The sequence below is a fragment of the Burkholderia anthina genome, assembly GCF_902498995.1.
GTDB lineage: Bacteria > Pseudomonadota > Gammaproteobacteria > Burkholderiales > Burkholderiaceae > Burkholderia > Burkholderia anthina.
The window spans coordinates 339,903-396,115 of sequence record NZ_CABVLY010000003.1; the positions used below are offsets into that span (position 1 = coordinate 339,903).

The 56,213-nt window shown below is 69.3% G+C and carries 51 protein-coding genes (2 of these 51 cut by a window edge); 37 read left to right on the plus strand and 14 right to left on the minus strand.

The features are described 5' to 3' along the window. The 8 genes in view from bcsZ to BME24068_RS06760 are tightly spaced (at most 27 nt apart) and all read left to right on the plus strand, a layout consistent with a single transcriptional unit that may run on beyond the window. On the plus strand, positions 1–206 hold the final stretch of the coding sequence (bcsZ, locus tag BME24068_RS06725; RefSeq protein ID WP_174925535.1) for a cellulose synthase complex periplasmic endoglucanase BcsZ. The gene continues 1,015 nt to the left of window position 1, outside the view; 206 of the gene's 1,221 nt are visible here — the last part of the coding sequence; its start codon lies beyond the left edge, outside the window; its stop codon occupies positions 204–206. Then, entirely contained in the window at positions 191–4,123 is a 3,933-nt protein-coding gene (locus BME24068_RS06730) for a cellulose synthase subunit BcsC-related outer membrane protein (RefSeq protein ID WP_174925536.1), read from the plus strand. The genes bcsZ and BME24068_RS06730 overlap by 16 nt, the downstream gene beginning before the upstream one ends. A gap of 8 nt (positions 4,124–4,131) precedes the next feature. Then, positions 4,132–6,099: a cellulose biosynthesis protein BcsE gene (gene bcsE, locus BME24068_RS06735; RefSeq protein WP_174925537.1), complete on the plus strand. Its 1,968-nt coding sequence runs from the start codon at positions 4,132–4,134 to the stop codon at positions 6,097–6,099. Then, positions 6,096–6,305, plus strand: a complete 210-nt coding sequence (locus BME24068_RS06740; protein WP_096506919.1) for a hypothetical protein — start codon at positions 6,096–6,098, stop codon at positions 6,303–6,305. Before bcsE ends, BME24068_RS06740 begins: the two co-directional genes overlap by 4 nt. Next, entirely contained in the window at positions 6,302–7,081 is a 780-nt protein-coding gene (gene bcsQ / locus BME24068_RS06745) for a cellulose biosynthesis protein BcsQ (RefSeq protein ID WP_096506918.1), read from the plus strand. Before BME24068_RS06740 ends, bcsQ begins: the two co-directional genes overlap by 4 nt. Beyond that, complete coding sequence (gene bcsA / locus BME24068_RS06750; protein WP_096506929.1) at positions 7,078–9,615, plus strand: UDP-forming cellulose synthase catalytic subunit; 2,538 nt, start codon at positions 7,078–7,080, stop codon at positions 9,613–9,615. The genes bcsQ and bcsA overlap by 4 nt, the downstream gene beginning before the upstream one ends. A gap of 27 nt (positions 9,616–9,642) precedes the next feature. Next, complete coding sequence (gene bcsG, locus BME24068_RS06755; RefSeq protein ID WP_174925538.1) at positions 9,643–11,199, plus strand: cellulose biosynthesis protein BcsG; 1,557 nt, start codon at positions 9,643–9,645, stop codon at positions 11,197–11,199. Beyond that, positions 11,181–11,375, plus strand: a complete 195-nt coding sequence (locus BME24068_RS06760) for a hypothetical protein (RefSeq protein ID WP_124825941.1) — start codon at positions 11,181–11,183, stop codon at positions 11,373–11,375. The genes bcsG and BME24068_RS06760 overlap by 19 nt, the downstream gene beginning before the upstream one ends. 75 nt (positions 11,376–11,450) lie before the next feature. On the opposite strand, the gene BME24068_RS06765 is transcribed toward BME24068_RS06760, so the two are convergent. From BME24068_RS06765 to BME24068_RS06780, 4 genes are read right to left on the minus strand one after another with little or no spacing between them, the layout of a single operon-like run. Next, positions 11,451–12,335 (minus strand): pirin family protein, encoded by an 885-nt coding sequence (locus BME24068_RS06765; RefSeq protein WP_174925539.1) that lies wholly within the window; start codon positions 12,333–12,335, stop codon positions 11,451–11,453. Positions 12,336–12,366: 31 nt separating this feature from the next. After that, a complete protein-coding gene (locus BME24068_RS06770) occupies positions 12,367–12,759 on the minus strand; it encodes an OsmC family protein (protein ID WP_174925540.1) in 393 nt (130 codons plus the stop codon). 55 nt (positions 12,760–12,814) lie between these two features. Further along, positions 12,815–14,395 (minus strand): cation:proton antiporter, encoded by a 1,581-nt coding sequence (locus BME24068_RS06775; RefSeq protein WP_174925541.1) that lies wholly within the window; start codon positions 14,393–14,395, stop codon positions 12,815–12,817. Positions 14,396–14,420: 25 nt separating this feature from the next. Next, positions 14,421–14,681 (minus strand): XapX domain-containing protein, encoded by a 261-nt coding sequence (locus tag BME24068_RS06780; RefSeq protein WP_096506912.1) that lies wholly within the window; start codon positions 14,679–14,681, stop codon positions 14,421–14,423. A 275-nt stretch (positions 14,682–14,956) separates the two neighbouring features. Here BME24068_RS06780 and BME24068_RS06785 point away from each other — a divergent pair, with 275 nt between their 5' ends. Beyond that, positions 14,957–15,643, plus strand: coding sequence for a hydrolase (locus BME24068_RS06785; protein WP_096506911.1), 687 nt, complete (start codon positions 14,957–14,959; stop codon positions 15,641–15,643). A 56-nt stretch (positions 15,644–15,699) separates the two neighbouring features. Here the strand turns inward: BME24068_RS06785 and BME24068_RS06790 are convergent, their stop codons facing one another. Beyond that, a complete protein-coding gene (locus BME24068_RS06790; protein ID WP_174925542.1) occupies positions 15,700–16,623 on the minus strand; it encodes a LysR family transcriptional regulator in 924 nt (307 codons plus the stop codon). A 102-nt stretch (positions 16,624–16,725) separates the two neighbouring features. Between BME24068_RS06790 and BME24068_RS06795 the strand changes: the two genes are divergently transcribed. Genes BME24068_RS06795 through BME24068_RS35480 form a run of 7 tightly spaced genes read left to right on the plus strand, consistent with a single transcriptional unit; the run spans position 16,726 to position 22,924 of the window. Continuing rightward, complete coding sequence (locus BME24068_RS06795) at positions 16,726–16,893, plus strand: DUF1427 family protein (RefSeq protein WP_174925543.1); 168 nt, start codon at positions 16,726–16,728, stop codon at positions 16,891–16,893. An 18-nt stretch (positions 16,894–16,911) separates the two neighbouring features. Next, on the plus strand, positions 16,912–18,801 hold the full coding sequence (locus tag BME24068_RS06800; protein ID WP_174925544.1) for an amidohydrolase: 1,890 nt from the start codon (positions 16,912–16,914) through the stop codon (positions 18,799–18,801). Position 18,802: 1 nt separating this feature from the next. After that, positions 18,803–19,255 carry a DoxX family protein gene (locus tag BME24068_RS06805; RefSeq protein WP_096506907.1) on the plus strand — a complete coding sequence of 151 codons (453 nt, stop codon included), beginning with the start codon at positions 18,803–18,805 and terminating at the stop codon, positions 19,253–19,255. A 26-nt stretch (positions 19,256–19,281) separates the two neighbouring features. After that, positions 19,282–20,199 (plus strand): VOC family protein, encoded by a 918-nt coding sequence (locus BME24068_RS06810; protein WP_096506906.1) that lies wholly within the window; start codon positions 19,282–19,284, stop codon positions 20,197–20,199. Continuing rightward, entirely contained in the window at positions 20,196–20,891 is a 696-nt protein-coding gene (locus BME24068_RS06815) for a YoaK family protein (protein ID WP_174925545.1), read from the plus strand. The genes BME24068_RS06810 and BME24068_RS06815 overlap by 4 nt, the downstream gene beginning before the upstream one ends. Further along, positions 20,888–22,372, plus strand: coding sequence for an alginate export family protein (locus BME24068_RS06820; protein WP_174925546.1), 1,485 nt, complete (start codon positions 20,888–20,890; stop codon positions 22,370–22,372). Before BME24068_RS06815 ends, BME24068_RS06820 begins: the two co-directional genes overlap by 4 nt. 54 nt (positions 22,373–22,426) lie before the next feature. Continuing rightward, positions 22,427–22,924: a DUF3331 domain-containing protein gene (locus BME24068_RS35480; protein WP_096506903.1), complete on the plus strand. Its 498-nt coding sequence runs from the start codon at positions 22,427–22,429 to the stop codon at positions 22,922–22,924. A gap of 125 nt (positions 22,925–23,049) precedes the next feature. On the opposite strand, the gene BME24068_RS06830 is transcribed toward BME24068_RS35480, so the two are convergent. Then, the gene (locus BME24068_RS06830) at positions 23,050–24,651 is read right to left on the minus strand and encodes an acid phosphatase (RefSeq protein WP_338138562.1); all 1,602 of its coding nucleotides are present in this window, start codon (positions 24,649–24,651) and stop codon (positions 23,050–23,052) included. A 207-nt stretch (positions 24,652–24,858) separates the two neighbouring features. Here BME24068_RS06830 and BME24068_RS06835 point away from each other — a divergent pair, with 207 nt between their 5' ends. The 3 genes from BME24068_RS06835 (at position 24,859) to BME24068_RS06845 (ending at position 27,249) form a co-directional block, all read left to right on the plus strand. Further along, a complete protein-coding gene (locus BME24068_RS06835; RefSeq protein ID WP_174925548.1) occupies positions 24,859–26,244 on the plus strand; it encodes a cytochrome-c peroxidase in 1,386 nt (461 codons plus the stop codon). A 127-nt stretch (positions 26,245–26,371) separates the two neighbouring features. Then, a complete protein-coding gene (locus BME24068_RS06840) occupies positions 26,372–26,758 on the plus strand; it encodes a hypothetical protein (RefSeq protein WP_174925549.1) in 387 nt (128 codons plus the stop codon). Positions 26,759–26,769: 11 nt separating this feature from the next. Continuing rightward, positions 26,770–27,249 (plus strand): NUDIX hydrolase, encoded by a 480-nt coding sequence (locus BME24068_RS06845; protein WP_096506899.1) that lies wholly within the window; start codon positions 26,770–26,772, stop codon positions 27,247–27,249. Between the two features lie 121 nt (positions 27,250–27,370). Here the strand turns inward: BME24068_RS06845 and BME24068_RS06850 are convergent, their stop codons facing one another. Next, positions 27,371–29,080, minus strand: coding sequence for a glutamine--tRNA ligase/YqeY domain fusion protein (locus tag BME24068_RS06850; protein ID WP_174925550.1), 1,710 nt, complete (start codon positions 29,078–29,080; stop codon positions 27,371–27,373). Positions 29,081–29,333: 253 nt separating this feature from the next. Here BME24068_RS06850 and BME24068_RS06855 point away from each other — a divergent pair, with 253 nt between their 5' ends. After that, positions 29,334–29,543, plus strand: a complete 210-nt coding sequence (locus tag BME24068_RS06855) for an ornithine acetyltransferase (RefSeq protein ID WP_174925551.1) — start codon at positions 29,334–29,336, stop codon at positions 29,541–29,543. A gap of 172 nt (positions 29,544–29,715) precedes the next feature. Next, positions 29,716–30,264 carry an RBBP9/YdeN family alpha/beta hydrolase gene (locus BME24068_RS06860; RefSeq protein ID WP_174925552.1) on the plus strand — a complete coding sequence of 183 codons (549 nt, stop codon included), beginning with the start codon at positions 29,716–29,718 and terminating at the stop codon, positions 30,262–30,264. Positions 30,265–30,484: 220 nt separating this feature from the next. Here BME24068_RS06860 and BME24068_RS06865 read toward each other — a convergent pair whose 3' ends face one another. Continuing rightward, positions 30,485–31,705: a CaiB/BaiF CoA transferase family protein gene (locus tag BME24068_RS06865; RefSeq protein WP_174925553.1), complete on the minus strand. Its 1,221-nt coding sequence runs from the start codon at positions 31,703–31,705 to the stop codon at positions 30,485–30,487. A gap of 237 nt (positions 31,706–31,942) precedes the next feature. Here BME24068_RS06865 and alaS point away from each other — a divergent pair, with 237 nt between their 5' ends. Then, positions 31,943–34,567 carry an alanine--tRNA ligase gene (gene alaS / locus BME24068_RS06870; RefSeq protein WP_096506895.1) on the plus strand — a complete coding sequence of 875 codons (2,625 nt, stop codon included), beginning with the start codon at positions 31,943–31,945 and terminating at the stop codon, positions 34,565–34,567. Between the two features lie 138 nt (positions 34,568–34,705). Here the strand turns inward: alaS and BME24068_RS06875 are convergent, their stop codons facing one another. Next, positions 34,706–35,638 carry a LysR family transcriptional regulator gene (locus tag BME24068_RS06875; RefSeq protein WP_096506894.1) on the minus strand — a complete coding sequence of 311 codons (933 nt, stop codon included), beginning with the start codon at positions 35,636–35,638 and terminating at the stop codon, positions 34,706–34,708. 124 nt (positions 35,639–35,762) lie between these two features. On the opposite strand from BME24068_RS06875, the gene BME24068_RS06880 reads away from it, so the two are divergent. From BME24068_RS06880 to BME24068_RS06915, 8 genes are all read left to right on the plus strand, one after another. Then, positions 35,763–37,001, plus strand: a complete 1,239-nt coding sequence (locus BME24068_RS06880; protein ID WP_174925554.1) for a YbfB/YjiJ family MFS transporter — start codon at positions 35,763–35,765, stop codon at positions 36,999–37,001. A gap of 121 nt (positions 37,002–37,122) precedes the next feature. Then, positions 37,123–37,659 carry an NUDIX domain-containing protein gene (locus BME24068_RS06885; RefSeq protein ID WP_174925555.1) on the plus strand — a complete coding sequence of 179 codons (537 nt, stop codon included), beginning with the start codon at positions 37,123–37,125 and terminating at the stop codon, positions 37,657–37,659. Between the two features lie 94 nt (positions 37,660–37,753). Then, positions 37,754–38,191: an acyl-CoA thioesterase gene (locus BME24068_RS06890; protein WP_096506927.1), complete on the plus strand. Its 438-nt coding sequence runs from the start codon at positions 37,754–37,756 to the stop codon at positions 38,189–38,191. A 13-nt stretch (positions 38,192–38,204) separates the two neighbouring features. Then, positions 38,205–39,140: a branched-chain amino acid ABC transporter permease gene (locus BME24068_RS06895; protein WP_174925556.1), complete on the plus strand. Its 936-nt coding sequence runs from the start codon at positions 38,205–38,207 to the stop codon at positions 39,138–39,140. After that, a complete protein-coding gene (locus BME24068_RS06900; protein WP_174925557.1) occupies positions 39,133–40,368 on the plus strand; it encodes a branched-chain amino acid ABC transporter permease in 1,236 nt (411 codons plus the stop codon). The genes BME24068_RS06895 and BME24068_RS06900 overlap by 8 nt, the downstream gene beginning before the upstream one ends. Next, positions 40,365–41,114 (plus strand): ABC transporter ATP-binding protein, encoded by a 750-nt coding sequence (locus BME24068_RS06905; RefSeq protein WP_174925558.1) that lies wholly within the window; start codon positions 40,365–40,367, stop codon positions 41,112–41,114. The genes BME24068_RS06900 and BME24068_RS06905 overlap by 4 nt, the downstream gene beginning before the upstream one ends. After that, positions 41,111–41,815 carry an ABC transporter ATP-binding protein gene (locus BME24068_RS06910; protein ID WP_174925559.1) on the plus strand — a complete coding sequence of 235 codons (705 nt, stop codon included), beginning with the start codon at positions 41,111–41,113 and terminating at the stop codon, positions 41,813–41,815. Before BME24068_RS06905 ends, BME24068_RS06910 begins: the two co-directional genes overlap by 4 nt. A gap of 172 nt (positions 41,816–41,987) precedes the next feature. Beyond that, a complete protein-coding gene (locus BME24068_RS06915; RefSeq protein WP_096506888.1) occupies positions 41,988–42,734 on the plus strand; it encodes a glucose 1-dehydrogenase in 747 nt (248 codons plus the stop codon). Between the two features lie 22 nt (positions 42,735–42,756). Here BME24068_RS06915 and BME24068_RS06920 read toward each other — a convergent pair whose 3' ends face one another. The 5 genes from BME24068_RS06920 to BME24068_RS06940 form a co-directional block, all read right to left on the minus strand. Further along, positions 42,757–43,251 (minus strand): heme-degrading domain-containing protein, encoded by a 495-nt coding sequence (locus BME24068_RS06920; protein ID WP_174925560.1) that lies wholly within the window; start codon positions 43,249–43,251, stop codon positions 42,757–42,759. A 102-nt stretch (positions 43,252–43,353) separates the two neighbouring features. Further along, a complete protein-coding gene (gene iolB, locus BME24068_RS06925; RefSeq protein WP_174925561.1) occupies positions 43,354–44,172 on the minus strand; it encodes a 5-deoxy-glucuronate isomerase in 819 nt (272 codons plus the stop codon). 43 nt (positions 44,173–44,215) lie between these two features. Next, a complete protein-coding gene (iolE, locus tag BME24068_RS06930) occupies positions 44,216–45,145 on the minus strand; it encodes a myo-inosose-2 dehydratase (RefSeq protein WP_174925562.1) in 930 nt (309 codons plus the stop codon). Between the two features lie 60 nt (positions 45,146–45,205). Then, positions 45,206–47,089, minus strand: a complete 1,884-nt coding sequence (gene iolD / locus BME24068_RS06935) for a 3D-(3,5/4)-trihydroxycyclohexane-1,2-dione acylhydrolase (decyclizing) (RefSeq protein ID WP_174925563.1) — start codon at positions 47,087–47,089, stop codon at positions 45,206–45,208. A gap of 46 nt (positions 47,090–47,135) precedes the next feature. Further along, complete coding sequence (locus tag BME24068_RS06940; protein WP_174925564.1) at positions 47,136–49,094, minus strand: bifunctional 5-dehydro-2-deoxygluconokinase/5-dehydro-2-deoxyphosphogluconate aldolase; 1,959 nt, start codon at positions 49,092–49,094, stop codon at positions 47,136–47,138. A 308-nt stretch (positions 49,095–49,402) separates the two neighbouring features. Between BME24068_RS06940 and BME24068_RS06945 the strand changes: the two genes are divergently transcribed. The 7 genes from BME24068_RS06945 to BME24068_RS06975 all read left to right on the plus strand — a co-directional run. After that, positions 49,403–50,329: a sugar ABC transporter substrate-binding protein gene (locus BME24068_RS06945; RefSeq protein WP_096506882.1), complete on the plus strand. Its 927-nt coding sequence runs from the start codon at positions 49,403–49,405 to the stop codon at positions 50,327–50,329. A 67-nt stretch (positions 50,330–50,396) separates the two neighbouring features. Continuing rightward, complete coding sequence (locus tag BME24068_RS06950; protein ID WP_174925565.1) at positions 50,397–51,962, plus strand: sugar ABC transporter ATP-binding protein; 1,566 nt, start codon at positions 50,397–50,399, stop codon at positions 51,960–51,962. A gap of 27 nt (positions 51,963–51,989) precedes the next feature. Beyond that, the gene (locus BME24068_RS06955) at positions 51,990–53,015 is read left to right on the plus strand and encodes an ABC transporter permease (RefSeq protein ID WP_096506880.1); all 1,026 of its coding nucleotides are present in this window, start codon (positions 51,990–51,992) and stop codon (positions 53,013–53,015) included. Between the two features lie 103 nt (positions 53,016–53,118). Beyond that, positions 53,119–54,132, plus strand: a complete 1,014-nt coding sequence (gene iolG / locus BME24068_RS06960; RefSeq protein ID WP_174925566.1) for a bifunctional inositol 2-dehydrogenase/D-chiro-inositol 1-dehydrogenase — start codon at positions 53,119–53,121, stop codon at positions 54,130–54,132. A 59-nt stretch (positions 54,133–54,191) separates the two neighbouring features. Next, positions 54,192–54,530, plus strand: coding sequence for a hypothetical protein (locus BME24068_RS06965; RefSeq protein WP_174925567.1), 339 nt, complete (start codon positions 54,192–54,194; stop codon positions 54,528–54,530). A gap of 65 nt (positions 54,531–54,595) precedes the next feature. Beyond that, positions 54,596–55,768 carry a Gfo/Idh/MocA family protein gene (locus BME24068_RS06970; protein WP_174925568.1) on the plus strand — a complete coding sequence of 391 codons (1,173 nt, stop codon included), beginning with the start codon at positions 54,596–54,598 and terminating at the stop codon, positions 55,766–55,768. Positions 55,769–56,039: 271 nt separating this feature from the next. Continuing rightward, positions 56,040–56,213, plus strand: the beginning of a protein-coding gene (locus tag BME24068_RS06975) for a MurR/RpiR family transcriptional regulator (protein ID WP_096506877.1). 711 nt of this gene lie beyond the right edge of the window; the window shows 174 of its 885 coding nt (coding positions 1–174); its start codon is at positions 56,040–56,042; its stop codon lies beyond the right edge, outside the window.

Below are 56,213 nucleotides of genomic sequence, written 5' to 3' on the forward strand. Positions count from 1 at the left end.
TGCCGTTCCTCGACGCACGCGGCCAGCATGCGCTCGCCGATGCGCAAGCCGCCCGGGTCGATACGCTCGCGCGCCAGACGGCGCCCGGCTACTACACGAGCGTGCTGACGCTGTTCGGCCTCGGCTGGCGCGACGGCCGCTACCGGTTCGACGCGGACGGTTCGCTCGAGGCGCGCTGGGAGGGCCGTTCATGCGCGGCCCGATGAAGCGCGCCGCGCCGTGCGTCGCCGGATCCGCATGGCTCGCGTTGTCGGTCTGCGTGGCCGCGCCGGCCGCGGCCGCCGTCGCGGTGGCGCCGAAAGCCGTTGCGCCGAATGCCGCACCGGCGCCGGTGCCGGCCACGGCCGGTCTAACCGACGCGCAGCGCGAGCTCGCGACCGCCCGCATGTGGGGCGTCAAGCATCGCGACGACCTCGCGCGCGATGCGGTGCACAAGGGGCTGCTGATCGCGCCGAACGATCCCGATCTGCTCGCGGAGCAGATGCGCGTGCTGTTGCGGCTCGGCGATGCGAAAGGCGCGCAGGCCGCGCTGGCGCGGCTGCAGGCGAATGCGCCGGGCGCGCCGGACACGCGGCGCGCGGCCGACGAGTACCGCGTCGCGACGAGCGGTCGTGGCGAGATGGCGCAGATCCGCCTGCTCGCGCGTAGCGGCCGCTCGGACGAAGCCGCGAAGCGCATCGTTGCGCTGTTTCCGAACGGCGCGCCGTCCGGCGCGCTCGGCGCCGAGTACTACCAGATCGTCGCGAATGCGCCGGGCGGGCGCGAGCCCGCGATCGCCGCGCTGCGCCGCGCGGTCGCGGCCGACCCGCAGGACACCAGCGCGGCGCTGGCGCTTGCGCGGCTCCTGAACCAGCGCGACGACACGCGCCAGGAGGCGAGCCGGATCGCGTGGTCGCTCGCGAAGCGCGCCGACGCCGACCACACCGAAGCGATGGCCGTATGGCGGCATGTGCTGCAGTCCGCCGGCACCGATCCCGCCTATGCCGACGCACTGCATGCGTATCTCGCGCTGGTACCGGACGACACCGAGTTTCGCGACCGCATCGCTGAACTCGACCGGCAGCGCGACGCACAGCGCCGGCTCGAACGCGATCCCGACTACATCGCGCAGCAGCGCGGGCTGCAGGCGCTCGCGCGCGGCGATCTGGCCGCGGCCGACCCGCTGCTCACCCGCGCCGCGCGGGCGCGCGCCGACGACGCGGATGCGGTGGGCGGCCTCGGCATGCTGCGTCTGCGCGAAGGCCGGCACGACGAAGCGCGCGCGCTGTTCGCGCGGGCGGCGACGCTCGCGACCGACCAGCGCGGCAAATGGCAGAGCCTCGCGCGCACCGCGCAGTTCTGGGGGCTGCTTGCGCAAGGCCGCGCGGCGGCGTCGGCAGGGCGTGCGCAGGATGCCGAACAGGCGGCGCGCGCCGCGCTCGCGATGCAGCCCGACAGCCCGGACGCGAAGCTGCAGCTCGCCGATGCGCTGCTCGCGCAGCGCGACTGGGCGCGTGCGGAGCCGTTGCTGCGCGAATTGCTGGCCGCGCGCTCGCCGAGCCTGTCGGCCGTGCGCGGGACCGCGACGCTGTATGAAAACACCGGCCGCGCCGATCGCATCGGCCCGCTGCTCGATGCGCTGCAAGGCCGCGTGACGGGCCGCGACGATCGCCGCGCGCTCGACGGCCTGCGCGCCGATCTGCTCGCGAGCCAGGCGAAGGCACTGGCGGACAAGGGCGAACGCGGGCCGGCCGCGCAGCGCTACGAAGCGGCGGTGCGCGCGGCGCCCGACGCGGCGTGGACGCGCTTCGCGCTCGCGCGGCTCTACCGCGACATGGGGCTGCCGCAGCTCGGCCGCACGGTGATGGACGACGGGCTCGCGCAAGGCGACACGCCCGAGATGCGCTATGCGAGCGCGTTGTATCGCAATTCGATCGACGACATCGCCGGCGCACAGGCGGCGCTTGCCGGCGTCGACGACGCGCACCGCACGGACGGCATGCGTGCGCTCGCGCGCAAGCTCGACGCCGAAAGCGCGCTGGCCGACGCGCGCGGCGCGCTCGGTCGCGGCGATCGCGCGGCGTTCGCCGCATCGCTCGCGCATGCGCAGGCGAGCGCGCCGGACGATCCCGACATGCTCGCCGCGATCGGCGCGCAGTGGATCGACGCGGGCGAACCCGGGCGCGGCGTTGCGCTGCTGCACGACTGGATCGCCGCGCATCCGCAGGAGGCCGATGTGGACGTGCGGCTGCGCTACGGCGACCTGCTCGGCGGCGCGGGGCGCGACGATGCGCTCGCCGCGTGGCTCGACACGCTGCGCCGCGAACCCGGGCTGACGCCCGCGCAGACCGCGCGGATCGAGGATCAGTCGCTGCGGCTGGTGCTGCGGCAGACCGACGACGCGATCGCGCAACAGGACGATGCGCGCGCCCGCACGCTGCTTTCCCGAGCGAGCCCGGCGGGCCGCGAGGACAAGCGCTACGCGCTCGAGCTGGCCGATCTCGAACGCGCGCAGGGGCACTACGATGCGGCGCGCGACGCGCTCGCGCCGGTCGTCGCGCGCACGCCGGACGATGCCGATACGCAGCTCGCGCTCGCGCGGATCGACGAGGACAGCGGCCATCGCGCGGCCGCGCTCGCACGCGTGCAGGCCGTGCTTGCCCGCACGCCGGACGACGACGTCGACACGCGGCTGTCGGTTGTACGGCGCCTGAACGCGCTGCGCCGCCCGGACGAAGCCGCGCAGGTGACCGACCGGCTGCAGGCCGCCTACCCGGCGCGCGCCGACGTGACGGTCGCGGCCGGGCGCGTGGCCGAAGCGCAGGGCCGCTACGACGATGCCGCGTCGCTGTACCGGCTGTCGCGGTCGCAGGAGCGCACGAGCGGCGTGAGCCCGGGCCGCGACGGCCGCACGCCCGCGCAGGCCGCGTTCGCGGATCTCGAACAGCGGCGCAACCCGGAGATCGAGACCGGCTGGCTGCCCGCGTACAAGTCCGGCGACGAAGGGATTTCCGCGTACCGCGCGCAGCAGGTGCCGGTCTACATGCAGATGCCGGTGCGTTACGACGGGCACGCGTTCCTGCAGCTCGATACCGTGCATCTGGACGCCGGCACGCTCGATACGAGCGACCCGAACGCGTATTCGCTGAAGACCTTCGGGACCTACGCGGCGCTCAAGGCGCTGAACGGGCTGCCGCCGCCGTTCCACCTGACCCGGTCGGCCGATGCGTTGATCGCGAACCCGCCGGGTGCGCTGCATCAGTCGATGACGGGCGTCGCGCTCGGCGCCGGTTATCGCACGGATGCATGGCGCGTCGATCTCGGCACGTCGCCGCTCGGCTTCCCGGTGCATTACCTGGTCGGCGGCGTGCGCTACCGCTTCGACGCGGGGCCGGCGAGCTTCACCGTGAACGCGTCGCGCCGGCCGGAAACGAGCAGCGTGCTGTCGTACGCGGGGATGCGCGACCCGTGGTCGGGCGCGGTATGGGGCGGCGTGCGTCGCGACGGCGTGAACCTGCGCGGGTCGGTCGACGTCGGCCGCGTGAACCTGTTCGCCGAACTCGGCGCGGGCGTGCTGTCCGGCAAAAACGTCGAGCGCAATGCGGAAGTCACGCTGCGCTCGGGCTTTACGGTGCCGGTGTACGAACGCGCGACGATGAAGGTCAGCACCGGGCTCGTCGGTAATGCGTGGCACTACGCGCAGAACCTGCGTTACTACACGTACGGACAGGGCGGCTATTACAGTCCGCAGCGCTACCTGTCGCTGGGCGTGCCGATCGAATGGGCAGGGCGGCGCGACGCGCTGTCGTGGGACCTGACCGTCACGGCCGGGATCTCGAACAGCTACGAGAAGGACTCGCTGTTCTATCCGACCTTCGCGGACCGGCGCGCCGATCAGGAAGCGGCCGGGATGGTCTATGCGGGCAGCTCGACGACCGGCGTGTCGTTCTCGTACGGCGTGAACGGCATCGTCGAGTATCGCGTGAATTCGCACCTGAGCGTCGGCGCACAACTGCACGTCGATCGTTCGCATGACTATGCGCCGAGCTCGGCGCTTGTTTACCTGCGCTACGCATTCGATGCGCGCGCCGAGCGCAACTGGCTCGTCACGCCGACGCCAGTGCAGCTTTATTCGGATTACTAGGGGAACGCGTGAATACCGAAATCGATGCGACTCGTCCCGCGCTCGGCGCCGCCGGCCTGCTGGGCCGCCTGCGCGCGCTGCTGCGCACGGGGCCGGCCGGCGGTCGCGCCGGCCCGCTGAGCCGGCTCGCGATCGACGGGCTGCCCGATGCATGGACGCCGCTGGAAGCGGGCGGCCTGTATGCCGTTTATGCGGCCGCCGGCACGCCGGCCTGCGACGCGCTCGTCTGGGAAAGCGCGCGGCAGTCGCGCACGCGCGACGTGACGGTGGTGCTCGCACGGGACGCCGCGCGCGTCGCCGCACAGATGCAGGCGCGCGGTTTCGCGGGCGGCGCGCATCCGGCCGGCTGGCCGCGCAACCTGAACGTGCTGGCGATGCCGCCGGCCATCGCGCCGGCAGACGGCGACGCCGCGATGGAACCGGACGCGTCGCGCCGCGCGGCGCCCGGGCCGTTCGCGCGGCTCACCGGCGGCTTGCGCGCGATGAAGCGCTACGGTTTTCGTGCGCGCTCGGTGTATTTCATCGAAGGCGCGCAGCGCTGGTTCAGCTGGGACGATCCGGCCGCGCTCGCGGAAGAGGGGCACGCGCTCGCCGACTGGTGCCGCACGCACCGGATCGCGCTCGTGTTGCTGCTCGATCCGGAGATCGCGCGCACCGGTGCCGATTCGACCACCGACGATGCGCCGCTCGTGCGCGACGCGAGCCGCGCGCCGCGCGCCGAATTCCACGGCGTGTGCGCCGGCGTCGCGCAGTTGCAGCGCACCCACGGCGAGCTGCTGTGGGTCGTCGACTTCTGGCGCGCGGGCGACATGCTCGCGGCCGGCGAGGTGCGGCCGCTGCGCTTTGCGCCGAGCGGCCGGCTCGCCGCGATCGCCGACGGCGACGTGACGGAGCCCGCGCGCAGGATGAAGCTCGCGACCGACGAGGACCGTGTCGTCGTCAGCCGCGCGATACTCGACGACGCGAGCCGCGTGCCCGCCGACTGGGAAATCGTCGACGACAACGCGGCGGTCGTCGCCGCCTGCGAACACGCACAGGCCGCGACCGCGGTGCTGGCATTCCGCTCGCATGCGCAGCTCGAAGCGTTGTGCGCGGCGGTTCACGCGCTGCGCCGGCAATGCGGCGGCGCGCTCAAGATCGCCGTCGTCGAACGCGACGAGGTGCTGCGCCAGCAGTTCGAGATGCTGCTGCTGAGCGTCGGCGCGAATCGCGTCGTCGCGCGCGACCTGCCGGTTTCGCGCATGCAGGCCGCCGTGCACGCGCTGCGCGGGCAGCTCTATGCGCGGCCCGTCGCGCCCGACTATCGGGCGGCGCTCGCGGCCGCACTCGGCGATTCGGTGCTCGGCTACCTGCCGGTCGGCGCGTTCTGCCTGCGCATCCGCGCGGTGCTCGATCGCGGCGCGGTGCTGTCGCTGCCGCACACGCTCGCGAAGATCGCGCTGCTGCCCGGCGTGTCGCACGTCGACGCGCTGCGGCGCTGCCGGCCGCGCCGCGCGGGCGACGTCGTGACGGCCGATGCCGGACACCTGTACGTGTTCCTGTTCGCGTGCGAGCCGGCCGATGCGGACGACGCGCTCGCGCGGATCTTCGACGTGCCGGTCGATACGCTGTCGGATCGCGTCGTGTGTCTCGGACACGAAAGCATCGACAAGGAACTCGATGCGCTGAAGACCGAGAACCGGCGTGCGCCGATCGCCGACTACAGCGACCTGTTCGCGGTGGCGCGACCGGCTGCCGCGCCGCAGGTGCCGGCCGGACGCGCGGGCGAGGTCGCGCGGCGCGCGGCGCCGGGCGGTGCGAGCGATACGCCGGGCGCGGCCGACAGGCCGACCGATGCGGCGCCGCAGCCCGCGCCGGCCGATGCCGACGCCGTGCCGGCCGCCCATGCGCCGGTGCCGGTTCCCGTATTTCCCGCCGCGCGTGCGCGCGGCGCCATTCGCAGTGCGATGCCGCTGCGCAAGCCGGAGGGCGCATGATCGCCGAACTCGTCATCGGTTTCATCATTGGCCTCGCGATCGCGGTGCCGGTGTGGATCGTCGCCCAGCACCTGGGCATCGGCCGCGGTTTCCATGCGCCGCGCGGGATCAACCGGCGCGACGCGGTGCCGTGCGAACTCGTGCCGGTGGCGCTGCGCGGGCGCCTGCTGCCCGATGCGGGCCGCACCGGCGAGGCGTCGCGATGAAGACGATCGCTATTACGTCGACGACGGGCGGCGCGGGCCGCACGACGCTTGCGGCCGCGCTCGCGGTGCTGCTCGCGCGCCGCGGCCGGCCGGTCGTCGCCGTCGAATTCGACGCGCAGAACCTGATGGGCGCGACGCTGGGGCTCGACACGCTGGCCGAACACGGCCTCGCGCACAGCCTGCTCGGCGACGCCGCGCCGTGGCACGCGCAGACATGGCGCAATGCCGACGGCGTGCTGTTCGTGCCGTACGGGCAGGTCGACGCGGCGGGCGCCGCCGCGTGCGATGCGCGGCTCGCGGCCGATCCCGCCTGGCTGTCGCGCGCGCTCGACGAGATCGCGCTGCCGGCCGACGGCGTCGTGCTGGTCGATACCGCTCGCTATCCGTCGCCGCAGGCCGAGCAGGCGATTCGCCGCGCGGACCTGACGCTCGTCGTCGTGCCGCCCGAACCGGCGGCATGCGCGACGGTCGCCGCGCGTCTGGACGCGTTGCGCGCAGGCGGCGGCGAACTGCAGATCGTCGTGAACCGGCTGAACCCGGCGCGCGACATGCAGCGCGACGCGCTCGGGATGCTGCGCGCGGTCGCGGGGCCGGCGGCGATGCTCGAACAGCGCATCCACGTCGATGCAGCCGTGCCCGAAACGCTCGCGCGCGGCAGCTGGATCTTCGACGACGCGCCGTATTCGCAGGCGTCGCACGACCTGAACGGCGTTGCGAACTGGGTCGATGCGTGGCTCTCGGCGGCGGCGGCCGGCCGCGCGGGAGCGTCGCGATGAAGGGCGCATTCGCGTCGCGCTGGCGCGCGGCCCGCCGCGGCGTGACGGACTGGTGCGCGCGCGGCATCGGGCTGCCGGTGCAGCGCACGCTGCTCGACTGGCTCGTGCGGCTGTTCTTCCATGCGCCGCCGCCCGGGCGGCCCGACCCCGTGCGCCGCTGGGCGCGCACCGGCTTCCTGCGGCTCGCGCGCGACTGGGGCGTGCTGCAGCCGTTGAGCCCGCGCGAATGGCTGTGGCGCGCGATCGTGCGCGCGCCGCGCGGCGACGACGGCCGGCCCGCGCGCGATCCGCTCGCGTGGTTCGACACGTTCGTCGTGCCCGTCTACGTCGCGGCCCGCGCGCTCGCGAAGCGTGTCAATACGCAGCTCGAGCGCCTGCCGTGGGCGCGCTGGGGCGGCTGGCTCGATGCGCGCGCGAACGGTGTCGGCCGGCGCCGCTGGCTGGCGCCGCTGCTGCTGATCGCCGGCGCGGTGCTGTGGGCCGCGGCCGGCATGTCGCCGCTGATGCCCAACGCGCAGTTCGCGTTCTTCGCGATCGTCGCGGTGCTCGCGCTCGCGCTGCGCCGCCTGCCCGGACATCTGCCGACCCTCGCGCTCGCCTCGCTCGCGCTGCTCGCGACGGTGCGCTACGTGTGGTGGCGCACGACGCAGACGCTCGACTTCCGCGGCCCCGTCGAGGCCGTCGCCGGCTATCTGCTGTACGGCGCGGAAGCCTATACGTGGATGATCCTGCTGCTCGGCTTCGTGCAGACCGCGTGGCCGCTCGATCGCCCGATCGTGCCGCTGCCCGGCGATCCCGACGAATGGCCGAGCGTCGACGTCTACATCCCGACCTACAACGAACCGCTGTCGGTCGTGAAGCCGACCGCGTTCGCCGCGCAGAGCATCGACTGGCCGACCGACAAGCTGCGCGTGTACCTGCTCGACGACGGCCGGCGCCCCGAGTTCGAGGCGTTCGCGAAAGAGGCGGGCATCGGCTACCTGACGCGCGACGACAACCGTCACGCGAAGGCCGGCAACATCAACCGCGCGTTGCCGAAGACGCACGGCGAATACATCGCGATCTTCGACTGCGATCACGTGCCGACGCGCTCGTTCCTGCAGACCACGATGGGCGTGTTCCTGCGCGACCCGAAGTGCGCGCTGGTGCAGACGCCGCACCATTTCTTCTCGCCCGATCCGTTCGAGCGCAACCTCGGCACGTTCCGCGAGATTCCGAACGAGGGCAACCTGTTCTACGGGCTCGTGCAGTCGGGCAACGACCTGTGGAACGCGACGTTCTTCTGCGGATCGTGCGCGGTGCTCAAGCGCAGCGCGCTGGAAGAGGTGGGCGGCGTCGCGGTCGAAACCGTGACCGAGGACGCGCACACGGCGCTCAAGCTGCATCGCCGCGGCTACACGTCGGCGTACCTGCCGACCGTTCAGGCGGCCGGCCTCGCGACGGAAAGCCTCGCGGGCCACGTGAAGCAGCGCACGCGCTGGGCGCGCGGAATGGCGCAGATCTTCCGCATCGACAACCCGTTCCTCGGGCGCGGGCTCGGCTTCGTGCAGCGGATCTGCTACGGCAACGCGATGCTGCACTTCTTCTACGGGATTCCGCGGCTCGTGTTCCTGACGATCCCGCTCGCGTACCTGTTCTTCCATCTGTACTTCATCAATGCGTCGTCGGTCGCGCTCGCGAGCTACGTGATTCCGTACCTGGTGCTCGCGAACGTCGCGAACTCGCGGATGCAGGGGCGATACCGCCATTCGTTCTGGGCCGAGGTCTACGAATCGGTGCTGGCGTGGTACATCGCACTGCCGACCACCGTCGCGTTCTTCAGCCCGAAGCACGGCAAGTTCAACGTGACCGACAAGGGCGGCAAGATCGACGAAGGCTACGTCGACTGGTCGACGTCGAAGCCGTACCTCGTGCTGTTCGCACTGAACGTGCTCGCGATCGCCGCGGGGCTCTGGCGGCTCGTGACCGAGCAGGGCGACGAGGCGGCGACGATCCTGATCACGCTCGGCTGGACCGCGTACAACCTCGCGATGCTCGGCGCGGCGCTGGCGGTTGCGCGCGAGACGAAGCAGGTGCGCGTCACGCACCGGATCGCGATGCGCGTGCCGGCGACGCTGCTGCTCGCCGACGGCTCGACGGCCGCCTGCTTCACGAGCGACTACTCGACGGGCGGGCTCGGCCTCGAAGCGGTGCCGGGGCTGCCGCTCGCGGTCGGCGACACGCTGACGGTGTGCGTGACGCGCGGCGACCGGCCGTTCCCGTTCCCGGTGCGCGTGAGCCGCGTGACGCCGACCCACGTCGGCGTGAGCTTCGAGGCGCTCACGCTCGAACAGGAGCGCCAGCTCGTGCAGTGCACGTTCGGCCGCGCGGATGCGTGGCTCGACTGGCACGCGGGCGCGCGACCCGACACGCCGCTGCGCGGGCTGAAGGAAGTGCTGCAGGTGGGCGTGGACGGCTACGTACGGATGTGGAAGGGCGCGGCGCGCAGCGTGCAGACCATGCTGGCGCCGAAGCTCGATCGGGCGCGCGACTGACGCGGCGCTCATGACGGAGTGGTTTAGATGACGTTCTGGAATCTGTATTTCATCCTGAAGTTCGCGCTGTTCGCGACCGGCCACCTGCAGCCGATGTGGCTCGCGAACCTCGGGTTCGCGCTGGTGCTCGCCGCGAGCGCGCCGATCCGGCAGCGCGCGTGGCGCATCGTGCGGCAGCTCGTGGCGATCGCGATCGCGGTGCCGCTGCTCGCGCGCGAGCTGCATGCGCCGCCGCTCGCGCGTCTCGCCGAAGCCGCGCGCGAGGTCAGCACGTTCCGCCTCGACTACTGGATGGAACTGCTGCCGCGCCTGTTGCCGCCGATGCTGGTGCTGACGGTGGCGGGCGCGCTGATCGTCTATTTCATCGTGAACCGCTGGCTGCGCGTCGCGACCTTCGTGCTCGCCGTGCTGATCGCGATGCCGTTGTGGCAGGCCGGCAACGGACTGATGGCGCGCGTCGTCGCACCGCCCGCGCAGCAGCTCGCCGGCGGCAACGGCGGGCGTTCCGACCAGCCCGAGGATCACAACGCGGCGCTTGCGACGTTCCGCACGCAGGAGTCGCAGCGGCAGGTCGCGTTCGGCCATCTCGGCAACGATCCGTCTGCACAGTTCGACGTGATCGTGCTGCACATCTGTTCGCTGTCGTGGGACGACCTCGACGCCGCGAAGGTGCGCAACCATCCGATGCTGAGCCGCTTCGACTACCTGTTCAACAACTTCAGCACGGCCGCGAGCTACAGCGGCCCGGCCGCGATTCGCGTGCTGCGCGCGAGCTGCGGCCAGGAAGCGCACGCGGATCTGTACAAGCCCGCGCCGCAGCAGTGCTACCTGTTCTCGCAGCTGGCCGCCGCCGGCTACACGGTGCAGTCGCTGCTGAACCACGACGGCCACTTCGACAACTTCCTGCAGGTCGTGCACGACAACCTCGGCGTGCCGGACGCGCCGATGATCTCGAACGCGGCCGCACCGGTCGCGATGCACGCGTTCGACGGCTCGGCGATCAAGGACGACTACCAGACGCTCGCGAACTGGTACGCGCAGCGCGCGTCGGTGCCGGGGCCGGTCGCGCTGTACTACAACACGATCAGCATGCACGACGGCAACCGCGTGGCCGGCAGCTCGCTGAACAGCATCGACTCGTATCCGCAGCGCGCGACCAAGCTGATGGACGACTTCGACCGGCTCGCCGATCTGGTCGCACAGTCGGGCCGGCGCGCGGTGATCGTGTTCGTGCCCGAGCACGGCGTCGCGCTGCGCGGCGACAAGAACCAGGTCGCGGGCCTGCGCGAGATTCCGACGCCGCGCATCATTCACGGGCCGGTCGGCGTGCGGCTCGTCGGCTTCACCGGCAATCACGGCACGACCACCGTGATCGACCAGCCGACGAGCTTCCTCGCGCTCGCGCAACTGCTGTCGAACCTCGTATCGAACAGCCCGTTCAAGCCTGGCGTGACGCTCGCGCAATACGCGGCCGATCTGCCGCGCACGCGGATGGTCGGCGAGAACGAGGGCACGGTGACGATGCAGACGCCCGCGGGCTATGCGGTCAAGACTCCGGATGGCGTATGGATCGACGAACAATAAACATCGGCGAGGGCGACGAAGGCCGCCTGTCGCAACCGAACGACGTGCTCGGCCTCGCGCGGCATCTGCCCGCGCTGGACCCGGCGCACTATGTCGACGAGCAGGCTCGGCGCGCGTTCGTCGAGTCGCTCGAACGCTGGCCGGTGCTCGCGAAGCTGATGGGATTGACGCGGTAAACGCAACGCGGCCGGCGTGAGTGCCGGCCGCGCTGCGTCGATCGACGGATTGAGACGCTTGAGACGCTTGAGACGTCAGTGCGCGTTGCGTTCCGGCTGGCGCGTCCACTGGTCTTCTTCGCCCGGCACCTTGCCGAAGGTCTGCGCGGCCCACGCGTTGCGGGCCGCTTCGATCTTCGCGCGTTCGCTCGACACGAAATTCCACTCGATGAACCGCTCGCCCGGCAGGTGGGCGCCGCCGAGCAGCATCACACGCGCGCCGTTCGCGCTCGCGAGTGCGACGCCCGCGCCGGGTTCGAGCACGGCCATCGTCGCGGGAGCGAGCGGCGTGCCGTCGATCGTGAGGTCGCCGTCGACGAGATACACGCCGCGCTCGTCGTGTTCCGCGTCGAGCGCGAGGGTGCCGCCCGCCGTGAATGCCGCGTACGCATAGAGCGTCGGCGAGAACACCTCGACCGGCGACGTGAGCCCGAACGCCGTGCCCGCGATCACGCGCACGCTCGTGCCGTCGCGCGTGAACGACGGCAGCGTGTCGGCCGCGTGATGCACGAATGCGGGCTCGGTGTCCTCGTGCTCGACCGGCAGCGCAACCCAGGTCTGGATCCCGTGCACCGGCTGCGCGAGCGGCCGGTCTTCTTCGGGCGAACGCTCCGAGTGCACGATGCCGCGCCCGGCCGTCATCCAGTTCACGTCGCCGGGCACGATCTTCTGCCGGAAGCCGAGGCTGTCGTGATGCATCAGCGTGCCGTCGAACAGGTAGGTGACGGTCGCGAGGCCGATGTGCGGATGCGGCAGCACGTCGATGCCGCTGCCGGCCGGCAGCACGGCCGGCCCCATCTCGTCGAAGAAGATGAACGGGCCGACGAGGCGCGCGGCGCGCGCGGGCAGCACGCGGCGCACGACGAGGTTGCCGATGTCGCTCTCGCGCGGCGTGAGCAGGGTCTTGATCGATGCGGACATGGTGAAACGCTCGGGTTCAGGGGGCGAGACGTCAGGCGATCGCCGTGTCGATCGTGATCGGGTTCGACAGGATCTTGTGCACCGGGCACGCATTCGCGATCTGCAGCAGGCGCTCGCGCTGCTCGTCGGACAGGTCGCCGTCGAGCGTGATGCGGCGCACGATCGTGCTGCCCTTGCTGCCCGATTCGTGCGCGAGCTTCACGTGCACTTCGGCGAGCGGCCAGCCCTTGCGCTGCGCATACATCTTCAGCGTGATCGCGGTGCATGCGCCGAGGCTCGACAGCAGCAGCGCGACGGGCGTCGGGGCCGCGTCGCCGCCGCCGAGCGACGCCGGTTCGTCGGCGCGCCACTGATGGACGCCGTCGGTGAAATGGACCAGATAATCGACCGAGCCGATGCTCGCTTCGACGGACAGTTCGCTCATTGCAATTCCAGGTGGGGAAGGGGTGGGCTGGCGGCCGGCCGCATCAGGCCAGACGTTACGGTTCGAGCAGGCGCTGCAGCCGCAGTTCCTCGAAGTCCAGTTCGGATTCTATGCGGTGCAGCACCGTATCGTCGACCCGGCCGTCGCGATGCAGCGCGAGCAGCGCATCGCGCGACACGCCGACCAGTTCGAGCTCCATGCGCAGCATCCGCGCGCGCACGTCCGCCGGTTCGGCGCCGTCGCGGTGCGCGCGCTCGTTGAACGCGACGCGGCCGCGGTATTCGGTCTGCAGCCGGTCGAGCGATGCGCGTTCGAGGCCGGCGCCGCGCTGCTCGCGTGCGTCGAGCTCGGCGAGCGCCGCGCCGAACGTGTGCGCGCGCACCGCATGCTCGGACATCGTATGCCGCGCGGCCGGCTGCAGCTTCAGCACGCGGATCAGCGGCGCGAGCGTGCCGCCCTGCACGACGAGCGTCGCGATGATCAGCAGGAACGTGCTGAACAGGATCAGGTCACGGCCGGGGAAGTTGCCCGGCAGCGCGATCGCGGCGGCGAGGCTCACCACGCCGCGCATGCCGGACCAGCCGAGCACGACCGCCTCGCGCCACGACCACGACGGACGGCCCGCACGCGCCGCGCGCAGGCGGCCCGGCAGCCACATCGCGACGAACACCCACACGACGCGCGCGGCGATCGCGGCGGCGGTGGCCGGCAGCGCCACCCGCAGCCCGTCCATCAGCACCGCGCCTTCGTGGTTCACGCGCGCGAGGATCGCGTGCAGCGCGAGGCCGATCAGGATGAACACGAGCGCGTCGAGCACGAACACGATCGCTTCCCACGTCGCCTTCGCCTTGATCCGCATGTCGGCGCCGAACACGCGATGCTGGCGCACGCCGAGCACGAGCCCGCAGGTGACGACCGACAGCACGCCCGAGCCGTGCACGGCTTCCGCGATCCCGTAGCTGCCCCACGCCATCGCGAAGGTCACGACGATGCCGAGCATCGGCTCGCGCAGGCGCTGCAGCACCCAGCACATCGCATGGCCGCACGCGAGGCCGACGACGATGCCGATCAGCGTGAGCGAGAAGAACAGGCCGGTGGCGCCGGCCGTCGTGATCGTGACCGCGAGCGCGGCCGACACGGCCATCTGATAGAGCAGCAGACCCGACGCATCGTTGACGAGGCTTTCGCCTTCGAGCACCGCGACGAGCCGCGCGGGCAGCGGATGACGTTTCAGGATCGCCTCCGCGGCGACCGCATCGGGCGGCGACACGATCGCGCCGAGCGTGAAGCAGGCGGCCCACGGCAGCGCGGGATTCGCCGCATGCGCGGCGAGCGCGACCGCGACGGTCGTGAATGCCACCGCGCCGAGCGCGAGCGATGCGATCGACGCGAGCTCGTGCCGGAATTCCTTCCATGCCGTGTAGAAGCCGCTCGACATCAGCAGCGGCGGAAGCACGGCCGCGAGCAGCAGCGCCGGGTCCATGTCCGGCACGCGCTTGCCGGCGACGGCCACCACGCAGCCGCCGAGCAGCAGCACGACGGCCGGCGGAATCGAGATCCGCTCGGCGAGCCACGTGAGCGCACCCGCGCCGCAGATCAACAGCAGCAGGTAATGGAACAGCTCGACATTGCTCATGCGCGGCGGATCGCGACGCGCCGCATCACGACGGTTTGCGCTCGTTCGTGCTGCCGCCCGGCAGCGGGCCGAACATATGCTGGCTGCACTTCGCCTCGCGCCATGCGGTATTCAGCCGGTGCCCCTTGAGCATGCGCCGCGCCACGGGCAGGATCTGTTCGCCGGCCAGCATGCCGAGCAGGCCGGTGAGCGCGATGATCGGCGGCGCGGGCGAATTCACGCCGATCGCGCCGTAGATGACGCCGGCGAGGATGCCGGCGAGCAGCGAAAAGACATACGGTTTCATGGTCGAGCGCCTCGTGATGGCCGGGCGGCACCGCAACGGCGCCGTCAGAGTCTTGAAAGACTATCGGGTTTGCGTGAAGAAAAAAAGAGCGGACAGCCCCGAACGGACGTCGTTTTAGGAATTGCATCGATTCCATTTCTTGGGTGTTCGCGCCGCGCATTTACGGATTAAATATTTCGAGCCGGATGACGATCCGGCGCGACGTACCTCCGGCTCCTCCCGTTTTCACGGTCGAGGCAGGCCCCCTTTTTTTCGTTCACAGGACTCGATGCGCCATGAGCAATCCGAAGCTTGAAGTACTTACTCCGCAGAACAGCCAGCTGATCTTCATCGACCAGCAGCCGCAGATGGCATTCGGCGTGCAGTCGATCGATCGCCAGACGCTGAAGAACAACGTCGTCGGTCTCGCGAAAGCCGCGAAGGCGTTCAACATCCCGACCACGATCACGACGGTCGAGTCCGAGAGTTTCTCGGGTTATAGCTATCCGGAACTGCTCGACGTGTTCCCGAACCAGAAGACGCTCGAACGCACGTCGATGAACTCGTGGGACGACCAGAAGGTGCGCGACGCGCTGGCCGCGAACGGCCGCAAGAAGGTGGTTGTGTCGGGGCTGTGGACCGAGGTCTGCAATACGACGTTCGCACTGTGCGCGATGCTTGAAGGCGATTACGAGATTTACATGGTCGCCGACGCGTCGGGCGGCACGTCGAAGGACGCGCACGATTTCGCGATGCAGCGCATGGTCCAGGCCGGCGCGGTACCCGTTACGTGGCAGCAGGTCCTGCTCGAATGGCAGCGCGACTGGGCGCGCCGCGATACGTACGACGCGGTGATGGCGATCGCGAAGGAACATTCGGGCGCGTACGGGATGGGTGTCGACTACGCGTACACGATGGTCCACAAGGCCGCGCAGCGTACCGCGACGCCGCACGAGTCGATCGCGGCCGTTCCGGCGAAGTAACGACCGATCCGATCGATGCCCGCGGCGGCCTGCGGAATCCACCGGCCGCCGCCCGCTCAGGTCGCGGGCAGGGCCCACGGCGCATGCGCGAAATGTTCGGCGAGGAAATCGAGCAGCACCGTCACGCGCGCGGCGCGCAGCATGCCGGGCGGTGTGACGAGGTTGACGTTGATGTCGGCGATCTTCCAGTCGCACATCACTTCCTCGAGCTCGCCGCGCTGCAGCTCGTCCCACACCAGGAACTCGGGCTGCAGCGCGAGGCCGTGACCGGCGACCAGCGCGGGGCCGATCACGTCGGCGTTGTTGGTGCGGATGCGTCCTTGCACGTTCACGCCGAAGTCCTCGCCCGAGGCCGGGTGGCGAAAGCGCCAGTGTTCGGGCGTCGGCAGGTTCGTGTAGGTGAGGCACACGTGCTGCTCGATGTCGCGCGGATGTGTGGGCCGGCCGTGCCGGTCGAGGTACGCGGGCGATGCGACGAGCGGACGGCGCACCGCGCACAGCCTGCGCGAGCGCAGCGACGAATCGCTGAGCTCGGCGATGCGGATCGCGACGTCGAAGCCGCCGGACACGATGTCGACGATGTGATCGGTCAGCACGAGGTCGATGTCGACGCGTGGATAGCGTTCGAGAAACGCGGGCAGCAGCGGCGACAGATGGCGCAGCCCGAACGACATCGGCGCGTTCACGCGCACGAGGCCGTGCGGTTCGAGTGCTTGCGCGGTTGCTTCGCTCTCGATCAGCTCGGCATCGGCGAGCAGGCGGATCGCGCGGTCGCGCAGCAGTTCGCCGGTCGGCGTGAGCGAGATCTTGCGCGACGTGCGGTACAGCAGCATCGCGCCGAGGCGCTTTTCGAGGCGCGCGATCGCCTTCGACACGGTCGGTTGCGATATGCCGAGCAGTTCCGCGGTTTTCGCGAACGAGCCCGTCTCCGCGACGCGCGCAAAGATGGCCCAGGCTTCGAGGTCAGGAAGGGTTTGCATGGTCGGACAGCGTGACAGGAATGCGAAGTGAATGCGGCGGCAGCGAATCGAGCGGCCGTTGCGATGCGGATCATTCTAATCCGGCCGGGAGGAAAAATCGTTATGGAATCTTATCTATTGTCGCTGGCCGCCGGCGTGCTGATCGGCGTCGTGTACAGCGTGATCAAGGTGCGCTCTCCTGCGCCGCCGCTGATCGCGCTGATCGGCCTCGCCGGCATGTTGATCGGCGTACAGGCCATCGGCCCCGTCCGTCACTGGCTCGGCTTCTGACTACATCGAGGACATACCATGAGCGCAACCGATACTCAACCGGATCTCATCCTGCACAACGGGCGCATCACGACGCTCGACCGTGCGAACCCCGTCGCGACTGCCGTCGCGATCAAGGACGGCCGCTTCGTCGCGGTCGGCAGCAACACGGACATCATGCCGCTCGCCGGCCGTGCGACGAAGGTGGTCGATCTCGGCGGGCGCCCGGTGCTGCCGGGCCTGATCGACAACCACACGCACGTGATTCGCGGCGGGCTGAACTACAACCTCGAGCTGCGCTGGGACGGCGTGCGCTCGCTCGCCGTCGCGATGGAGATGCTCAAGCAGCAGGTCGCGATCACGCCGGCGCCGCAATGGGTGCGCGTGGTCGGCGGCTTCACCGAGCATCAGTTCGTGGAGAAGCGCCTGCCGACGATCGACGAACTCAATGCGGTCGCGCCCGATACGCCGGTGTTCATCCTGCACCTGTATGACCGTGCGCTGCTGAACGCGGCCGCGCTGCGCGTCGTCGGCTATACGAAGGACACGCCGGAGCCGCCGGGCGGCACGATCCTGCGCGACGAAGCGGGCAACCCGACGGGCCTGCTGCTCGCGAACCCGAACGCGTCGATCCTCTATGCGACGCTCGCGAAGGGGCCGAAGCTGCCGTTCGACTATCAGTACAACTCGACGCGTCACTTCATGCGCGAGCTGAACCGGCTCGGCGTGACCGGCGTGATCGACGCGGGCGGCGGCTCGCAGAATTATCCCGACGATTACGAAGTCATCCGCAAGCTGCACGATGCGGGCGAGATGACGGTGCGCATCGCGTACAACCTGTTCACGCAGAAGCCGAACGCGGAGAAGGAAGACTTCGTGAACTGGACGAAGAGCGTCAAGTATCACGACGGCACCGACTATTTCCGCAACAACGGCGCGGGCGAGATGCTGGTGTTTTCCGCGGCCGATTTCGAGGACTTCCGCGTCGCGCGTCCGGATCTGCCCGCGCAGATGGAAGACGATCTCGAAGGCGTCGTGCGCGTGCTCGCGCAGAACCGCTGGCCGTGGCGCATGCATGCCACCTACGACGAAACGATCAGCCGCGCGCTGGACGTGTTCGAGAAGGTGAACCGCGATATTCCGCTCGACGGGCTGAACTGGTTCTTCGATCATGCGGAAACGATCTCGGAGAAGTCGATGGACCGGATCGCGGCGCTCGGCGGCGGCGTTGCGGTGCAGCATCGGATGGCGTACCAGGGCGAGTACTTCGTCGAGCGCTACGGCGCGCAGGCGGCGGAAGCGACGCCGCCTGTCGCGAAGATGCTCGGCAAGGGGCTCAAGGTTTCGGCCGGCACCGACGCGACCCGCGTCGCGTCGTACAACCCGTGGGTGTCGCTCGCATGGCTCGTGACGGGCAAGACGGTCGGCGGGATGCGCATATATCCGCAGCGCAACCTGCTCGATCGCGAAACCGCGTTGCGCATGTGGACCGAGTACGTGACGTGGTTCTCGAACGAGGAAGGCAAGAAAGGGCGTATCGCGGTCGGGCAGCTCGCCGACCTGGTCGTCCCGGATCGCGATTTCTTCACATGTGCGGAGGACGATATCGTCGACACGACTGCATTGCTGACGATCGTGGGCGGCCGGATCGTGTGGGGCGCCGGGCCGTTTTCGTCGCACGACGCGCCGATTCCGCCCGCGATGCCGGACTGGTCGCCGGTGCGCGCATACGGCGGTTACGGCGGCTGGGGCGCGACGCAACGCGACGGCGCACCGCTGCAACGGGCCGCCGCCGCCGCGATGTGCGGCTGCGCGAGCGCGTGCAACGTGCACGGCCATGCACACGCGGGCGCGTGGGGCCGCGCGTTGCCGACCTCGGACGCGAAGGGCTTCTGGGGTGCGTTCGGCTGTTCGTGCTGGGCGGTCTGACATGACGACGCGCACCGTCTACGGCAACCCGGCATGGGTCCGTGCGCTGCTGTCGCAGCCATGGGCCTTGCCGCTCGCGCGTCTCGCGCTGGTGTCCGCCTTTCTGATCGGCGGCATTGCGAAGGCGCTCGATTTCGACGGTGCGGTCGCGGAGCAGGCGCACTTCGGCCTGCATCCGGCCGCGCTGTGGGCGGTGCTCGCGATCGCGGTCGAGATCGGCGGTTCGCTTTGCATAGTGTTTCGCCGCTTCACGTGGCTCGGCGCCGGCAGCCTCGGCATGCTGACGCTCGTCGCGATGGTCGTGGCAAACGATTTCTGGAATCGCTCGGGCGCCGAACATTTCATGGCGCTCAACAGCTTTTTCGAGCATCTCGGGCTGATCGCGGCACTCGTGCTGGCGACCGTGCTCGACGATGCGCAGTACGCGGCCGACGACGGCCGCTCCATTCGATGACGATGCAACAACCAGGGAATCCCGTGATGAAATCCATTCGTTCAGTGCTGCTTGCCGCGATGATCGCGGGCGGCCTCGCCGTCGCGCCGGTAGCCTTCGCGAAGACGCCGGTCGGGAAGGCCGTCGCGACGCCCGCGATCGCGGTCGGCCCGCAGTACGACACGACGCACGTGTGCGTCGCGCCGGAAGATTTCGACCGCTTCACCGACAGCTTCGTCGCGACCTTCGGCGGCAAGAAGTCGAAGCAGGGCGTGTTCCAGGTCACGCCGACGCCGAGCCAGACGATGTCGCAGCTCGTGCTCACGCCGGTCGGCACGGTGTCGGTGTTCGGCTTCAAGACGCCGATTCCGTATCCGTTCTGCTCGGAGCGCACCGGCTACCTCGTCACCGATCTCGACGTCGCGATGAAGTCGGCGCGTGCGCACGGCGCGGACGTGGTCGTCGATACGTTCCCCGATCCGATCGGCCGCGACGCGATCATCCGCTGGCCGGGCGGCGTGAACATGCAGCTCTACTGGCATACGCAGGCGCCGAACTACGACGCGCTGCAGACGGTGCCGGAGAACCGCGTGTACGTGTCGCCGGAACGCGCGGACGTGCTGGTGCGCGACTTCGTCGCGTTCTCGCACGGCAAGGTCGTGTCGGACGTGCGCAAGGCGCCCGGCGTCGAAATCGGCCGGCCCGACGATACGTATCGCCGCATCCGCGTCGAGTCGGGCTTCGGCAAGCTGACGGTGCTCGTGACCGACGGCCATCTGCCTTACCCGTTCGGCCGCGAGATGACGGGCTACGAAGTGACCGATCTTGCCGCGACGCTGAAGCAGGCCGAAGCCGCGGGCGTGACCGTGCTCGTGCCGCCGTTCGCATCGGACGGCCGCGAAGCGGCGCTCGTGCAGTTTCCGGGCGGCTACGTCGCCGAGATCCACGCGAGCGCGGCACGATGAAGCATGAGGACACGATCCTTGCCGCGGTGGCCGGCTTCGTCGACACGCTGAGCTTCGTCGCGCTGTTCGGGCTGTTCACCGCGCACGTGACGGGCAACTTCGTGTTGATCGGCGCGGGCATCGCGGGGTTCGGCCAGGGCGTCGTGCTGAAGCTGAGCGTGTTTCCGGCGTTCGTGTGCGGCGTGATCGCGAGCAGCCTGATCGCGCGCTCGATGGCCGCGCGGCCGGCGTGGCAGGGCACGCGCGCGCTGCACGCGGTGCAGGCCGTGCTGCTGCTCGGCTTCTGCGCGGCCGGCGTGTGGGCGTCGCCCGTCACGCAGCCCGACAGTCTGCCGGCGCTCGTGGCCGGCATCGTCGGCACGTTCGCGATGGGCGTGCAGAACGCGCACCCGCGCGTGATCCCGCGTGCCGGCGTGCCGAACACCGTGATGACCGGCAACGTGACGCAGGCGATCCTCGACGTCGTCGACATGCTGTCGGGCAGCACGGCCGACAGCGCGCGTGCGGCGGCGCGGGCGCGCTTCGGCAAGATGCTGCCGGCGATCGTCGCGTTCGCGCTCGGCGCGGCAGGTGGTGCGCTCGGGTTTCGTCAGGTCGGATTTTGGGCGCTGCTCGTGCCCGTCGGCGCGCTCGCGATGCTCGCGGCGTGCGCGGCGCAAGCGGCCGGCACCGTCAAGCAGGAGCATGCATGATCCCGGTGACACAGGGGAGATACCGCAACCGCCGCACCGATCGGGCCGCGCGCCTGTCGATCGTCGCGGGGCTGCTGTTCGCGGGCGCCGATGCGGCGTTCGCACAAGCAACGTCCACGTCGACATCGACATCAACACCCGTGGCCGACGGCAAGGCTTCGGCCTGCACCGCCAAGCGGCCGGCCGTGCTGTTCAACCGCTGGCAGGAAGACTGGTCGGTGCTCGCGAATCCGTGCGTGCCGCGCCAGCCGCTCGACGGGCTGAAATACATTCCGCTCGGCAACGATCCGGCATCCTATCTGTCGCTCGGCGTGAACCTGCGCGAGCGGCTGGAGACCAACAACGCGCAGCTGTTCGGGATCGGCTCCGCGCAATCGGATACGTACCTGATCCAGCGCGTCGAAGTGCATGCCGATGCGCATCTCGGCCAGCACTGGCAGTTCTTCGCGCAGTTGCAGGATGCGCGTGCGTACGGCAAGAACGTGGTGTCGCCGGTCGACCAGAACCCGCTCGATCTCGAGCAGGCGTTCGCGACCTACACGGGCGCGCTCGGCGGCGGCGTGTTCAAGCTCCGCGTCGGCCGGCAGGAGATGGCGTTCGACTTGCAGCGCTTCATTGCCACGCGCGACGGTCCGAACGTGCGGCAGGCGTTCGATGCGGTCTGGGCCGCCTACGAATACGGGAAGTGGCGCTTCATCGGCTACGCGACGCAGCCGGTGCAGAACCGCAACGCGTCCGATTTCGACGACGTGTCGAATCGCGATCTCACGTTCAGCGGCGTGCGCTTCGAGCGGCAGTCGGTCGGGCCCGGCGACCTGTCCGGCTACTGGTCGCGCTACAACCGTACCAATTCGCGTTACCTCGATGCGAGCGGCCCCGAACGTCGCGACGTGTGGGACCTGCGCTACAGCGGCACGCAAGGGCGCTTCGACTGGGATGTCGAAACGATGCTGCAGTCCGGCACCGTCGGCAACAGCACGATCGGCGCGTGGGCCGTCGGTTCGATCGCGGGCTACAAGCTCGATGCGCCGTGGTCGCCGCGCATCGCGCTGCAGGTCGACGCGGCGTCGGGCGACCGGCACCCGGGCGACGGCCGCGTCGGCACGTTCAACCCGCTGTTCCCGAACGGCTATTACTTCACGCTCGCCGGCTATACGAGCTACGCGAACCTGATTCACGTGAAGCCGTCCGTGACGCTGAAACCGTCGGCGAACCTGTCGCTGCTCGGCGCGCTGGGCTTCCAGTGGCGCGAGACGACCGGGGACGCCGTCTATCAGCAGCCGAGCATACCGGTGCCGGGCACGGCGGGCAAGGGCAGCCGGTGGACGGGCATGTACGTGCAGTTGCGCGCGGACTGGACGATCGCCGCGAACCTGATCGGATCGATCGAGGCCGTGCATTTCCAGGTTGGCAACACGATCCGGCAGGCGGGCGGGCACAACGCCGACTATGCGGGCGTCGAGCTGAAGTATGGGTGGTAGCGTGCGTGCCGCGGCGCGTGCGGCGTCGAATGCGTGCACGATGCAGGGTGTCGAATGAATGCGCGCGTGCAGGTGCTCGCTTATTCGGACGAGGTGCTGATCGTGCGCTGGCTGGCGTCGGGCGGCGCGGAACAGCGCTGGACGCCCGGGCGGGCATGCCGCTCGGGCCGTTGCGCGCTGTCCGGCGAGAAGATCGTGTGCGGCGACGCCGTCTTCAGCCCGCGCGGGCATGCACCGGCCGATCCGAATGCGATGATCCTGGCCGCGGCGCTCGGCAGTCCGCAAGCGTCGGCGGGGCGGCCGCAGGTGCAGGTGCTCGAGCGCTCGGCGCAGTTGCTGGTCGTGCGCTGGGTCGAACCGGGGCGTGCGCACTTCGGCGAGCAGCACTGGAAGCCCGGGCGCGCACGGCATGCGGGTGTCTGCGCGCTGACGGGCGCGCGGATTGCGTGCGGGGATGACGTGTTCCGCCCGACCGGACGGCCGGTGCCGCCGAATTCCCGCGCGATGATTCTGGCCATCGCGCTCGATGACGCCGACTTCGCGCAGGCATGAGCGAGGAGCGGGCATGACGCCGGACCTGCCGGAGCGAGGCGCGCCGGCAGAACGAACAAAGGGCGGCCGAAGCCGCCCTTCGTCATGCGCGGCCGGCATCGCGCCGGCCGTTCCTGGTCGTACCGTTACAGGTTCGGCGACAGCGTGAGCGCGTTCGTCAGGTCGCCCATCGGCTGCGCGCCGTTCGCCTTCAGCGCGTCGTCGCGCTGCTGCAGGCCCGTGAGGCGCGGCAGCGAGAAGCGGCGCGTGATGAAGCGCAGGATCGACGCCGTGTCGTATTGCGTGTGGTCGACGAAACCCTTCTTCGCGTACGGCGACACGATCAGCGCCGGGATCCGCGTGCCCGGGCCCCAGCGATCGCCCTTCGGCGGCGACACGTGATCCCAGAAGCCGCCGTTTTCGTCGTACGTGACGACCACGACCATGTTCTTCCACTGCGGGCTTGCCTGCAGGTGCGCGATCACGTTCGCGATGTGCTGGTCGCCGCTCGACACGTCCGTGTAGCCCGCGTGTTCGTTCAGGTTGCCCTGCGGCTTGTAGAACGACACTTGCGGCAGCGTGCCCGCGTCGATCGCCTTGATGAACTCGCTGCCGTCGGTGCCGCCGTCGAGCAAGTGTTGCGCGCGGCTCGTGCTGCCCGGCGCCTGGTTCGCGTAGTAGTTGAACGGCTGGTGGTGCGGCTGGAAGTTCGGCGCCGTCATGTTCGGGCCGTAGATCACGTCCGCCGTGCCGCTTTGCGCCGCCTGCAGCGCCTGGTTCCATGCGCCGCCGTACCATGCCCACGACACGCCGGCATTGGTCATCAGGTCGCCGATGTTCTGCTGCGTCTGCGCCGGCAGCGTCGTCGCGGCCGACGGGTCGGCGAGGTTCGGGTCGCCGCCCGATGCGGCCTTGTTGCCGCTCGGCTGATACGGCGGCTGCATCGTGTTGATCGCGTAGAAGTCGGGCGTCAGGTTGCCCGAGTTCACGAACTTCGGAATGCCGTCGAGCGCGGACGCCGGTGAATTGCTCGCGATCTGCAGCGACTTGCCGTCTGCCGCGACGGCCGAGATCGAGCCGGATGCCGGGCTCTTGTCGGCGTTCGCGTAGAACGGCGCGCACGCGCAGATCAGGTACTGGTGGTTCAGGAACGAGCCGCCGAACGCGCCCATGAAGAAGTTGTCGGCGAGCGTGTATTGCTGCGCGATCTTCCACAGCGGCAGCTTCGTCGCGTCGGGCGTGTAGTGGCCCATCACGAGGCCGCCGGAGTCGGCCCATGCGGCGAACATGTCGTTCTTGCCGCCGTTGATCTGCATCTGGTTCTCGTAGAAGCGGTGATACAGGTCGCGCGTCGTCACGCTCATCGACGTGTTGAACCCGTTCGGGTCGTCGATCGCGAACGGCGCGTTCGGCAGGTTGGCCGTCATCGCTTCGGTCACGGCGGGCGTCACGCCCTTCGCGGTCAGGCCGCCCCAGACTTTCGGCAGCGTCGCGAGCGGCTGGCCGTTGCGGTCCTTCTGCTGCGCGCTGGCCGCCGTCACGTTCTGCAGGCCGTTCGCGCCCGGGAAGTTACCGTACAGGTTGTCGAAGCTGCGGTTTTCCGCATAGATCACGACGACGTTCTTCACCGTCGACAGACCTTGCGGCTGCACGTCGTCGCCGCCGCAGGCGGTGAGGGCGGCCGCCGCGGCAACGGCGATCGGCGTAAAGCGAATCCAGGCGTGGTTTTTCATGCGTTGTACTCTCATCTCTCTTGTCGCGTGGGGGACCGGAGCATCGGTTTGCGGCCGGTTCTCGAAGATGACCGTCGCGTGTCCGGCTGTCAGTATTTTGAGGGTGCGATTTGACAGGCAAGTGTAGGCGTCCTTTCGATTGGCTGTCGGTGGGGCGTCATGGAGCGGTCATGCGGCTGACATAAACTCCGGCCGCTCATGAACCCACTTTCCTCCGAATCGATGAAGCCTCGCCAACCGGCAGCCGGCGCATTTGCGCGCTCGCGGCTGCATCTGACCAGCGCATTCGCGCTGGCTACCGCGCTTGCAACGCTTGCCGGCTGTGACGCGCAGCCGGGTGCCGGCACGCCGTCCGCACAGGTTGCGAGCGCATCCAGTGCATCGGGTGCCGTACAACCGGTTGCGTCCGCAACGATTGCCGCGAGCGGCCCGGTGGTCGCCGCGAACCAGCCGCAGACCCGCGCGCAAGTTTACGAAGGCGTGCGCCGGATGACGGCGCTCGGCAAGCAACTTTTCTTTGACCCTACACTGTCAGGTTCCGGCAAGCTTGCGTGCGCGTCGTGCCACAGCCCCGAGCACGCGTTCGGGCCGCCGAATGCGCTGGCGGTGCAGCTGGGCGGCGACGACATGAAGCGTCCGGGCTTTCGCGCGGTGCCGTCGCTCAAGTACCTGCAGGGCGTGCCGCAATTCACCGAGCACTTCCACGACTCCGACGACGAAGGCGACGAGAGCGTCGACGCCGGCCCGACCGGCGGCCTCACGTGGGACGGCCGTGTCGACACGGGCGCCGAGCAGGCGCGCATTCCGCTCACGTCGCCGTTCGAGATGAACAGCACGCCCGCGAAGGTCGCGCAGGCCGTGAAGGCCGCGCCGTATGCGGACGAGTTTCGCGCGGTGTTCGGCGTGAAGGTGCTCGACGACGACGCGGGCACGTTCAAGGCCGTGCTGCGCGCGCTCGAGACGTTCGAGCAGACGCCCGAGCTGTTCTCGCCCTATACGAGCAAGTACGACGCGTACCTCGCGGGCCGTGCGCCGCTCACGCCGGCCGAATTGCACGGGCTGCAGCTTTTCAACGACGAGAAGAAGGGCAATTGCGCGAGCTGCCACATCAGCCAGCGCGCGCTCGACGGCACGCCGCCGCAGTTCAGCGATTTCGGCCTGATCGCGATCGCGGTGCCGCGCAACCGCGCGCTGCCGGTCAATCGCGATCCGCGCTTCCACGATCTCGGCGCATGCGGCCCCGAGCGCACCGACCTGAAGGGCCGCGACGAATTCTGCGGGCTGTTCCGCACGCCGTCGCTGCGCAACGTCGCGTTGCGCAAGACGTTCTTCCACAACGGCGTGTACCACTCGCTCGAGGACGTGATGCGCTTCTACGTCGAGCGCGACATCCATCCGGAGAAGTTCTATCCGGTGGTGCACGGCAAGGTGCAGATCTACGACGACCTGCCGAAGCGCTACTGGCCGAACATCAACCGCGAGCCGCCGTTCGACCGCAAGCGCGGCGACGCACCGGCGCTGAACGCGGCCGAGATCAAGGACGTGATCGCGTTCCTGAACACGCTGACTGACGGATATCAGCCGGCGGCGACGTCGGCGGCGCACTAGAACACGGCCTTTGCGGCACGCATGCTATGCTCGCTCGCTGACAGGCGTGGCGCGTGCCGGAGGGCCGGCTCCCGGTTCGCCGGCCGCGTGCCGCGCCGTTCGATCGAACATCCAAGGAGAACAACACATGTCGATGCGTGCATCCGTTTCCGTCGTTACGCGCGTGCTGGCCGGCGCCGCGTTTGCAGCCGCGATGCTGCCCGCCCATGCGCAAAGCAACCTGGGCTTCCTGAACGACACGCCGCTGACCTACTTCAGCAAGACCGACCGTGCGTCGCTGACCCAGGCTGTCGCGCAGGTGCGCGACGAGGGCAAGGACGGCGAGACCACGACGTGGCAGAGCAGCGGTCGCGGCACGCAGATCGATGCCAGGCTCACGCCGTCGACGTCCGAGAGCGACGGCAAGACCTGCCGCGAGATCGCCACCGAAATCACCGCGAAGGGCCAGACGATGACGCTCAAGCCGGTCTTCTGCAAGACCGGCGCGGGCAAGTGGCAGTTGCAGAAGCGCTGAGCGCGCGTGCCATGAAGCGTAGCGGTGCGCCGCGCACGCCGCGTACGGTATCGTGCGGCGTCGTGATTCTCGATGCGGCCGGACGCGTGTTCCTCGCGCATGCGACGGACACGACGCACTGGGACATTCCGAAGGGGCAGGGCGAGCCCGGCGAGACGCCGGTCGACGCCGCGCTGCGGGAGCTGCGCGAGGAAACCGGCATCGAATTCGCGCCCGCGCGGCTGCGCGATCTCGGCCGCTTCGCCTATCGTCACGACAAGGATCTGCACCTGTTCGCGGTGCAGGTCGCGGATGACGAGATCGACCCTGCGCACTGCACGTGCACGTCGCTGTTTCCGAGCCGCCGCGACGGCTCGCTGATTCCGGAGATGGACGCGTATCGCTGGACCGTGCCGGGCGACGTCGACGCGTATGCGAGCCGCAGCCTCGCGCGGCTGTTTCGTACGACGTTGTCGCTCGCGGAATTGCATCGGCAGTTGACCGGCGCGTGAGCGCGGGGTGCCCGCTGCCGCCGCGATCGTCGGCACGCAATGAAAAACCGGCCCGCAGGCCGGTTTTTTTATCGTTGCGCGCCGGGAGCCTGACGGCTCGCGGCGCGCGCGGGGCAGGCCGTCAGGCCGGCTTGCCCCAGCTGTCGCGCAGCCCGACGATCCGGTTGAACACCGGCTTGCCCGGCTTCGAATCGACGCGGTCGGCGACGAAATAGCCGTGACGCTCGAACTGCAGGCGCGTTTCCGGTGCGACGTCGCCGGCGCCCGGTTCGACGTAGGCCTGCGTGATCTTCTTCGAGTTCGGGTTCAGCGCATCGAGGAAGTTCGCGCCGCCCGCGTCCGGATGCGGTTCCTTGAACAGCCGGTCGTAGATGCGCACTTCGGCCGCCTGCGCATGCTTCGCGCTGACCCAGTGGATGTTGCCCTTGACCTTGTAGTTGTTCGCGCCTTCGGTGCCCGACTTGCTGTCCGGGAAGTAGTTGCAGTGCACGGCCGTCACGTTGCCGTCGGCGTCCTTGTCGAAGCCCGTGCATTCGATCACGTAGCCGTAGCGCAGACGCACCTTGTTGCCCGGGAACAGGCGGAAATAGCCCTTCGGCGGGTTCTCGACGAAGTCCTCGCGCTCGATCCACAGCTCGCGCGAGATCGGGAACGTGCGCACGCCGCGCTCCGGGTGGTGCGGGTGCACGGGCGCCGTGCACGCTTCCTCGAGGTCTTCCGGATAGTTGTCGATCACGAGCTTCAGCGGTTCGAGCACGGCGACCGAGCGCGGCGCCTTGTCGTCGAGGTCGTCGCGCAGCGCGCCTTCGAACACGCTCATGTCGATCCACGAATCGACCTTCGTCACGCCGATGCGCTCGCAGAACAGATGGATGCTCTCCGGCGTGAAGCCGCGGCGGCGGATCCCGACGATCGTCGGCATGCGCGGGTCGTCCCAGCCTTCGACGTGGCCTTCGGTCACGAGCTGCAGCAGCTTGCGCTTGCTGGTGATCGCGTACGTGAGGTTCAGTCGCGAGAATTCGATCTGTTGCGGCAGCGGACGCGTGAACATGCCGGCTTCCGCGAGTTCGTTCAGCACCCAGTCGTACAGCGGGCGGTGATCCTCGAACTCGAGCGTGCACAGCGAATGCGTGATGCCTTCGAGCGCATCCGAGATGCAGTGCGTGTAGTCGTACATCGGATACACGCACCATGCGTCGCCGGTGCGGTAGTGGTGCGCGTAGCGGATCCGGTAGATCACCGGGTCGCGCATGTTCATGTTCGGCGAAGCCATGTCGATCTTCGCGCGCAGCACGTGCTCGCCTTCCTTGAATTCGCCGGCCTTCATCCGGCGGAACAGGTCGAGGTTTTCCTCGGGCGAGCGCTCGCGGAACGGCGACGGCTTGCCGCCATCGGTCAGCGAGCCGCGGTTCGCGCGCATTTCGTCGGCGCTCTGGCTGTCGACGTACGCACGGCCGCGCTGGATCAGCAACTCGGCGAACGCGTACAGCTTGTCGTAGTAGTCGCTCGCGAAATACTGGTGATCGACCGCGTCCTTGCGCCAGTCGAAGCCGAGCCAGCGCACCGCGTCGACGATCGAGTCGACGTATTCGACGCTTTCCTTTTCCGGGTTCGTGTCGTCGAAGCGCAGGTGGCACACGCCGCCGTAGTCGCGTGCGACGCTGAAGTTCAGGCAGATGCTCTTCGCGTGGCCGATGTGCAGATAGCCGTTCGGCTCGGGCGGAAAGCGCGTCTCGACGCGTCCGCTCCATTTGCCGGTGCGGTTGTCGTCGTCGATGATGTTGCGGATGAAATTGGAAGCCGCGGGGGCGTCGTTGCGTTCGGTGCTCATGCGGATGGCGTCAGGTTGTGTCGGCGCGTCGCGCCGGTTTAATCCTGCAATTCTACCTGACCGGGGTCCGTCCCGCGCGGGTTGCGGCATGACAGGGGACGGTTCGGGATGTGTCGCGCAATATCTCGATAGTGTGTCGGCTGTAACACGAGGTAAATCGGATTGCCGGCGCCGTTGGGGTTTTCCTATGATGGCTTTACCGATTCAATGCCGCCATCCGTAATTTTTTCCTGGCGGGAGGAAGCCAACAATCATGATGAAGAAGACCACTTTTCTCGTTCGTGCCGCAGTCATTGCCGCGGTCCTGTCGCAACTCGGCGCATGCGCGATGACGCATACGCAGCGCAATGCCGGTATCGGCGCGGCCGCGGGCGGCGCGCTCGGCTACCTGATCACGGGCGGCCCGGTCGGCACGGTCGCCGGCGCGGCGGCAGGTGGCCTGGTCGGCGCCGGCGTGCGCTGACCGAAGCCGGCGCGCATGAGCGCCGGTTGGTCGTGACGGCGTCTGCGACGCGTCACGACCCGCTCATTTCTCGCACACTCATTCCGCGATTCGACAGGCAGCCTCAGGGAGAGGCGGGTGTGCGACACTGCGTCGACGTCATATCACGACATCCTTCGTCGACGAATCTTCCATGAGCGATTCTCTCGTTTTCGTGCTGCCGGGCTACGGCAACTCCGGTCCGCTCCACTGGCAAAGCCGCTGGGAGCGCGCCGACGCGCGTTGCGTGCGCGTCGCGATGCCCGACTGGGACCGTGCGTCGCGCAACGGCTGGTGTCTCGCGCTCGACCGCGCGGTCCAAGCCGCACCGGGCCCGGTGACGATCGCCGCGCACAGCCTCGGCACGCTGACCACCGCGTGGTGGGCAACCCGCTACGCGCGGCCGGCCGCGCTCGCGAAGGTGCGCGGCGCGCTGCTCGTCGCGTTGCCCGATCCGGCGGGGCCGGCGTTTCCGGCCGACGCGCACGGCTTCGGGCCGGTGCCGCACGAACGACTGCCGTTTCCGACCTGCGTCGTTGCGAGCAGCGACGATCCGTACGGTTCGATCGCGTTCGCGCGCGGCTGCGCGCACGCCTGGGGCAGCACCTTCCGCGATCTCGGCCCGCGCGGCCACATCAACGCGGATAGCGGGCTCGGCGACTGGCCGGCCGCGCGCGGCTGGCTCGACGCGCTTGCGCGTTAGCTTGCGGGAGTGGCGTTGGCGGGTGTTAGCCGGCCCAAGCAGCACCAGGCGGCACCAGGCGGCACCAGGCGGCACCAGGCGGCACCAGGCGGCGTCAGCGGGCCGGCGCGAGTGTGCGTCGACCGGTCACAGCCAACCGGTCCGTTCGTTGCCCGGCGGCATCCCTGTACATCGCCGCGCGTGCCCGAAGGGGCGCCGCGCGGCTGCCGTGCCGGTGCGATCAGATTGCCTGCTTCGCTTTCAGCGCGGCGATCCGCGCATCGTCGTAGCCGAGCATGTCGCGCAGCACGTCTTCCGTCTGCGCGCCGAGCAGCGGCGGGGCGGTGCGCGCATCGGGCGGCGTCGCGCTCATCCGGATCGGATTGCGCACGAGCTTCACGTCCGCGCCGCACGGGTGCGGCAACGATACCTGCATCCCGCGCGCGATCACCTGTTCGTTGTCGAACACCTCGTCGAGCGCGTTGATCGGCCCGCACGGCACGCCGGCCGCTTCGAGCGCGGCGATCCAGTGCGCCTTGCCGAGCGTCTTCACCATCTCCGCGAGCATCGGCACCAGCGTGTCGCGGTGACGCACGCGCGCCGGGTTCGTCGCGAACCGCTCGTCGTCCGCCAGCTCGGGGCGCCCGCCGGCTTCGACGAACTTGCGGAACTGCCCGTCGTTGCCGACCGCGACGATGATCCACCCGTCGCTCGTCTGGAACGTCTGGTACGGCACGATGTTCGGATGCGCGTTGCCCCAGCGCACCGGCGCCTTGCCGCTCGCGAGGAAGTTGGTGTTCATGTTCGCGAGCAACGCGACCTGCACGTCGAGCAGCGCCATGTCGATGTACTGGCCTTCTCCCGTGCGGTCGCGGTGCGCGAGCGCCGCGAGCACGGCGATCGTCGAATAGAGGCCCGTGGCGAGATCGGCAATCGCGACGCCGGCCTTCTGCGGGCCGCCGCCCGGCTCGCTGTCGCGCTCGCCGGTGATGCTCATGAAGCCGCCGATCCCCTGCACGATGAAGTCGTAGCCCGCGCGGTGCGCGTACGGGCCGGTCTGGCCGAAACCCGTGACCGAGCAGTAGACGAGATCGGGCTTCACCGCGCGCAGCGAGTCGTAATCGAGCCCGTACTTCTTCAACTGCCCGACCTTGTAGTTCTCGAGCACGACGTCGCTCTGCGCGGCGAGCTCGCGCACGATCTGCTGGCCCTCGGGCGTCGCGATGTCGACCGTCACCGAGCGCTTGTTGCGGTTCGCCGCGAGGTAGTACGCGGCCTCGGCCGTATCGGCGCCGGCTGCGTCCTTCAGGTACGGCGGCCCCCAGTGGCGCGTGTCGTCGCCGGCGCCGGGGCGCTCGACCTTGATCACGTCCGCGCCGAAATCGGCAAGCGTCTGCGCGCACCACGGGCCCGCGAGCACGCGGGTGAGGTCCAGCACGCGGATATGGCTCAGGGCACCCATCGTCGAATCGTCTCCTTTCATGGCTCGCCTTGCAGGACAAGGCGGATTGGCATGCCGGACATCTTAAGGCGAATCGGCCGCACCGGTGGCCCAGGCCGCTCGTCCGGCCGGGCGGGCCGCTGCCGTTTGGGGCGGCAGTCTCTATCGTATAATCGAGCGTTTACGATATTTGCCCGCCGTGCGTCCGCGAGGACGGCCGGCGTTTGAAGCCGCTCAGCCAGACATTCCCCGCACGCCATGAAAGCTGCCGAAATCCGCGAGAAATTCCTCAAATTCTTCGAATCGAAGGGCCACACGATCGTCCGCTCGTCGAGCCTCGTGCCCGGTAACGACCCCACGCTGATGTTCACGAACTCGGGCATGGTCCAGTTCAAGGACGTGTTCCTCGGCACGGACCCGCGTCCGTACTCGCGCGCCACCACGGCGCAGCGCAGCGTGCGCGCGGGCGGCAAGCACAACGACCTCGAGAACGTCGGCTATACGGCGCGCCACCACACGTTCTTCGAGATGCTCGGCAACTTCTCGTTCGGCGACTACTTCAAGCACGACGCGATCCGCTTCGCGTGGGAGCTGCTGACCACGGTCTACCAGCTGCCGAAGGAAAAGCTGTGGGTCACCGTCTACCAGGAAGACGACGAAGCGTACGACATCTGGGCGAAGGAAGTCGGCGTGCCGACCGAGCGGATCATCCGGATCGGCGACAACAAGGGCGCGCGCTACGCGTCGGACAACTTCTGGACGATGGGCGACACCGGCCCGTGCGGCCCGTGTACCGAAATCTTCTACGACCACGGCCCGGAAGTGTGGGGCGGCCCGCCGGGATCCGCCGAAGAAGACGGCGATCGCTACATCGAGATCTGGAACCTCGTGTTCATGCAGTTCAACCGCGACGCGCAGGGCAACATGACGCGCCTGCCGAAGCAGTCGGTCGACACCGGCATGGGCCTCGAGCGCCTGGCCGCGGTGCTGCAGCACGTGCACAGCAACTACGAGATCGACCTGTTCCAGAACCTGATCAAGGCCGCCGCGCGCGTGACCGAGATCAGCGACCTCACGAACAACTCGCTGAAGGTGATCGCCGATCATATCCGCGCGTGCTCGTTCCTGATCGTCGACGGCGTGATTCCCGGCAACGAAGGCCGCGGCTACGTGCTGCGCCGCATCGTGCGCCGTGCGATCCGCCACGGCTACAAGCTCGGCCGCAAGGGTTCGTTCTTCCACAAGCTGGTGGCCGACCTCGTCGTGGAGATGGGCGCGGCGTACCCGGAACTGAAGGAAGCCGAACAGCGCGTGACCGACGTGCTGCGCCAGGAAGAAGAGCGCTTCTTCGAGACGATCGAGCACGGGATGTCGATCCTCGACGCCGCGCTGGCCGACGTCGAGGCGAAGGGCGGCAAGGTGCTCGACGGCGAACTCGCGTTCAAGCTGCACGACACGTACGGCTTCCCGCTGGATCTGACGGCCGACGTGTGCCGCGAGCGCGGGATGACGGTCGACGAGCCGGCGTTCGACGACGCGATGGCGCGTCAGCGCGAGCAGGCGCGCGCGGCCGGCAAGTTCAAGGCCGCGCAGGGCCTCGAATACACGGGCGCGAAGACCACGTTCCACGGTTACGAGGAAATCGCGTTCGACGATGCGAAGGTCGTCGCGCTGTATGTCGACGGCGCGTCGGTCAACGAAGTGAAGACCGGCCAGGATGCGGTCGTCGTGCTCGATCACACGCCGTTCTATGCGGAATCGGGCGGCCAGGTCGGCGACCAGGGCGTGCTCGCGAACGCCGCGACGCGCTTCGCGGTGGCCGATACCTTGAAGGTGCAGGCCGACGTGATCGGCCATCACGGCACGCTCGAACAGGGCACGCTCAAGGTCGGCGACGTGCTGCGCGCGGAAATCGACGCGCACCGCCGTGCCCGCACGCAGCGCAACCACTCGGCGACCCACCTGATGCACAAGGCGCTGCGCGAGGTGCTGGGCGCGCACGTGCAGCAGAAGGGCTCGCTCGTCGACGCGGAGAAAACCCGCTTCGACTTCGCGCACAACGCACCGATGACCGACGACGAAATCCGTCGCGTCGAGCAGATCGTCAACAACGAAATCCTCGCGAACGCGCCGGGCATCGTGCGCGTGCTGCCGTACGACGAAGCGGTGAAGGGCGGCGCGATGGCGCTGTTCGGCGAGAAGTACGGCGACGAAGTGCGCGTGCTCGATCTCGGCTTCTCGCGCGAGCTGTGCGGCGGCACGCACGTGAGCCGCACCGGCGACATCGGCTTCTTCAAGATCGTCGTCGAAGGCGGCGTCGCGGCCGGCATCCGCCGCGTCGAGGCGATCACCGGCGACAACGCGGTGCGTTTCGTGCAGGATCTCGACGCCCGCGTGAACGAAGCGGCCGCCGCGCTGAAGGCGCAGCCGTCGGAACTCACGCAGCGTATCGCGCAGGTGCAGGACCAGGTGAAGTCGCTCGAGAAGGAGCTGGGCGCGCTGAAGTCGAAGCTCGCATCGAGCCAGGGCGACGAGCTCGCACAGCAGGCCGTCGAAGTCGGCGGCGTGTACGTGCTGGCCGCGACGCTCGACGGCGCGGATGCGAAGACGCTGCGCGAAACGGTCGACAAGCTGAAGGACAAGCTGAAGCGCGCGGCGATCGTGCTCGCGGCCGTCGAAGGCGGCAAGGTCAGCCTGATCGCGGGCGTCACGCCCGACGCGAGCAAGAAGGTCAAGGCCGGCGAGCTCGTGAACTTCGTCGCGCAGCAGGTCGGCGGCAAGGGCGGCGGCCGTCCGGACATGGCGCAGGCAGGCGGCACGGAACCGGCGAACCTGCCGGACGCGCTCGCAGGCGTCAAGGGCTGGGTCGAAGCGCGTCTTTGATCGTCACGGCCGATGCGATGCGGTCTCGCTGACCGCATCGCGTTCGATGAAAAACGACCCGATCGGCGTTGGCCGGTCGGGTCGTTTCGTTTTGGGGGCGGGCGCGGTGAACGCGCACCGCTTGCCAGAACCGCCGGCTCAGGCCGGCGCCACCGCCGGCGCGCTGGCCGGATCGGCTGCCTGCCGCGCGGCGTGCGTGGCATGCGCGGCGTCGCCAAGCGCATCGCGCAGCGCGGCGAGCGCCGCCGACGCGTAACCGTGCCGCCACGCGAGCAGCGTGTCGATCCCTTCGAGTTCGGCGATCGTGTGCGCGGCGACGTTGCCGGTCTCGGGCTGCAGGTCGAGCACCGAGCGCGGCGCGACCGCGATTCCCGCGCCGGCCGCGACGCACGCGACGATCGCGTGATACGAGCCGAGTTCGAGCACCCGTGCGGGTTTCATCCCGTATTGCGCATACCATTGCTCGACGTATTTCCGGTACGTGCAGCCGCGCTCGAACGCGATCAGCGTCGGCAGGATCACGTCGCGCGGCGTGCGCACCGGCGGATGGCCGCGCGGGGTCAGCAGCACCAGGTCTTCACGGTAGACCGGCACGGTCTCGAACGTGTCGGGCAGCGTGTCCGGCGCGGGCGGCCGCGCGAACAACGCCGCATCGATCTCGAAATCGCGCACCTTGTCGATCAGCCAGCCGGTCGTGCCGGTGACGAGCTCCAGCGACACGTCGGGCCACGCATGGTGATAGCGCGCGAGCACGGTCGGCAGGCGGCTCGCGGCGGTGCTTTCCATCGTGCCGAGCCGCAGCCGCCCGCGCGGCGTGTCCTCGCGCACCGCGTCGCGCGCCTCGTCGGCCAGCGCGAGCAGCCGTTCCGCATACGGCAGCAGCGTGTGGCCGGCCGGCGTGAGCACGAGCCGGCGGCCGTCGCGCACGAACAGCGCCGCGCCCAGCTCCTCTTCGAGCTGCTTGATGCGTGTCGTCACGTTCGACTGCACGCGATTGAGCTTCGCCGCCGCGCGCGTCACGCCGTTCTCGCGCACGACGGCCCGGAAAATCGCCAGCGCCGCCAGATCCATGATTCTCTCCGGGAGATAGTTGGATTCTTGATTATTCATTTTTCAAGAACGTTTGGTCAAGCTACGATACACGCATTCCGTTTCCCGTTCCGGCCGTCGCGCGCTGCGCGCGGCCCATGCCGCCATGTCCCGTTCCGATGCTCCGAGCGCCGCTTCCGGCGCGCACCTGTCCGACGCTGCCGACCGCCGCGCGCGCACGGCCGCGCTTGCCTGCATGATCGGGCTGGCGGTCGCGCTCGGCGTCGGCCGCTTCGCGTTCACGCCGCTGCTGCCGCTGATGCTCGCCGACGGCTCGATCGGCCTGAAGGCCGGCAGCTGGCTCGCGTCGGCGAACTACGCCGGCTATTTCGTCGGCGCGGTCAGCTGCGCGGCGCTGAAGATCGTGCCCGCGCGGATGGTGCGCGTCGGGCTTGCCGCCACGGTGCTGCTGACCGCCGCGATGGGCGTCGGTCATCTGCTGTCCGTCTGGCTCGTCGTGCGCTTCGTCGCGGGCGTCGTCAGTGCGTGGACGTTCGTATTCGTGTCGCAATGGGGGCTGCGGCGGCTGGCGGAGCTGCACGCGCCCGAGTGGAGCGGGGTGATCTACGCGGGGCCGGGCGTCGGGATCGTGCTCACCGGGCTGATCGGCAGCGCGCTGGCCGGACACCGCGCGGCGCCCGGCTGGCTGGGCTTCGCGGCGTTGTCGGCGGTGCTGTCCGTCGCGATCTGGCGCATCTTCGGCGATGCGCCGGCCGCCGCCGGGCAGCCGGCCGCACCCGCTCGGCATGCGGCCGCCGCAGCCGCGCCGGCCGACGCGCGACGCCACCGGGCCGATGCCGCGTGGCTCGTCGTGCTGTACGGGATGCCGGGCTTCGGCTACATCATCACCGCGACGTTCCTGCCGGTGATCGCGCGCGCCGCGCTGCCGGCCGGCTCGCCGTGGCCGGACCTGTTCTGGCCGATGTTCGGCGCGGCGCTGATCGTCGGCGCGATCGCCGCCGCGCGGCTGCCCGGCCACTGGGACAACCGGCTGCTGCTCGCGGCCGGCTGCGCGACGCAGGCGCTCGGCATCGCGGCGGGCATCGTGTGGCCGAACGCGGCCGGCTTCTCGGTCGGCAGCGCGCTGCTCGGGCTGCCGTTCACCGCGATCACGCTGTTCGCGATGCGCGAAGCGCGCCGGCTGCATGGCGAGCGCGCGGCCGGCCTGATGGGTTATGCGACCGCGTCGTACGGGGTCGGGCAGATTCTCGGCCCGCTCGTCGCGGCGCCGCTCACCGCGCGCTTCGGGTCGTTCTCGCCCGCGCTGTGGGTCGCGGCGGGTGCGCTGCTGGTCGGCGCGGCCGGTTTCGCGGCGACCGCCGCAAGCGGACGCGCGCGACCCTGACGGCGTCGGGGCCGGATCATCTGCGGCGCGGCAAACTCGCTAGAATGAAGCCTTTCCAGCGCCGAGCGGGCGCGCCACGCGGCCTGCACACGGCCGCCGGACGCTCGCCAGATCTCCTTCGATGACCACTGCCGACTACCGCTTTTGCCCGCGCTGCGCGCGCTCGCTGACCGAGCGCGCCGATCCCGAACACGAGGGCGGCCGCATCCGCCAGGCTTGCCCGGACGACGCGTGCGGCTACGTGCACTGGAACAATCCGCTGCCGGTGGTGGCCGCGATCGTCGAACTCGACGGCAAGATCCTGCTCGCGCGCAACGCGGCCTGGCCGGAAGGGATGTTCGCGCTGATCACCGGCTTCCTCGAGAACGGCGAAACGCCCGAGGACGGCATCGCGCGCGAGCTGCTCGAGGAAACCGCGCTGAAGGCCGAGCAGGTCACGCTGGTCGGCGTCTATGAATTCATCCGCAAGAACGAACTGATCATCGCGTACCACGTGCGCGCATCGGGCACCGTCGCGCTGTCGCCGGAGCTGCTCGAATACCGGCTCGTCGATCCGCCGCTGCTGCGCCCGTGGCGCGCCGGCACCGGCTATGCGCTCGCCGACTGGATGCGCGCGCGCGGCCTCGATTTCGAATTCGTCGACCGAGCGGGGCAGTGACCGCCCGCCCGGCTTGCGCCATTCCATCCGCGGCGCCGCGGCAGCCTGCCGTTCGCCGGCCCGCGTCGCCATCCTCGTCCTGACCGCCATCGCCATGTCCGACAAGCCGCAGCCGCGTCCGCGCGACGCCTATCCCCACTTCCTGCCGATCACGACCCGCTGGATGGACAACGACGTCTACGGGCACGTGAACAACGTCGTCTACTACAGCTACTTCGACACCGTCGTGAACGAATACCTGATCCGCGCGGGCGTGCTCGACGTCGAGCACGGACAGACGATCGGGCTGGTGGTCGAGACGCAGTGCAACTACTTCGCGCCGCTCGTGTTTCCGCAGTCGGTCGACGCCGGGCTGCGCGTCGCGAAGCTCGGCACGTCGAGCGTGCGCTACGAGATCGGGCTGTTCGCGGCCGGGCAGCCGTCGCCGGCCGCGCAGGGGCATTTCGTGCACGTGTACGTCGATCGCGGCACGCGCCGCCCGGTGCCGCTGCCCGACGCGCTGCGCGCGGCGCTCGAACCGCTCGCCCGCTGACGGGCGCGCGGCGGTGCACGCGTTCGCGCTCCAGGCCTTCAACGGCCTCAGTTACGGGTTGCTGCTGTTCATGCTGTCGGCCGGCCTCACGCTGATCTTCAGCGTGCAGGGCGTGCTCAACTTCGCGCATGCGAGCTTCTACATGCTCGGCGCATACGTCGGCTACAGCATCGCGGCGCGCGCGGGCTTCTGGCCGGCGCTCGTGCTCGCGCCGCTCGCCGTGGGGCTGCTGGGCGCCGGCTGCGAGCGCACGCTGCTGCGCCGTGTCCAGGCGCGCGGGCATACGAGCGAGCTGCTGCTGACCTTCGGGCTCGCGTACCTGATCGGCGAAGGCGCGAAACTGCTGTGGGGCCTCGCGCCGCTGCCGGCGCCGGTGCCGGCGCTCTTCGACGGCGCGCCCGTGACCGTGCTCGGTCTCGCGCTGCCGCGCTACCGGTTGTTCATGATGGGCATGTCCACGGCGATGCTGATCGCGCTCGGCGCGTTGCTGCGCGCGTCGCGCATCGGGCTCGTCGTGCGCGCCGCGCTCACGCATCGCGACGCCGTCGAAGCGCTCGGCTACGACGTGCCGCGCGTGATGACGGGCCTGTTCGGCGCCGGCACCGCGCTCGCGGCGCTGGCCGGCGTGATCGGCGCGCCGCTCGCGGTGATCGAGCCGGCGCTGGCCGAGACGGTCGGATCGGTGGTGTTCGCGGTCGTCGTGATCGGCGGGCTCGGTTCGCTCGGCGGCGCGTTCGTCGCATCGCTCGCGGTCGGGTTCGCGCAGACCTTCGCGGCGTCCAGCGACACGTCGCTGCGCGCGCTCGCGCACTGGGCGGGCGTCGCGCTGCCCGACAGCGTGGCCGCCGTGTCGATCGCACAGCTCGCGCCGCTGGTGCCGTATCTGCTGCTCGTCGCGGTGCTGGTCGCGCGTCCGCGCGGATTGTTCGGCGAGCGGGTCGATGGATAGCCGCGCGCTTGCCGGCGCGCTGCGCTGGGTGACGTTCGCCGCGTGCGTCATGCTGCCCGCGTGGCTGTGGCCGCATGGCGCGCTGCTCGGCTATCTCGCGCAGACGACCGCACTCGTCGTGCTCGCGCTGTCGTACAACCTGCAGCTCGGCACGACCGGGCTGCTGTCGTTCGGCCATGCGGCGTTCGCCGGCCTCGGCGCGTTCGCGGCGGCGCACTGGTTCAATCGTTTCGGCGGCCCGTTGCCGCTGCTGCCGCTCGTCGGCGGCGTGGCCGGCGCGGGCTTCGGGTTCGTCGCGGGGCTGCTCGCGACCCGCCGCGCGGGCACCGTGTTCGCGATGATCACGCTCGGCCTCGGCGAATGCGTCGCGGCGGCCGCGTGGAGCGTGCCCGCGTGGTTCGGCGGTCTCGGCGGCGTGCCGATCGACCGCGCGAGCGGCACGCCGTGGGGCAACTGGAATTTCGGCGCGCCGCTGCAGGCCTATACGGTGATCGGCGCGTGGTGCATCGCGTCGGCAATCGCGATGCATGCGCTGACGCGCACGCCGCTCGCGCGGCTCGCGAACGCGGTGCGCGACAACCCCGCGCGCGTCGCCGCGCTCGGCACCGAGCCGCGTCGCGTGCGGCTCGCGATGGTCACCTGCGCGTCGTTCTTCGCGGGCATCGCCGGCACGCTGACGCTGATCGACGTCGAAATCGCGACGCAGGACAGCGTGTCGATGGCGCGTTCGGCGACCGTGCTGATCGCCGCGGTGATCGGCGGCACCGGCGCGTTCTTCGGGCCGGCAGCCGGCGCGGCCGTGCTGACCGCGCTGAGCGTCGTCGTCGCGGGCGTATCGCGTGCGTGGGCGCTGTATCTCGGCGTGCTGTTCGTCGCGGTCGTCGTCGCCGCGCCGCGCGGGATCGCGGGCCTCGCGCAGGATGTCGCGCACGCGTTGCGCCGCGACGCGCCGGCCGTCGAGCGCTGGCGCATGTTGTGCGGTGTCGGCGCGTGCGTGTTCTGGGGCGTCGCGATCGTCTGCGCGGCCGAGCTCGGTTATGCGTGGCGCTTCGCGCAGGACGATGGCGCCGCCGGCATCGCGTTCGGCGCGTGGGGCGCCGACGCGCCGGCCGGCTGGGCGGTCGCGTGCTCGGCGGCGGGCATCGGCATGCTGCTGTGGGGCTGGCGCGCACGGCTCGCGAACGGCGGCGCCGGCGCGCGGGGCGGCCAGCGGGAGGAGCGGCGATGAACGGCAACGCGATCGCGCTCCACGGCATCGTGCAGCGCTTCGGTGCGCAGACGGTGCTCGACGGCGTCGAACTGAGCGTCTCCGCCGGCGAGCGTCATGCGCTGATCGGACCGAACGGCGCGGGCAAGTCGACGCTGTTCGGCGTGATCGCCGGCGCGACGCGGCCGACGCGCGGGCGCGTCGTGCTGCACGGCGTCGAGCTGCGCGGACGCGGGCCGGTCACGGCCAGCCGCCTCGGCATCGGCCGCAGTTTCCAGCAGACGAGCGCGTTCGCGCGGCTGAGCGTGTTCGACAACCTGCGCTGCGCCGCGCTGCATGCGCCGGCCGAGCGGCGGCGCTGGTGGAACCGGCTGCGCGAATCGGCGTCGGTCGATCTCGCGGCCGCGCGCGTGCTGCACGACATCGGTCTCGATGCGCGGCGCGACACGCCCGCCGGCGAGCTCGGCTATGCGGAGCAACGCGCGCTCGATCTCGGCATCGCGCTCGCGAGCGGCGCGCGCACGCTGCTGCTCGACGAACCGACGGCCGGCATGAACCGCGAACAGGCGGCGCGGATGATCGCGCTGATCCGCGCGACGACGCAGGGCCGCACGGTGCTGATGATCGAGCACGACATGGACGCGGTGTTCGGCTTCGCCGAGCGCATCACGGTGCTCGTGCGCGGCACGGTGGTCGCGACCGGCGCGCCCGACGCGATCCGCGCCGATCCGGCCGTGCGTCGCGCGTATCTCGGGGAGCACGCATGAGCGCGCTGCTCGATATTCGTGGCTTGCGTGCGTGGTACGGGATGCAGCCCGTACTCGACGGTGTCGATCTCGCGCTCGCGCCCGGCGAAACGCTCGCGCTGCTCGGCCGCAACGGCTCCGGGCGCTCGACGCTCGCGAAAGCCGTGATGGGGCTCGTGCAGACGGCGGGCTCGGTGCATATCGCCGGGGTCGAATGCGCGGGCGCGCGCACCTTCGAGATTGCGCGGCGCGGCGTCGCTTATGTGGCCGAAAGCCGCGACGTCTTTCCGCTGCTGAGCGTGCGCGACAACCTGCGGCTCGGGTTGCGCGGCGCGAGCGGCGCGGCGGAGCGTGACGCGCTCGAACGGCTGCTCGCGCGGTTTCCGCTGCTGGCCGCGCGTGCTGACGTGAAGGCCGGCCGCCTGTCGGGCGGCGAACAGCAGGTGCTCGCGCTGGTGCGCGCGCTCGCGGGCCGCCCGCGCGTGCTGATCGTCGACGAGCCGGCCGAAGGGCTCGCACCGCTCGCGGTCGACGAGGTCGGCGCGTGCCTCGCCGCGCTGCAGGCCGACGGTGTCGCGATCCTGCTGATCGAGCAGCGGTTGCAGCTTGCGCCGCGGCTTGCGCGGCGCGTCGCCGTGATGGGGCGCGGCCGGATCGTCTACGACGGCGCGCTCGACGGGCTCGGCAGCGATGTCGTCGGCGCCTGGTTGAGCGCTGGTTGAGCGCAGGCGGAGCCCGCCCCGCCGATTGTTCGGTAGATCCCGCCAGTCAATTCGTGTCGAGCCGCTTTATCGCCGCGGCATGAATCGCCAACATTGCCAGCATGGCCGGTGCGTCGCGAAGGCGGCAACCGGTGACCATCCATCGAAGGTCTTCCGACTGAGGAAAGAAATCATGAGCAAGTTGGCAAACAAGGTAGCGATCGTCACGGGCGCATCGAAGGGGATCGGCGCCGCGATCGCCCGGGCGTTGGCCGCGGAAGGCGCGTCGGTCGTCGTCAACTACGCGAGCAGCAAGGCCGGTGCGGAGGCGGTCGTGAGCGCGATCGTCGAGGCGGGCGGCCGCGCGGTCGCAGTCGGCGGCGACGTGTCGAAGGCAGCGGACGCGCAGCGCATCGTCGATACCGCGATCGACACCTATGGCCGTCTGGACGTGCTGGTCAACAATTCCGGTGTGTACGAATTCGCGCCGATCGAAGCGATCACCGAAGAACACTATCGCCGGCAGTTCGACACGAACGTGTTCGGCGTGCTGCTGACGACGCAGGCCGCCGTCAAGCATCTCGGCGAAGGGGCGAGCATCATCAACATCAGCTCGGTGGTGACGAGCGTCACGCCGCCCGCGAGCGCCGTGTACAGCGGCACCAAGGGCGCGGTCGACGCGATCACCGGCGTGCTCGCGCTCGAACTCGGCCCGCGCAAGATTCGCGTGAACGCGATCAACCCGGGCATGGTCGTGACCGAAGGTACGCACAGCGCGGGCATCATCGGTTCGGATCTCGACAAGCAGGTGCGCAGCGAGACGCCGCTCGGCCGCCTCGGCGAACCGGACGACATCGCGTCGATCGCCGTGTTCCTCGCCTCGGACGATGCGCGCTGGCTGACCGGCGAGCGCATCGTCGCGAGCGGCGGGCTGCGCTGATCCGGCGAGCCGGCGTGTGCGCCTACGCGATCATCGCGAGCGCGTTCGCGCCGACGTGCCATCGCAGGCTTTCGACGACGAGCGCATGATCGCGTGCGTCGTCGAGCCCCGCGATCGTCATCGCGCCGACGATTCCGCCTCCGGTAATCCGCAGCGGCACGCCGCCGCCGTCGAGCGCATAGTCGTCGTCCGACAATCCCTGCGACTGCAGCGACCAGCCGGCGCGGTGAAACCGCACGCCGACTTCGAGCGAACTGAGACCGAAACGGAACACCGTGTTCTGCCGGCGGCGGATCGCGTCGCTGTCGCCTGCGCGGCTGCCGTCGAGCGCGCAGTAGAAGAGCGGTGACGCCGCGCCGACGATGCCGACCGCGATCGGCAGCCCGCGTCGCGACGCCAGGTTGATCGCGATGTCGCCGAGCCGGCGCGCGACGTCGGCATCGAAGCGCGGCAGCTTCGGGGCCGACGGACCGTCGCCGGAAGTCCGGGGCGGGATGTGCGGGAAGGGCGTTGCCATGTCAGCTCCGGGTCGTCGCAACAGCGGCTTGCGCGCGTGTGCTGCGTCGCGCGCCGGCCGTCGATCGTTCAGCGTTTCAGCACAACTCGGCATGCCGATGCTTCAGCGCCCGGGTGCCGCATCGAGCATCCATTCATGCGCGGGATCGTTCCTGAACGCCCATGCGCGGCTCGGCCCGGCCATCACGTTCAGGTAGTACAAGTTGTAGCCGTGCGGCGCGACCACCGGGTGATAGCCGCGCGGCACCATCACGACGTCGCGGTTCTCGACCGCGCACGCTTCGTCGAGGCTGCGATCGTCTGTGTACACGCGCTGGAACGCGAAGCCCTGCGGCGGATCGATCCGGTGGTAATAGGTTTCCTCGAGCGAGGTTTCGTCGGGCGCCGCGTCGCGATCGTGCTTGTGCGGCGGATAGCTGCTCGAATGGCTCGCGGGCGTCACCACTTCGACGACGAGCAGCCGGTCGGCCGCCGGGTTGTCGCCCATCAGGATGTCGCATACGTAGCGCGTGTTGGTGCCTTGCCCGCGCACGGCGCGGCGCATCCGCTCGCCGTCGAGGCGCTGCACGCGCTTGTCGCCGCTCGCGTAAGGCGCGGTGCACAGCGCGACTTCCGCATCGCGCGTCGCGACCAGCGTGACGGTCTTGCCGCCCGGCACGTACAGCGCGTCGGGCGACACCTCTTCGAATACGCTGTCGCGCTTGCCGAGCGCATCGTGGGTCTCGCCGTCGACCTCGGCGCGCACGGTGCCGGTGAGCACGACGACGCACAGCTCGCGCGTGCCGGTATCGACCGTTTCAGTGTCGCCGGCCGCGAGGCGCAGCGCGCGAAAGCCGACATGCTTCCAGCCGGCCGATTCCGGCGTGACGTTGCAGATTTCGCGCTCAGGCGACGCTTTGACCAGCAGGGGAGAAATCGTCATGAAGTGGGGCTCCGCAATGGGGTGACAGCGGGGGTGACGGGGCTCACGCGCTCAACCGGTCGACGATCGCGCGCAGCGACTCGTAACCCTTCTTCGCATACTGATAGCTCGGCGCGACGGCCGGGTCCTGCTCGGCCTCGACGACGAGCCAGCCTTCGTAGCCGGCGTCCTTCAGCGTGCGCAGCGTCGCTTCGTAGTCGAGCGCGCCGTCGCCCGGCACCGTGAAGGTGCCGTTGATCACGCCGTTCAGGAAGCTCCAGCCGCCGTTGCGCGCCTGCGTGACGACCTGCGGACGCACGTCCTTGCAGTGCACGTGCACGACGCGCGACACGTGCTTCTTCAGCAGCGCGACCGGATCGGCCGCGCCGCCGAAATACGCGTGGCCCGTGTCGAACAGCAGGAACACCTTCGCGGGGTCGGTCAGCGCCATCAGCCGGTCGACGTCGTCAGGCGATTCGACGTACGCGCCCATGTGATGATGGTAGGCGAGCTTGATGCCGTACGTATCGAGCAGATGCGCGCCGAACGCGTTCAGGCGTGCCGCGTAGCGCCGCCACGTGTCGTCGTCGACGAAGCGCGGCCGCTTCGCGACCGGCGTATCGATGCTGCCCTGGATCGTGCCCGCGCATTCGCCGTACACGACCACCTTCACGTCGTTGTACTGCAGCTTCGTCATGTGCGCGCGGCAGCGTTCGATCTCGGCGGCGAGCGCGGCGTCGTCGCTCATTCCCGGCCCGACTTCCGCCAGGAATCCGGAATACCAGCCCGACACGCACACGAGCCCGAATTCCGCGAGCTTCGCCTTCAGCTCGGGGCCCGTCTTCGGAAACTTGTTGCCGAGCTCGAAGCCCGCGTAGCCGATTTCGGCGCCTTCCTTCAGCGCCGTCTCGAGCGGCGTCTCGCCGCCGAGCGACGGCAGGTCGTCGTTCATCCACGACAGGGGATTGATACCGATGCGAACGTTCCAGCTCATGACGCGCTTCCTTGGGTCGAATGGTGTGGTGGCGAGGCGGGCAGGGCGGCGCGATACGGGTCAGCGCCGCTGCCGGGTCTTTTCGTCGAGATACGTCCGGTGCGCGCGTTCGACGCCGGCGCGCGCGGACACCTGCGGCACCGCGACTTCCCACCACGCGCCGCCGTCTTCGGTCGTGCGCGCGTGCGTCGTGTCGATCACGAGTACCTGGCTCGTCTTCGCCGCGCGTGCGCGCTTCATCTCGCTGCGCAGTTCGGCGACGTCGCGCACGTGCACGGCTTCGGCGCCCATCGCGCGCGCGTGCATCGCGAAGTCGATCGTCGAGCGTTCGCCGCCTTCCGGCACGCAGTCGTCGAGCATATTGTTGAAGCTCGCGCCGCCGCAATTCAGCTGCAGCCGCTCGATGCAGCCGTAGCCGCGGTTGTCGAGGATCACGACGATGATCTTGCGGCCGAGCATCACGGAGGTCGCAAGTTCGGCGTTGAGCATCATGTACGAGCCGTCGCCGACGATCACGATCACCTCGCGCTCGGGCCGCGCGAGCTTCGCGCCGAGGCCGCCCGCGACTTCGTAGCCCATGCACGAATACGCGTAGTCCATGTGATAGTTGCCCGGCACGCCGCTGCGCCACAGCTTGTGCAGTTCGGCCGGCAGCGTGCCGGCCGCGCACACGACGAGATCGTCGCGCGCGCTGTCGCGGCCGGCGTCGACGGCCGAATCGCGCACCGCGCCGATCACTTCCGCGTCGTACGGCAGCGTGTCCGTCGGGATGCGTGTCGTCAGGTCGGTCACGCGCGCGTTCCACGCGGCGGCCTGGTCGCGGTTCGCGGCCGTCCACGCCGGTTCCGCCTGCCAGCCGGCGAGGGCGGCCGACAGCTGGCCAAGGCCCGTGCGCGCATCGGCGATCAATTGCCGGCCGCGCTTCTTGCCCGCATCGAACGGCTGCACGTTCAGGCTCAGCAGCGTCGCGCGGCCGAACAGCGCGTGCGAGCCGGTCGTGAAGTCCTGCAGGCGCGTGCCGACCGCGAACACCACGTCGGCCTGCGCGGCCGCGCGGTTCGCGGCAGGCGAGCCCGTCACGCCGATCGACCCGAGGTTCAGCGGGTGATCCCACGCGAGGCTGCCCTTGCCGGCCTGCGACTCGGCGACCGGCACGCCGTGCGTGTCGGCGAACGCGCGCAGCGCGTCCCACGCGTGGCTGTACAGCACGCCGCCGCCGGCGACGATCAGCGGTTTCTTCGCGGTCTTCAGCACGTCGACGGCATCGGCGAGTTCGAGCGCGTCGGCCGGCGGCCGGCGCATCCGGATCACCGGCGGCGCGAAGAAGTCCTCGGGCCAGTCGTAGGCGAAGGTCTGCACGTCCTGCGGCAGCGCGAGACACACCGGGCCGCACTGCGCGGGATCGGTCATCACCTGGATCGCGCGCGGCAGCGCGACGAGCAACTGCTCGGGCGACGTGATCCGGTCGAAGTAGCGCGTGACGGGCCGGAAGCAGTCGTTCGCGCTGACGTCGCCCTGTTCGAAATCCTCGACCTGCTGCAGCACCGGGTCGGGCAGCCGCGACACGAACACGTCGCCGGGCAGCAGCAACAGCGGCAGCCGGCCGACGTGCGCGAGCGCGGCGGAAGTCAGCATGTTGGTCGCGCCGGGGCCGATGCTCGACGTCGCGGCCATCATCCGCTGGCGGAAGTTGGCCTTCGCGAACGCGACGGCCGCGTTCGCCATCCCTTGCTCGTTGTGCGCGCGGAACGTCGGCAGCCGGTCCTGTTCGGCCTGCAGCGCTTCGCCGAGCCCGGCCACGTTGCCGTGGCCGAAGATCGCGAACACGCCGCCGCAGTACGGCAGGATCTCGGTGCGGCCGTCGGGCTGGACGACTTCGGCGCGCAGGGCGGCCAGGTAGCGCACGAGGGCCTGGCTGACGGTCAGTCTTACGGTGGTGGTCATCGTCTGTCGATCAGGAAGAGTCGGTGGGTCATCACGGGCGCGGGCATCAGGCTGCTGCGGCCGCGCGCGCGGCGGCGCGGCGGCCGAGCCACGCATCGACAAGCTGCGCGAAATTGCCGGCGACTTCGTCGATCAGCGCCTGGTCGTCGATCTGGCCGGCGAGCCATTGGAGCGACGCGTCGGCCCACAGCGTGCGCCCGACCATGAAGCCCTTGACGATCGGGTCGGTCGCCGAACGGAAGCTGTCGACGAGATACTGCAGCGGCTGGTTCAGCCCGAGGATCACCGCGCCGCGGCAGTGCGGGTCGCGCTCGGCCACCAGCGCGGCGAGCCGCGCCCAGCCGTCGGCGCTCATCGGCGCGAGCTTCCACCACTCGGGCTTCACGCCGAGGTTGTAGAAGCGCGCGACCGTGCGCAGCACCGCGTCGTCCTCGGTGCCGGCCGGCGTGACCGCGCGCGGCGGAATGATTTCCAGCAGCAACTCGTTGCCGCTCGCGCGCGTCGCTTCCCACAGCTCCATCACACGCTGCTCCTGCGCGACGCGCAGGTCGACGTCGTCGTCGGGGTGGTAGTGGACGAGGCACTTCACGACCTGCTCGGTCGGCCAGTGCGTGAGCGCCGAGCCGACCGAGCGCGTATCGTCGAAACACAGCGGCCGCGAGCCGGGCAGCTCGACCGGGCGGCCGACCCACCAGCCGCGCCCGGTCGCCGACGCGAGCGCGTCGCTGCCGTAGGCGCCGCCGTCGATCAGCACGCCGACGTGGCCTTCGATATGACGATCGCGCTCGACCTGTTCGGCCGCGCGCACGAGCAGGCGCTTGAGCGTCTTGATCCGCGCTTCGTCCGCGCCGGCCTGCACCGCGAGTTCGTAGAACTGGCTGCGATGGTCGAACGCCATCACGCACAGGTCGTTCCATTCGCGGCGCGGCACCGTCACGCGATGCAGGTGCGCGAGCGTGCGATCGGCGTCCACCTGCGGATTGCGGCTGCCGCCGAACCAGTGAGCGAGCTCGTCCGGCGTCGGCATCGCGGCCGAGCATGCGTGACGCGACACGACGATCGCGCCGCATGCATTCGCGATGCGTGTCGATTCGGCCCAGTCGCGCCCGCGCAGCAGCCCGGACAACAGGCCCGACAGGAACGCATCGCCCGCGCCGAGCACGTTCAGCACGTCGACGCGTTCGCCGTGGAAGGTCGGCGCATCGTCGATGCGCGCCGGGATGTCGCCCTCGATCACGCAGCAGCCGAGCGCGCCGCGCTTGACCACCAGTGCGGCGCTGCTCGCGCGGCGCACCGCCTGCAGCGACGCGATCAGGTCGTGCGGCACGCCGCCCGCGATCAGGAATTCCTCTTCGGTGCCGACCAGCAGGTCGAATTCGCCGAGCACCTGCTGCAATTGCCGCGTGACCTGCGCATCCGGCACATAGCGGTTCTCGCCGGCGCCGCGCGCGGTCAGCCCCCACAGCACGGGCCGGTAGTCGATGTCGAGGATCCGCACGACGCCGTGGCGGCGCGCATACGCCAATGCCGTCAGCGACGCCTCGCGCGTGGCCGGCGTCGACAGATGGGTGCCGGTGATCGCGAGCGCGCGGCAGCCGGCGATGAAGTCCTCGCGGATCTCGTCGGCGCGCACGGCCATGTCCGCGCAGTTCTCGCGTACGAACAGCAGCGGGAACGTATCGCGATCCTTCAGCCCGAGCAGCACCAGCGCGGTCAGCCGTTCCGGATCGGTCTGCAGCTGGCTCGTGTCGCAGCCTTCGCGCTCGAGCGTCTCGCGCACGAAGCGGCCCATCTGCTCGTCGCCGACGCGCGAAATCATCGCGGTCTTCAGCCCGAGCCGGGCGACGCCGAACGCGACGTTGCCCGACGAGCCGCCGAGATACATCTGGAAGCTGCGCGCGTCCTCCAGGCGGCTGCCGTACTGCTGCGCGTAAAGATCCACGGCGACGCGGCCGAGGCAGGCGAGATCGATGGGGCGGTCAGGCGGAAAGTTCAACGGGCTCATATCACGTATCACGCTCGCGGCCGGCACGTCGACCCTGCCGGCAGATTAGGGGACCGATCCAGTGACGGTGCTGCGTCACCTGTGCGGCGCGACGCGGGATCGCCTGCCGCAAGGAGTCGGGCTACGGAACGGAGTCTAGACTTTTTGGAAATCCAGTTCCCTAGGTGAAATCACGTAGAAATAAATTTCCAAATTCTCGAGGAAGTGATCTACAGTTTCATCCGGATGCTTCAGTCCGTATCGGACTCGGCCCGGCGGCGCGCAACGCGCCGCTTTCCGCCCCCCGGAGATGAGGAGACAGAGTGATCATGAAGACCAAGCTGATGGCCGCCGCGGCTGCCACGATCCTGGCGATGCCGCTCGCGCATGCCGAGAAGATCGGCGTGACGATGGCATCGTTCGACGACACGTTCCTGACGATCCTGCGCAACAGCATCAGCGATGCCGCGAAGAAGGACGGCGCGACCGTGCAGATCGAGGACGGCGGCAACGACGTCGGCAAGCAGTTGAGCCAGGTCCAGAACATGATCGCGCAGAAGGTCGACGCGATCATCGTGAACGCGGTCGACACCGACGCGACGCCGAAGATCACGAAGATGGTGACCGCGGCGAAGATTCCGCTCGTCTACGTGAACCGCAAGCCGGTCGATTTCGACAAGCTGCCGGCCGGCGTCGCGGTGGTCGCGTCCGACGAAAAGCAGTCGGGCACGCTGCAGGCGCGCCAGGTGTGCAAGCTGCTCGGCGGCAAGGGCGGCATCCTCGTGCTGATGGGCGAGCTGTCCAACGAGTCGGCGCGTGCGCGCACCAAGGACATCGAGGACGTGATCGCGACGAAGGACTGCTCCGGCATGACGATCGTCGACAAGCGCGAAGGCAAGTGGAGCCGCACGCAGGGCCAGGACATCACGATGAACTGGCTGAGCTCCGGGATGAAGTTCGACGCGATCGTGTCGAACAACGACGAGATGGCGATCGGCGCGATCAACGCGTTGAAGGCGGCGCGCAAGTGGACGCCGAAGACGGTCGTTGCCGGCATCGACGCGACGCCGGACGGGCTCGCGTCGATGAAGAGCGGCGACCTGAAGGTGTCCGTGTACCAGAACGCGGCCGGGCAGGGTGAGCAGGCCGTCGCGGCCGCGCTCAAGCTCGCGAAGAAGCAGCCCGTCGACCGTTACGTGAACGTGCCGTTCGAGCTCGTCACGCCCGAGAACATGAACCAGTACGCCAAGCACTGACCGGCTTTTCCGCTGAACTGCGCGGCCCGGCGCGTCCGGGTTCGCGTGTGACTTTCGAGGAACGTCCATGTTTACAGCCAGGATGGCGCGCTCGATGGCCAGCGATGACGCGCCGGCCGCGTCGTTCGCCGCGCCCGGTGCGTCCGTTTCCGATTGCCTGCTCGAGGTGCGCGGCGTCGGCAAGTCGTTTCCCGGCGTCGTCGCGCTCGACGGCGTGCAGTTCCGTGTGCGCCGCGGCACCGTTCACGCGCTGATGGGCGAGAACGGCGCGGGCAAGTCGACGCTGATGAAGATCATCGCGGGCGTCTATACGCCCGACAAGGGCGAGATCCTGATCAAGGGCGCGCCCGTCACGCTGAACGGGCCGCTCGACGCGCTCGACCGCGGCATCGCGATGATCCACCAGGAACTCAACCTGATGCCGTACATGACGGTCGCGGAGAACATCTGGATCCGCCGCGAGCCGAAGAACCGTTTCGGCCTGATCGATCACGCCGAACTGCGCCGCCGCACCGCCGCGCTGTTCGAGCGGCTGTCGATCGACATCGACCCGGAAGCCGACGTGCGCACGCTGACGGTCGCGAGCCGCCAGATGGTCGAGATCGCGAAGGCCGTGTCGTTCGACTCGGACGTGCTGATCATGGACGAGCCGACTTCCGCGCTGACCGACAAGGAGGTCACGCACCTGTTCCGGATCATTCGCCAGCTGCGCGAGCAGGGCAAGGGCATCGTCTACATCACGCACAAGATGAACGAGCTGTTCGAGATCGCCGACGAGTTCTCGGTGTTCCGCGACGGCAAGTACATCGGCACGCACGCATCGACCGACGTCACGCGCGACGACATCATCCGGATGATGGTCGGCCGCGAGATCACGCAGATGTTCCCGAAGGAGGCGGTGCCGATCGGCGAGGTCGTGCTGGCGGTGAAGAACCTCGGCGTCGACGGCGTGTTCCGCGACGTGAGCTTCGAGCTGCGCGCGGGCGAGATCCTCGGCGTCGCGGGCCTCGTCGGCTCGGGGCGCTCGAACGTCGCCGAGGCGCTGTTCGGTGTCGTGCCGGCCACGTCCGGCGAGATCCTGATCGACGGCAAGCCGGTGCGGATCGCCACGCCCGCGCAGGCGATGAAGCACGGGATGGCGTTCCTGACCGAAGACCGCAAGGACACCGGCTGCTTCCTGAATCTCGACCTGCTCGCGAACATGGAAGCGGCGGTGCTCAGCAACCGCTACGTGAAGTTCAACTTCGTGCAGCAGGCGCAGCTCAGGCGCGACTGCGAGGCAATGAGCCGGATGCTGCGCGTGAAGACGCCGGGGCTGCACGAGGAAATCCAGAACCTGTCGGGCGGCAACCAGCAGAAGGTGCTGATCGGCCGCTGGCTGTTGACGCAGCCGCGCATCCTGATCCTCGACGAACCGACGCGCGGCATCGACGTCGGCGCGAAAGCCGAGATTCACCGGCTCGTCAGCGCGCTCGCCGGCAAGGGTGTCGCAGTCCTGATGATCTCGTCGGAGATGCCGGAGGTGCTCGGCATGAGCGACCGCGTGATGGTGATGCACGAAGGCCGCATGACCGGGATCGTCGAGCGCAAGGACGCCGACCAGGTCCGCATCATGGATCTCGCGTCGCGTTGAGCCGAAACAAGCATGGAGACAACTGAAATGGGCAATCTGAATCCGGTCGCGGACGCGCAGTCCATGACGATCAAGACGCGGCACGCCAAATGGCCGCCCGAACTGAGCATCTTTCTCGTGCTGGTGGGCATCAGCCTGTTCTTCGAGGTGATCGGCTGGGTCGTGGTCGGCCAGAGCTTCCTGTTCAACGCGGAGCGGCTCGAAATCATCGTGCTGCAGATGGCCGTGATCGGCATCATCGCGGTCGGCGTGAACCTCGTGATCATCACGAGCGGGATCGACCTGTCGTCGGGGTCGGTCGTCGCGGCCGCCGCCGTCGTGTCGGCCAGCCTCGCGCAGGTGTCGGATTTTCCGCGCGCGGTGTTCCCGCACCTGACCGACCTGCCGATCATCTGGCCGGTGCTGGCCGGCGTGTGCGTCGGGCTGCTGGTGGGCCTGCTGAACGGGTCGCTGATCGCGCTGACGGGCATCCCGCCGTTCATCGCGACGCTCGGCACGATGGTCGCCGCGCGCGGCTTCGCGAAGTGGTTCACCAACGGGATGCCGGTGTCGATGCTGACCGACCAGTTCGCGGCGATCGGCGCGGGCGCGAACCCGGTGATCATCTTCCTGGTGGTGGCGGCGATCTTCCACGTCGTGCTGCGCTACACGCGCTTCGGCAAGTACACGTATGCGATCGGCGCGAACCGCCATGCGGCCGTCGTGTCGGGCATCAACGTCACGCGTCACCTGGTGTTCGTCTACGCGATCGCCGGCCTCCTGAGCGGGATCGCGGGCACCGTGACGGCCGCGCGCGCGATCTCCGGCCAGTCGGGCATGGGCGTGATGTACGAGCTCGATGCGATCGCGGCGGTCGTGATCGGCGGCACGTCGCTGTCGGGCGGCCTCGGGCGCGTGACGGGCACCGTGATCGGCGTGCTGATCCTCGGCGTGATGACGTCGGGCTTCACCTTCATCCGGATCGACGCGTACTACCAGGAGATGGTCAAGGGCGCGATCATCGTCGCGGCCGTGATCGCCGACCAGTATCGCAACAAGAAGACGCGCCGCTGAGCGCCGGCTGCCGGTTTCGCGATCGGCGGCGGTGCACGGACGCATGACTGGCGAGCGCGGCACGGGCCGCGCCGCTGATGAACGAAAGACTGGAGATATCCGGATGACCTTGCAAATCGGCGTGATCGGCTGCGGCGCGATCGGCCAGGACCATATTCGCAGGCTGACGCGCACGCTGTCCGGCGCGCGCGTGGTGGCCGTCACCGACATCGATGCGCAGCAGGCGCGCGACGCGGTGACGAAATACGCGCTCGACGCGGAAATCCATGGCGACGGCCATGAAGTGATCGCGGCGGCCGATGTGCAGGCCGTGCTCGTCACGTCGTGGGGGCCGACGCACGAAGCGTTCGTGCTCGATGCGATCGCGCACGGCAAGCCGGTGTTCTGCGAGAAACCGCTCGCGGTGACGGCCGACGGCTGCATGCGGATCGTCGAGGCCGAGCGCGCGCACGGCAAGCGGCTGGTGCAGGTCGGCTTCATGCGTCCGTACGACGAAGGCTATCGCGCGCTCAAGCGCGTGATCGACAGCGGCGAGATCGGCGCGCCGCTGATGCTGCATTGCGCGCACCGCAACCAGTCGGTCGGCGAGCGCTACACCACCGACATGGCGATCACCGATACGCTGATCCACGAACTCGACGTGTTGCGCTGGCTGCTCGGCGAGGACTATGCGAGCGCGCAGGTCGTCTACCCGAAGAAGACGCGTCACGCGAGCGCGCATCTCGCCGATCCGCAGATCGTGCTGCTCGAAACCGCGAGCGGCGTGCGCATCGACGTGGAGATCTTCGTCAACTGCCAGTACGGCTACGACATCCAGTGCGAGGTGGTCGGCGAGAACGGCATCGCCAAGCTGCCCGATCCGCCGGCCGTCGGCCTCAAGCATGCGGCGCGGCGATCGGTCGAGATCATGACCGACTGGAAGGAGCGCTTCATTGCATCGTACGACGTCGAGCTGCAGGCGTTTATCGACGGCGTGCGGCAGGGTGCGCTCACCGGTCCGTCCGCGTGGGACGGCTACGCGGCGGCGGTCGCGGCCGACGCCTGCGTGCGCGCCCAGCAGAGCGGGGCGGTCGAGCCGGTCGCGATGGCCGAACGTCCCGCGTTCTATCGCGGCTGAATCGTGGCCGCGTCGCCATGCCCGCGGCCGCGTGCCGCCTTCCCGCCGGACTGACCGACATGACGATGAAGATTGGCTGCACGCCCTGCTGCTGGGGCGTCGACGACGTGAACAACCCGCACCTGCCGCCGTGGCGGCACGTGCTCGCCGAAGCCGCGCAGGCCGGCTACTCGGGCATCGAGCTCGGGTCGTACGGCTATATCCCGCTCGCGCGCGGCGTGATGTGCCCGATCGGCACCGGCGCGCTCGACTACCCGTCGATCCGCCGCGCGCGCGACGATATCGGCTATGCCGGCTACATCACGATCGAACAGGCGCGCGATCCGCGCAACGCCGGCACGAGCCTGCGCGATGTCGCGGCGAGCCGCGCGTTTCTCGCGTCGGCCGGTTTCGCTTGAGCGAGCGGCCGTCTGGATCTCTGAATACCTGAACACATGAAGACGAACCGGGAACACGAACAATCATGATCGACGGACAGATTCTGCTGGGACATTCGATTCCCTGGGGCATGGTCGGCGGCGGCCTCGGCAGCCAGATCGGCTACAGCCACCGGTCGGCCGCGCTGCGCGACGGCAGCTTCCGGCTGGTCGCCGGCGCGTTCGACATCGATGCTGAACGCGGCCGCCAGTTCGGCGTGAAGCTCGGCGTCGACGCCGCGCGCTGCTATGCCGACTACCGGACGATGTTCGAGGCCGAGGCGAGCCGCGCGGACGGCATCCGCGCGGTATCGATCGCGACGCCGAACAACACGCACTTCGAGATCTGCCGCGCCGCGCTGAACGCCGGGCTGCACGTGGTCTGCGAGAAACCGCTGTGCTTCACGACCGAGGAGGCCGAAACGCTGCAGCGTCTGTCGGTCGAGAAGAACCGGATCGTCGGCGTCGCATACGGCTATTCCGGCCACCAGATGATCGAGCAGGCGCGCGAGATGATCGCGCGCGGCGATCTCGGCGAGATCCGCATCGTGCAGATGCAGTTCGCGCACGGCTTTCACAGCGAAGGCGTCGAGGCCGCGAGCGCGGCCGCGCGCTGGCGCGTCGATCCGAAATTCGCGGGGCCGAGCTACGTGCTCGGCGACATCGGCACGCATCCGCTGTACATCTCGGAAGTGATGGCGCCGGCGCTGAAGATCCGCCGGCTGATGTGTTCGCGGCAGAGCTTCGTGAAAAGCCGCGCGCCGCTCGAGGACAACGCGTTCACGATCATGGAATACGACACCGGCGCGATCGGCTACGTCTGGTCGAGCGCGGTGAACGCGGGCTCGATGCACGGGCAGAAGGTGCGCGTGATCGGCTCGAAGGCGAGCGTCGAATGGTGGGACGAGCATCCGAACCAGTTGCGCTACGAGATCCAGGGGCAGCCCGCGCAGGTGCTCGATCGCGGGATGGGGTATCTGCATCCGGAGGCGTTGCGCGAGGACCGCATCGGCGCCGGGCATCCGGAAGGGCTGTTCGAAGCGTGGTCGAACCTCTATGCACGCTTCGCGCTCGCGATGGATGCGGCCGATCGCGGCGACGCCGATGCGCTGAAGCACATCCGCTATCCGGACGTCCATGCGGGCGTCGAGGGCGTGCGCTGGGTCGAGCACTGCGTGCGTTCGGCCGACGCGGGCGGCGTGTGGATCGACTATCGTTGAGCATCGCAGGCCGGCGCGGCGCGTCGAGGGCCGGGCGCCGGCCTCGGTACACACCCTAATCTTTACGGCGTTGCAAGGCCGTTGGAAAATTGTTTCCGGCATTGCAGTGGAGCGTCGGCAGGTGATGATCGAGCGCGTGGGAGCGAGCGTGCGGCACGGGCCGTGCCGCAAACGTGATTAAATTCGCCCTTCATGCATGTTTCCAGGTGAGTCCCGGGCCGCGTCGGTCAGTATCGCGCGCGCACCGGGGCCGTCAACTTCGCGCTATCCGATGAGTTCATCCGAGAAACCTCCCGCCACCGTCGAGCAATTCCTGCAGCATCTGACGCAGGAGTACGACGGTCTCAGCAATCGCCTGAAGGTGATTGCGCGTCACGTGGAAACGCATCGGGACCAGCTGGGGCTGGAAGGCATCCAGTCGCTCGCGGAGGCGTGCGGCGTCCAG

Excerpts from the sequence above, each read along its gene's own strand:
- BME24068_RS06730 (WP_174925536.1), top strand. The coding sequence starts at position 191 with ATGCGCGGCCCGATGAAGCGCGCCGCGCCGTGCGTCGCCGGATCCGCA.
- BME24068_RS06740 (WP_096506919.1), top strand. The coding sequence starts at position 6,096 with ATGATCGCCGAACTCGTCATCGGTTTCATCATTGGCCTCGCGATCGCG.
- bcsQ (WP_096506918.1), top strand. The coding sequence starts at position 6,302 with ATGAAGACGATCGCTATTACGTCGACGACGGGCGGCGCGGGCCGCACG.
- bcsA (WP_096506929.1), top strand. The coding sequence starts at position 7,078 with ATGAAGGGCGCATTCGCGTCGCGCTGGCGCGCGGCCCGCCGCGGCGTG.
- bcsG (WP_174925538.1), top strand. The coding sequence starts at position 9,643 with ATGACGTTCTGGAATCTGTATTTCATCCTGAAGTTCGCGCTGTTCGCG.
- BME24068_RS06760 (WP_124825941.1), top strand. The coding sequence starts at position 11,181 with ATGGATCGACGAACAATAAACATCGGCGAGGGCGACGAAGGCCGCCTG.
- BME24068_RS06765 (WP_174925539.1), bottom strand. The coding sequence starts at position 12,335 with ATGTCCGCATCGATCAAGACCCTGCTCACGCCGCGCGAGAGCGACATC.
- BME24068_RS06770 (WP_174925540.1), bottom strand. The coding sequence starts at position 12,759 with ATGAGCGAACTGTCCGTCGAAGCGAGCATCGGCTCGGTCGATTATCTG.
- BME24068_RS06775 (WP_174925541.1), bottom strand. The coding sequence starts at position 14,395 with ATGAGCAATGTCGAGCTGTTCCATTACCTGCTGCTGTTGATCTGCGGC.
- BME24068_RS06780 (WP_096506912.1), bottom strand. The coding sequence starts at position 14,681 with ATGAAACCGTATGTCTTTTCGCTGCTCGCCGGCATCCTCGCCGGCGTC.
- BME24068_RS06785 (WP_096506911.1), top strand. The coding sequence starts at position 14,957 with ATGAGCAATCCGAAGCTTGAAGTACTTACTCCGCAGAACAGCCAGCTG.
- BME24068_RS06790 (WP_174925542.1), bottom strand. The coding sequence starts at position 16,623 with ATGCAAACCCTTCCTGACCTCGAAGCCTGGGCCATCTTTGCGCGCGTC.
- BME24068_RS06795 (WP_174925543.1), top strand. The coding sequence starts at position 16,726 with ATGGAATCTTATCTATTGTCGCTGGCCGCCGGCGTGCTGATCGGCGTC.
- BME24068_RS06800 (WP_174925544.1), top strand. The coding sequence starts at position 16,912 with ATGAGCGCAACCGATACTCAACCGGATCTCATCCTGCACAACGGGCGC.
- BME24068_RS06805 (WP_096506907.1), top strand. The coding sequence starts at position 18,803 with ATGACGACGCGCACCGTCTACGGCAACCCGGCATGGGTCCGTGCGCTG.
- BME24068_RS06810 (WP_096506906.1), top strand. The coding sequence starts at position 19,282 with ATGAAATCCATTCGTTCAGTGCTGCTTGCCGCGATGATCGCGGGCGGC.
- BME24068_RS06815 (WP_174925545.1), top strand. The coding sequence starts at position 20,196 with ATGAAGCATGAGGACACGATCCTTGCCGCGGTGGCCGGCTTCGTCGAC.
- BME24068_RS06820 (WP_174925546.1), top strand. The coding sequence starts at position 20,888 with ATGATCCCGGTGACACAGGGGAGATACCGCAACCGCCGCACCGATCGG.
- BME24068_RS35480 (WP_096506903.1), top strand. The coding sequence starts at position 22,427 with ATGAATGCGCGCGTGCAGGTGCTCGCTTATTCGGACGAGGTGCTGATC.
- BME24068_RS06830 (WP_338138562.1), bottom strand. The coding sequence starts at position 24,651 with ATGAGAGTACAACGCATGAAAAACCACGCCTGGATTCGCTTTACGCCG.
- BME24068_RS06835 (WP_174925548.1), top strand. The coding sequence starts at position 24,859 with ATGAAGCCTCGCCAACCGGCAGCCGGCGCATTTGCGCGCTCGCGGCTG.
- BME24068_RS06840 (WP_174925549.1), top strand. The coding sequence starts at position 26,372 with ATGTCGATGCGTGCATCCGTTTCCGTCGTTACGCGCGTGCTGGCCGGC.
- BME24068_RS06845 (WP_096506899.1), top strand. The coding sequence starts at position 26,770 with ATGAAGCGTAGCGGTGCGCCGCGCACGCCGCGTACGGTATCGTGCGGC.
- BME24068_RS06850 (WP_174925550.1), bottom strand. The coding sequence starts at position 29,080 with ATGAGCACCGAACGCAACGACGCCCCCGCGGCTTCCAATTTCATCCGC.
- BME24068_RS06855 (WP_174925551.1), top strand. The coding sequence starts at position 29,334 with ATGATGAAGAAGACCACTTTTCTCGTTCGTGCCGCAGTCATTGCCGCG.
- BME24068_RS06860 (WP_174925552.1), top strand. The coding sequence starts at position 29,716 with ATGAGCGATTCTCTCGTTTTCGTGCTGCCGGGCTACGGCAACTCCGGT.
- BME24068_RS06865 (WP_174925553.1), bottom strand. The coding sequence starts at position 31,705 with ATGGGTGCCCTGAGCCATATCCGCGTGCTGGACCTCACCCGCGTGCTC.
- alaS (WP_096506895.1), top strand. The coding sequence starts at position 31,943 with ATGAAAGCTGCCGAAATCCGCGAGAAATTCCTCAAATTCTTCGAATCG.
- BME24068_RS06875 (WP_096506894.1), bottom strand. The coding sequence starts at position 35,638 with ATGGATCTGGCGGCGCTGGCGATTTTCCGGGCCGTCGTGCGCGAGAAC.
- BME24068_RS06880 (WP_174925554.1), top strand. The coding sequence starts at position 35,763 with ATGTCCCGTTCCGATGCTCCGAGCGCCGCTTCCGGCGCGCACCTGTCC.
- BME24068_RS06885 (WP_174925555.1), top strand. The coding sequence starts at position 37,123 with ATGACCACTGCCGACTACCGCTTTTGCCCGCGCTGCGCGCGCTCGCTG.
- BME24068_RS06890 (WP_096506927.1), top strand. The coding sequence starts at position 37,754 with ATGTCCGACAAGCCGCAGCCGCGTCCGCGCGACGCCTATCCCCACTTC.
- BME24068_RS06900 (WP_174925557.1), top strand. The coding sequence starts at position 39,133 with ATGGATAGCCGCGCGCTTGCCGGCGCGCTGCGCTGGGTGACGTTCGCC.
- BME24068_RS06905 (WP_174925558.1), top strand. The coding sequence starts at position 40,365 with ATGAACGGCAACGCGATCGCGCTCCACGGCATCGTGCAGCGCTTCGGT.
- BME24068_RS06910 (WP_174925559.1), top strand. The coding sequence starts at position 41,111 with ATGAGCGCGCTGCTCGATATTCGTGGCTTGCGTGCGTGGTACGGGATG.
- BME24068_RS06915 (WP_096506888.1), top strand. The coding sequence starts at position 41,988 with ATGAGCAAGTTGGCAAACAAGGTAGCGATCGTCACGGGCGCATCGAAG.
- BME24068_RS06920 (WP_174925560.1), bottom strand. The coding sequence starts at position 43,251 with ATGGCAACGCCCTTCCCGCACATCCCGCCCCGGACTTCCGGCGACGGT.
- iolB (WP_174925561.1), bottom strand. The coding sequence starts at position 44,172 with ATGACGATTTCTCCCCTGCTGGTCAAAGCGTCGCCTGAGCGCGAAATC.
- iolE (WP_174925562.1), bottom strand. The coding sequence starts at position 45,145 with ATGAGCTGGAACGTTCGCATCGGTATCAATCCCCTGTCGTGGATGAAC.
- iolD (WP_174925563.1), bottom strand. The coding sequence starts at position 47,089 with ATGACCACCACCGTAAGACTGACCGTCAGCCAGGCCCTCGTGCGCTAC.
- BME24068_RS06940 (WP_174925564.1), bottom strand. The coding sequence starts at position 49,094 with ATGAGCCCGTTGAACTTTCCGCCTGACCGCCCCATCGATCTCGCCTGC.
- BME24068_RS06945 (WP_096506882.1), top strand. The coding sequence starts at position 49,403 with ATGAAGACCAAGCTGATGGCCGCCGCGGCTGCCACGATCCTGGCGATG.
- BME24068_RS06950 (WP_174925565.1), top strand. The coding sequence starts at position 50,397 with ATGTTTACAGCCAGGATGGCGCGCTCGATGGCCAGCGATGACGCGCCG.
- BME24068_RS06955 (WP_096506880.1), top strand. The coding sequence starts at position 51,990 with ATGGGCAATCTGAATCCGGTCGCGGACGCGCAGTCCATGACGATCAAG.
- iolG (WP_174925566.1), top strand. The coding sequence starts at position 53,119 with ATGACCTTGCAAATCGGCGTGATCGGCTGCGGCGCGATCGGCCAGGAC.
- BME24068_RS06965 (WP_174925567.1), top strand. The coding sequence starts at position 54,192 with ATGACGATGAAGATTGGCTGCACGCCCTGCTGCTGGGGCGTCGACGAC.
- BME24068_RS06970 (WP_174925568.1), top strand. The coding sequence starts at position 54,596 with ATGATCGACGGACAGATTCTGCTGGGACATTCGATTCCCTGGGGCATG.